The 56073-nt window shown below is 74.1% G+C and carries 54 protein-coding genes and 1 tRNA gene (2 of these 55 only partly in view); 34 read left to right on the top strand and 21 right to left on the bottom strand.

The window, feature by feature from the left end; all coding sequences use genetic code 11:
• Window positions 1-616, bottom strand: the 5' portion of a protein-coding gene (locus FXF50_RS06885; RefSeq protein WP_148426386.1) for a DMT family transporter. The gene continues 386 nt to the left of window position 1, outside the view; 616 of the gene's 1002 nt are visible here — the first part of the coding sequence; its start codon is at window positions 614-616; the stop codon falls past the left edge of the window.
• A complete protein-coding gene (gene glpX, locus FXF50_RS06880; RefSeq protein WP_148426385.1) occupies window positions 613-1644 on the bottom strand; it encodes a class II fructose-bisphosphatase in 1032 nt (343 codons plus the stop codon). Before glpX ends, FXF50_RS06885 begins: the two co-directional genes overlap by 4 nt.
• A gap of 159 nt (window positions 1645-1803) precedes the next feature.
• Between glpX and FXF50_RS06875 the strand changes: the two genes are divergently transcribed.
• The 3 genes from FXF50_RS06875 to FXF50_RS06865 all read left to right on the top strand — a co-directional run bounded on the left by FXF50_RS06875 (window position 1804) and on the right by FXF50_RS06865 (window position 4499).
• The gene (locus FXF50_RS06875; RefSeq protein WP_148426384.1) at window positions 1804-2499 is read left to right on the top strand and encodes a DUF4245 domain-containing protein; all 696 of its coding nucleotides are present in this window, start codon (window positions 1804-1806) and stop codon (window positions 2497-2499) included.
• A 112-nt stretch (window positions 2500-2611) separates the two neighbouring features.
• A complete protein-coding gene (locus FXF50_RS06870) occupies window positions 2612-3430 on the top strand; it encodes a hypothetical protein (RefSeq protein ID WP_187399559.1) in 819 nt (272 codons plus the stop codon).
• Between the two features lie 229 nt (window positions 3431-3659).
• Window positions 3660-4499, top strand: a complete 840-nt coding sequence (locus FXF50_RS06865; RefSeq protein ID WP_148426383.1) for a hypothetical protein — start codon at window positions 3660-3662, stop codon at window positions 4497-4499.
• 35 nt (window positions 4500-4534) lie between these two features.
• On the opposite strand, the gene FXF50_RS06860 is transcribed toward FXF50_RS06865, so the two are convergent.
• Both FXF50_RS06860 and xseA read right to left on the bottom strand, forming a co-directional pair.
• Entirely contained in the window at window positions 4535-4747 is a 213-nt protein-coding gene (locus FXF50_RS06860; RefSeq protein WP_091321990.1) for an exodeoxyribonuclease VII small subunit, read from the bottom strand.
• Between the two features lie 14 nt (window positions 4748-4761).
• Window positions 4762-5928 (bottom strand): exodeoxyribonuclease VII large subunit, encoded by a 1167-nt coding sequence (gene xseA, locus FXF50_RS06855; RefSeq protein ID WP_222866034.1) that lies wholly within the window; start codon window positions 5926-5928, stop codon window positions 4762-4764.
• Window positions 5929-6107: 179 nt separating this feature from the next.
• Here xseA and FXF50_RS06850 point away from each other — a divergent pair, with 179 nt between their 5' ends.
• Both FXF50_RS06850 and FXF50_RS06845 read left to right on the top strand, forming a co-directional pair.
• Window positions 6108-7091, top strand: a complete 984-nt coding sequence (locus tag FXF50_RS06850; RefSeq protein ID WP_148426381.1) for a 4-hydroxy-3-methylbut-2-enyl diphosphate reductase — start codon at window positions 6108-6110, stop codon at window positions 7089-7091.
• A 41-nt stretch (window positions 7092-7132) separates the two neighbouring features.
• Window positions 7133-7549 carry a hypothetical protein gene (locus tag FXF50_RS06845; protein WP_148426380.1) on the top strand — a complete coding sequence of 139 codons (417 nt, stop codon included), beginning with the start codon at window positions 7133-7135 and terminating at the stop codon, window positions 7547-7549.
• 79 nt (window positions 7550-7628) lie between these two features.
• Here FXF50_RS06845 and FXF50_RS06840 read toward each other — a convergent pair whose 3' ends face one another.
• Both FXF50_RS06840 and FXF50_RS06835 read right to left on the bottom strand, forming a co-directional pair.
• A complete protein-coding gene (locus FXF50_RS06840) occupies window positions 7629-10934 on the bottom strand; it encodes a S8 family serine peptidase (protein ID WP_148426379.1) in 3306 nt (1101 codons plus the stop codon).
• 82 nt (window positions 10935-11016) lie between these two features.
• Window positions 11017-12207, bottom strand: a complete 1191-nt coding sequence (locus tag FXF50_RS06835) for a DNA recombination protein RmuC (RefSeq protein WP_148426378.1) — start codon at window positions 12205-12207, stop codon at window positions 11017-11019.
• A gap of 55 nt (window positions 12208-12262) precedes the next feature.
• Between FXF50_RS06835 and FXF50_RS06830 the strand changes: the two genes are divergently transcribed.
• Window positions 12263-13102 carry a DUF2076 domain-containing protein gene (locus tag FXF50_RS06830; protein WP_148426377.1) on the top strand — a complete coding sequence of 280 codons (840 nt, stop codon included), beginning with the start codon at window positions 12263-12265 and terminating at the stop codon, window positions 13100-13102.
• Window positions 13103-13165: 63 nt separating this feature from the next.
• Here the strand turns inward: FXF50_RS06830 and ppc are convergent, their stop codons facing one another.
• A complete protein-coding gene (gene ppc, locus FXF50_RS06825; RefSeq protein WP_148426376.1) occupies window positions 13166-15952 on the bottom strand; it encodes a phosphoenolpyruvate carboxylase in 2787 nt (928 codons plus the stop codon).
• A gap of 123 nt (window positions 15953-16075) precedes the next feature.
• The gene (locus tag FXF50_RS06820; RefSeq protein ID WP_148426375.1) at window positions 16076-17128 is read right to left on the bottom strand and encodes a hypothetical protein; all 1053 of its coding nucleotides are present in this window, start codon (window positions 17126-17128) and stop codon (window positions 16076-16078) included.
• 85 nt (window positions 17129-17213) lie between these two features.
• Between FXF50_RS06820 and FXF50_RS06815 the strand changes: the two genes are divergently transcribed.
• Window positions 17214-18254 carry a S66 peptidase family protein gene (locus FXF50_RS06815; protein WP_148426374.1) on the top strand — a complete coding sequence of 347 codons (1041 nt, stop codon included), beginning with the start codon at window positions 17214-17216 and terminating at the stop codon, window positions 18252-18254.
• A 6-nt stretch (window positions 18255-18260) separates the two neighbouring features.
• Here the strand turns inward: FXF50_RS06815 and FXF50_RS06810 are convergent, their stop codons facing one another.
• Window positions 18261-19169 (bottom strand): cyclase family protein, encoded by a 909-nt coding sequence (locus tag FXF50_RS06810; protein ID WP_148426642.1) that lies wholly within the window; start codon window positions 19167-19169, stop codon window positions 18261-18263.
• Window positions 19170-19339: 170 nt separating this feature from the next.
• Between FXF50_RS06810 and mfd the strand changes: the two genes are divergently transcribed.
• The 4 genes from mfd to FXF50_RS06790 all read left to right on the top strand — a co-directional run bounded on the left by mfd (window position 19340) and on the right by FXF50_RS06790 (window position 26501).
• Entirely contained in the window at window positions 19340-22984 is a 3645-nt protein-coding gene (gene mfd / locus FXF50_RS06805; protein WP_148426373.1) for a transcription-repair coupling factor, read from the top strand.
• 47 nt (window positions 22985-23031) lie between these two features.
• Entirely contained in the window at window positions 23032-23784 is a 753-nt protein-coding gene (locus tag FXF50_RS06800) for a hypothetical protein (protein WP_148426372.1), read from the top strand.
• Between the two features lie 2 nt (window positions 23785-23786).
• Window positions 23787-24782 (top strand): nucleoside triphosphate pyrophosphohydrolase, encoded by a 996-nt coding sequence (locus FXF50_RS06795; protein ID WP_148426371.1) that lies wholly within the window; start codon window positions 23787-23789, stop codon window positions 24780-24782.
• A 99-nt stretch (window positions 24783-24881) separates the two neighbouring features.
• Window positions 24882-26501: a DUF885 domain-containing protein gene (locus FXF50_RS06790; protein WP_148426370.1), complete on the top strand. Its 1620-nt coding sequence runs from the start codon at window positions 24882-24884 to the stop codon at window positions 26499-26501.
• A gap of 3 nt (window positions 26502-26504) precedes the next feature.
• Here the strand turns inward: FXF50_RS06790 and FXF50_RS06785 are convergent, their stop codons facing one another.
• A complete protein-coding gene (locus tag FXF50_RS06785; protein ID WP_148426369.1) occupies window positions 26505-27410 on the bottom strand; it encodes an NAD(+) diphosphatase in 906 nt (301 codons plus the stop codon).
• Window positions 27407-28099 (bottom strand): hypothetical protein, encoded by a 693-nt coding sequence (locus FXF50_RS06780; RefSeq protein ID WP_148426368.1) that lies wholly within the window; start codon window positions 28097-28099, stop codon window positions 27407-27409. The genes FXF50_RS06785 and FXF50_RS06780 overlap by 4 nt, the downstream gene beginning before the upstream one ends.
• A gap of 269 nt (window positions 28100-28368) precedes the next feature.
• Between FXF50_RS06780 and eno the strand changes: the two genes are divergently transcribed.
• The 7 genes from eno to FXF50_RS06745 all read left to right on the top strand — a co-directional run bounded on the left by eno (window position 28369) and on the right by FXF50_RS06745 (window position 33120).
• Window positions 28369-29652, top strand: coding sequence for a phosphopyruvate hydratase (gene eno, locus FXF50_RS06775; protein WP_148426367.1), 1284 nt, complete (start codon window positions 28369-28371; stop codon window positions 29650-29652).
• A gap of 28 nt (window positions 29653-29680) precedes the next feature.
• Window positions 29681-30316, top strand: coding sequence for a septum formation initiator family protein (locus FXF50_RS06770; RefSeq protein WP_148426366.1), 636 nt, complete (start codon window positions 29681-29683; stop codon window positions 30314-30316).
• Window positions 30317-30338: 22 nt separating this feature from the next.
• Window positions 30339-30896, top strand: a complete 558-nt coding sequence (locus FXF50_RS06765) for a DUF501 domain-containing protein (protein ID WP_148426365.1) — start codon at window positions 30339-30341, stop codon at window positions 30894-30896.
• Between the two features lies 1 nt (window position 30897).
• Complete coding sequence (locus FXF50_RS06760) at window positions 30898-31410, top strand: amino-acid N-acetyltransferase (protein WP_148426364.1); 513 nt, start codon at window positions 30898-30900, stop codon at window positions 31408-31410.
• A gap of 158 nt (window positions 31411-31568) precedes the next feature.
• Window positions 31569-32510, top strand: coding sequence for a Ppx/GppA phosphatase family protein (locus FXF50_RS06755; protein WP_148426641.1), 942 nt, complete (start codon window positions 31569-31571; stop codon window positions 32508-32510).
• Window positions 32511-32545: 35 nt separating this feature from the next.
• On the top strand, window positions 32546-32749 hold the full coding sequence (locus FXF50_RS06750) for an Arc family DNA-binding protein (protein ID WP_148426363.1): 204 nt from the start codon (window positions 32546-32548) through the stop codon (window positions 32747-32749).
• Complete coding sequence (locus FXF50_RS06745) at window positions 32746-33120, top strand: type II toxin-antitoxin system death-on-curing family toxin (protein ID WP_148426362.1); 375 nt, start codon at window positions 32746-32748, stop codon at window positions 33118-33120. Before FXF50_RS06750 ends, FXF50_RS06745 begins: the two co-directional genes overlap by 4 nt.
• Window positions 33121-33239: 119 nt before the next feature.
• Here FXF50_RS06745 and FXF50_RS06740 read toward each other — a convergent pair whose 3' ends face one another.
• On the bottom strand, window positions 33240-33929 hold the full coding sequence (locus FXF50_RS06740; RefSeq protein ID WP_255509925.1) for a hypothetical protein: 690 nt from the start codon (window positions 33927-33929) through the stop codon (window positions 33240-33242).
• Window positions 33930-34004: 75 nt separating this feature from the next.
• The gene (locus tag FXF50_RS06735) at window positions 34005-34634 is read right to left on the bottom strand and encodes a LysE family translocator (protein WP_148426361.1); all 630 of its coding nucleotides are present in this window, start codon (window positions 34632-34634) and stop codon (window positions 34005-34007) included.
• Between the two features lie 65 nt (window positions 34635-34699).
• Between FXF50_RS06735 and FXF50_RS06730 the strand changes: the two genes are divergently transcribed.
• From FXF50_RS06730 to FXF50_RS06685, 10 genes are all read left to right on the top strand, one after another.
• Window positions 34700-35032, top strand: a complete 333-nt coding sequence (locus FXF50_RS06730) for a PadR family transcriptional regulator (RefSeq protein ID WP_091313871.1) — start codon at window positions 34700-34702, stop codon at window positions 35030-35032.
• Window positions 35029-36048 (top strand): hypothetical protein, encoded by a 1020-nt coding sequence (locus FXF50_RS06725; RefSeq protein WP_148426360.1) that lies wholly within the window; start codon window positions 35029-35031, stop codon window positions 36046-36048. Before FXF50_RS06730 ends, FXF50_RS06725 begins: the two co-directional genes overlap by 4 nt.
• 261 nt (window positions 36049-36309) lie before the next feature.
• Window positions 36310-37023, top strand: a complete 714-nt coding sequence (locus FXF50_RS06720; protein ID WP_148426359.1) for a dienelactone hydrolase family protein — start codon at window positions 36310-36312, stop codon at window positions 37021-37023.
• A 19-nt stretch (window positions 37024-37042) separates the two neighbouring features.
• Complete coding sequence (locus FXF50_RS06715; RefSeq protein WP_148426640.1) at window positions 37043-37756, top strand: uracil-DNA glycosylase; 714 nt, start codon at window positions 37043-37045, stop codon at window positions 37754-37756.
• 20 nt (window positions 37757-37776) lie between these two features.
• Entirely contained in the window at window positions 37777-38514 is a 738-nt protein-coding gene (locus FXF50_RS06710) for a DUF4129 domain-containing protein (RefSeq protein WP_148426358.1), read from the top strand.
• Complete coding sequence (locus FXF50_RS06705; RefSeq protein ID WP_148426357.1) at window positions 38511-39092, top strand: hypothetical protein; 582 nt, start codon at window positions 38511-38513, stop codon at window positions 39090-39092. The genes FXF50_RS06710 and FXF50_RS06705 overlap by 4 nt, the downstream gene beginning before the upstream one ends.
• Complete coding sequence (locus tag FXF50_RS06700; protein WP_148426356.1) at window positions 39092-40099, top strand: MoxR family ATPase; 1008 nt, start codon at window positions 39092-39094, stop codon at window positions 40097-40099. The genes FXF50_RS06705 and FXF50_RS06700 overlap by 1 nt, the downstream gene beginning before the upstream one ends.
• Window positions 40099-41463: a DUF58 domain-containing protein gene (locus FXF50_RS06695; protein WP_148426355.1), complete on the top strand. Its 1365-nt coding sequence runs from the start codon at window positions 40099-40101 to the stop codon at window positions 41461-41463. Before FXF50_RS06700 ends, FXF50_RS06695 begins: the two co-directional genes overlap by 1 nt.
• On the top strand, window positions 41460-42032 hold the full coding sequence (locus FXF50_RS06690) for a hypothetical protein (protein WP_148426354.1): 573 nt from the start codon (window positions 41460-41462) through the stop codon (window positions 42030-42032). The genes FXF50_RS06695 and FXF50_RS06690 overlap by 4 nt, the downstream gene beginning before the upstream one ends.
• 102 nt (window positions 42033-42134) lie before the next feature.
• Window positions 42135-43466, top strand: coding sequence for an NAD(P)/FAD-dependent oxidoreductase (locus tag FXF50_RS06685; RefSeq protein ID WP_148426353.1), 1332 nt, complete (start codon window positions 42135-42137; stop codon window positions 43464-43466).
• A 54-nt stretch (window positions 43467-43520) separates the two neighbouring features.
• Here the strand turns inward: FXF50_RS06685 and FXF50_RS06680 are convergent, their stop codons facing one another.
• Window positions 43521-45350, bottom strand: a complete 1830-nt coding sequence (locus FXF50_RS06680; protein ID WP_305069329.1) for a hypothetical protein — start codon at window positions 45348-45350, stop codon at window positions 43521-43523.
• Window positions 45351-45452: 102 nt separating this feature from the next.
• Between FXF50_RS06680 and FXF50_RS06675 the strand changes: the two genes are divergently transcribed.
• The 4 genes from FXF50_RS06675 (at window position 45453) to FXF50_RS06660 (ending at window position 47761) form a co-directional block, all read left to right on the top strand.
• Window positions 45453-45536: transfer RNA gene (locus FXF50_RS06675), tRNA-Leu, on the top strand.
• A 105-nt stretch (window positions 45537-45641) separates the two neighbouring features.
• The gene (locus tag FXF50_RS06670) at window positions 45642-46484 is read left to right on the top strand and encodes a Bax inhibitor-1/YccA family protein (protein WP_148426351.1); all 843 of its coding nucleotides are present in this window, start codon (window positions 45642-45644) and stop codon (window positions 46482-46484) included.
• A 127-nt stretch (window positions 46485-46611) separates the two neighbouring features.
• Window positions 46612-47370 carry a Bax inhibitor-1/YccA family protein gene (locus tag FXF50_RS06665; RefSeq protein WP_148426350.1) on the top strand — a complete coding sequence of 253 codons (759 nt, stop codon included), beginning with the start codon at window positions 46612-46614 and terminating at the stop codon, window positions 47368-47370.
• Window positions 47371-47440: 70 nt separating this feature from the next.
• Complete coding sequence (locus tag FXF50_RS06660; protein ID WP_148426349.1) at window positions 47441-47761, top strand: hypothetical protein; 321 nt, start codon at window positions 47441-47443, stop codon at window positions 47759-47761.
• A gap of 7 nt (window positions 47762-47768) precedes the next feature.
• Here FXF50_RS06660 and FXF50_RS06655 read toward each other — a convergent pair whose 3' ends face one another.
• The 4 genes from FXF50_RS06655 to FXF50_RS06640 form a co-directional block, all read right to left on the bottom strand.
• Entirely contained in the window at window positions 47769-49238 is a 1470-nt protein-coding gene (locus tag FXF50_RS06655) for a CYTH and CHAD domain-containing protein (protein WP_148426348.1), read from the bottom strand.
• 40 nt (window positions 49239-49278) lie between these two features.
• A complete protein-coding gene (locus tag FXF50_RS06650; RefSeq protein ID WP_148426347.1) occupies window positions 49279-50541 on the bottom strand; it encodes an acetyl-CoA C-acetyltransferase in 1263 nt (420 codons plus the stop codon).
• Window positions 50542-50615: 74 nt separating this feature from the next.
• The gene (locus tag FXF50_RS06645) at window positions 50616-51416 is read right to left on the bottom strand and encodes an SGNH/GDSL hydrolase family protein (RefSeq protein ID WP_148426346.1); all 801 of its coding nucleotides are present in this window, start codon (window positions 51414-51416) and stop codon (window positions 50616-50618) included.
• A gap of 112 nt (window positions 51417-51528) precedes the next feature.
• Window positions 51529-52575, bottom strand: coding sequence for an SGNH/GDSL hydrolase family protein (locus FXF50_RS06640; protein ID WP_148426345.1), 1047 nt, complete (start codon window positions 52573-52575; stop codon window positions 51529-51531).
• Window positions 52576-52716: 141 nt separating this feature from the next.
• Between FXF50_RS06640 and FXF50_RS06635 the strand changes: the two genes are divergently transcribed.
• Both FXF50_RS06635 and FXF50_RS06630 read left to right on the top strand, forming a co-directional pair.
• Entirely contained in the window at window positions 52717-53073 is a 357-nt protein-coding gene (locus FXF50_RS06635; RefSeq protein ID WP_148426344.1) for a YkvA family protein, read from the top strand.
• Between the two features lie 76 nt (window positions 53074-53149).
• A complete protein-coding gene (locus tag FXF50_RS06630; RefSeq protein ID WP_148426343.1) occupies window positions 53150-54520 on the top strand; it encodes a cystathionine beta-synthase in 1371 nt (456 codons plus the stop codon).
• 48 nt (window positions 54521-54568) lie between these two features.
• On the opposite strand, the gene FXF50_RS06625 is transcribed toward FXF50_RS06630, so the two are convergent.
• The gene (locus tag FXF50_RS06625) at window positions 54569-55519 is read right to left on the bottom strand and encodes a S1C family serine protease (protein ID WP_148426342.1); all 951 of its coding nucleotides are present in this window, start codon (window positions 55517-55519) and stop codon (window positions 54569-54571) included.
• 44 nt (window positions 55520-55563) lie between these two features.
• A complete protein-coding gene (locus FXF50_RS06620; RefSeq protein WP_148426341.1) occupies window positions 55564-56073 on the bottom strand; it encodes a GNAT family N-acetyltransferase in 510 nt (169 codons plus the stop codon).
• A protein-coding gene (locus FXF50_RS06615) for a ribonuclease Z (protein WP_148426340.1) crosses the window boundary here: on the bottom strand, window positions 56070-56073 show its 3' portion. Its footprint extends 926 nt past the window's final position; only the last 4 of its 930 coding nucleotides appear in the window; its start codon lies off the right edge, out of view — the gene reads right to left on this strand; its stop codon occupies window positions 56070-56072. The genes FXF50_RS06620 and FXF50_RS06615 overlap by 4 nt, the downstream gene beginning before the upstream one ends.

The following is a 56073-nucleotide window of genomic DNA, read 5'->3' as shown; positions in this document are numbered from 1 at the left end:
CGCTGCCGGCCGCCCCCCGGACCCGGCCGTTGACCGCCTGCTGCCAGGCGATGCCCACGCCGGCGGCCAGCGGCAGCAGGGCCAGCGCCAGGGCGCCCGGATCGCCGAGCCGGTCGCCCACCGCCAGCAGCACGGCCAGCACGGTGAGCACCGCGCCGACCAGCCGGTTCGGGGTGACCGGCTGCCGGCCGGTCGGGCCGATGCCGGCCCGGTCGACAAGCAGGCTGCTGCCGCTCTGCCCGGCCACCACGGCGACCGTGAACACCGCCACGCCGAGGGTGCCGATGGTCAGCCCCTGGGTGGCGACCAGGAACGCGCCGCAGACGCCGCCGAGGCACTGCCACGGGCGCAGCGAGCCGTCCCGGAGCGCGGCCCGCAGGGCCACCAGCCCCCGCCGGCCACCGGGGGTGGCGGGCACCAGCACGAGCAGCACCAGCAGGCCCACCCCGAACGAGACCACCGCGGCGGCGATCCCGTCGGCCAGCCGTACGCCGAGTTCGCCGTTGATCCGGGACTGGACGGCCACCGCGACCCCGGAGGCGGTGGCCAGCCCCGTGCCGGCGATCCGCCGCGTGGTCGACAGCGTCGGGGGCGCCGCCGTCCCGGTCGCGGTCACTCCTGCTCGGCCAGGGGGCGCCCGTCGAAGTCGACCGCCGAGTAGAGCGCCAGCTTCTCCAGCCGGTGGTAGGAGTCGATCACCCGGATCGTGCCGCTCTTGGACCGCATCACGATCGACTGGGTGTACGCCCCGCCCGCCCGGTAGCGCACGCCGCGCAGCAGGTCACCGGAGGTGACGCCGGTGGCCACGAAGAAGCAGTTGTCGCCGGTGACCAGGTCGTCGGTGAAGAGCACCCGGTCCAGGTCGTGCCCGGCGGCCAGCGCCTTCTCCCGCTCTTCGGCGTCCTTGGGCCAGAGCTTGGCCTGCATCATGCCGCCCATGCACTTCAGCGCGCAGGCCGCGGTGATGCCCTCCGGGGTGCCGCCGATGCCCATCAGCACGTCGACGTCGGACTCGCCCCGGGCCGCCGCGATGGCGCCGGCGATGTCGCCGTCGGAGATGAACCGGATGCCCGCCCCGGTGCGCCGGATCTGCTTCACCAGGTCGTCGTGGCGCGGCCGGTCCAGCACGCAGACCGTCACCTCGGCGGGGTCGGTGCCCTTGACCTTGGCGATCCGGCGGATGTTCTCGGCCACCCCGGCGTTGATGTCGACCACGTCGGCGTACATCGGGCCGACGGCGAGCTTCTCCATGTAGAAGACGGCGCTCGGGTCGAACATGGCGCCCCGCTCCGCCACCGCGAGCACGGCGAGCGCGTTCGGCATGCCCTTGCTCATCAGCGTGGTGCCGTCGATCGGGTCGACCGCCACGTCCACCAGGGGGCCCGTCCCGTCGCCGACCTCCTCGCCGTTGAAGAGCATCGGGGCGTTGTCCTTCTCGCCCTCGCCGATCACCACGACACCGCGCATCGGGATCGAGTTGATGAGCTTGCGCATGGCGTCGACGGCGGCCCCGTCGCCGCCCTCCTTGTCGCCCCGGCCGACCCAGCGACCGGCGGCCATGGCCGCGGCCTCGGTGACCCGGACGAGATCGAGGGCGAGGTTACGGTCGAGGTCCTGCGGGGTCCGCGTCCTGGTGGTTGTCATCACGGCTTCCTCCTCGCGACGGTGCGGGGTGGACCGGCGGGATGCGGCCGTCGCCGCCGCCGGTTTTGTCGCTGATCCTCACACGATCCCAGGTTCGACGCCGGAGCGGGGCGGAGGAGGCCAGGATCACGTCACCCGGACGGCTGCGAGAATGGCCCGGTGGAACCCGCACAGCCTGCCGACCGCGCACCGACCGACGCCACCCCGCCGGACGGCCAGCCGCCGGGGCGACCGACCGCCGGGGCGACCCCGCCGGCCGGGGAACCGGCCCTGGTCGAGCCGACCGGACCCGTTCCGGCGGCGGACGCCGGTGAGCATCCCGCCCCGCCCGCGCGGAAGGAGAAGGCCCGGTCCGAGCGGTCGCCGAAGGACATGGCGCTCTCGCTGCTGGTGCTGCTGGTGCCGATCGCCCTGCTCATCGCCTTCTACCGGGGTTTCCTCGGCGGGGACGCCCCCGTCACCGTCGACCCCGCGCCGGCCGTCGAGCAGGCCCGCGCGGCCAACGCCTTCCCGGTCGCGCAGCCGCGGGACCTGGGCTCCGACTGGCGTACGGTCAGCGCCCGCTACCAGACCGAGCCCGGCGGCGGCACGCTGCGCATCGGCTACCTGACCCCGGAGGGCCGGGGCGCGCAGCTGGTGGAGAGCAACGTGCCGGCGGAGAAGCTGCTACCGGCCGAGCTGAGCGGCGGCCAGCCGCAGGGCCCGGCCGACCTGCCCGGCGGCGCGAGCTGGCAGCGGTACACGGCCCGGGGCAACGAGCAGGCCCTCGTCCTGCTGGAGCCGAACCGCACGGTGATCGTCGTGGGTGACGCCGGGGAGGCGGAGCTGCGCGAGCTGGCGACCGCCCTGCGCTGATGTGCTCCCGCCGCCGCTGCCCCCCGGGGCCGGCGGCGGTCCGCTACGCTGCCCGGGCCCGACAAACCGGTACGCGTGACGCGTCCCGGACAGCAACCGGAAAGAGATAGCCGTGAACATTCGACGGTGGAGCGTCGGCGTCCTCGCCGCTGCCCTGTTCGTCCCCGGTCTGGCCGCCTGCAAGACCGAGGCCGACTCGCCGACCGCCGACAGCAAGTCCACCGCCCCGGCGGTGCCCGCGGACCCGAAGGAGGCGCTGGCCGCCTCCACCAAGGAGATCCAGAAGGGCAACTTCAGCTTCGCCATCAAGGGTGGCGAGTTCAACGGGGACGGCAAGGTGCACATGCCGTCCAAGAGCGCCGAGATGAAGATGTCGAGCGGGGCGTCCGCCGCCGAGGACTTCTCCATGACCATGCACCTGGTGTTCATCGACACCGACAGCTGGCTCAAGCTCGACCTGGACGGCGCGATGGCCGACGCCATCCCGGGCTTCAAGGCGACCAAGGGCAAGTACCAGCACCTGGACCGCACCCGGATCAAGGACGCCAAGGAGCTGAACTTCGACTTCAGCGACGTGGACCCGGCCGGCAGCGACAAGATGATCAAGGCGATCACCGACGTCAAGAAGACGGGCGAGGGCACCTACGAGGGCACCATCGACGCCAGCAAGGCCGCCGACTCGGACCTGCTCGACGCCGAGACCGTCAAGGCCCTCGGCGCCAAGGCCACCGCCGTGCCGTTCACCGCCAAGCTCGACGCGCAGGGCCGGCTCACCGAGTTCGCCGTGCAGGTGCCGGCCGCCGGCGCCGCCGAGGCGCAGACCGTGACCGTCACGTACGCCGACTACGGCACCGCCACCCCGGTGCAGGCCCCGCCGGCCGCCCAGGTCGTCGAGGCCCCCGCCAGCATCTACGAGATGTTCAAGGGCTGATCCTCCAGCGGTCGGGGGCGGCTCGCGCCGTCCCCGGCCGCCGACTCCGGTGCCGTCGTGCACCGGACAGGGATTGCGGAACACCGCTTCAGGGAACAGAAGGGGGCACGAGCCCGCCGGGGCCGACCACACCGGCCGGATCGGGCTCGTGCGCCGGAGCCGGCGTCCGGGCTGCGGCGCCCGACTCCGGCACCTCCGTGGGCCGGACGACCCACCTGGAGAGGTTGACGTGAAGATTCGACGCTTCAGCGCCACCGCGTTCGCCGCGGCGCTGCTCATTCCCGCCCTGGCCGCCTGCAACGACACCGGCACCGCCGGAGCGGGGGCCTCCGCGACCCCGGCCGCCTCGGGCAGCATCGCCCCGAGCGGCACGCCCGCCGGCGACGCCAAGCAGGCCCTGCTGGACTCCACCAACGCGATCCGCGACGGGAACTTCCGGTTCACCATGTCCGGCGCGGGCTCCACCGCCGAGGGGCAGGTGCACGAGCCCAGCCAGAGCGCCGAGATGCGGATGACGATCGGCGACCCGTCGTCGGACCTGATGATGAAGCTGGACCTGATCCACGCCAAGCCGGACAGCTGGGTCAAGCTGGAACTGGGCGGCAAGGCCGCCGCCAGCGTGCCGGGGCTGAAGAACCTCAACCTCGGCAAGTACCAGCACCTCGACCAGACCCGGATCAAGGGCAACCGGGCGCTCGGCTTCGACTTCGACAAGGTCGACCCGGCCGGCAGCGCGGTGCTGACCCAGGGCGTCACCGAGGTCCGGAAGACCGGCGACGGCGCGTACGCGGGCACCGTCGACGTGTCGAAGGCGGCTGAGGCGGGCTCGCTCGACCCGGCCGTGATCACCGCGCTCGGCGCGCAGGCCCGGTCGGTGCCGTTCACCGCCAAGGTCGACACGCAGGGCCGGCTCAGCGAGCTGGTGCTGCAGATCCCGGCCGCCGGCCAGAGCGCCGCGCAGGACCTGAAGATCACCTACTCGGACTACGGCAACGCCGCCGCCGCGCAGAAGCCCCCGGCCGACCAGGTCGTCGAGGCTCCGCCGGAGTTCTACAACCTGTTCAACTGAGCGTGCCGGCGGGACGGCTCCGGCCGTCCCGCCGCTCAGTCCTCGGCGCGCTGCCGGGCGGCGTCGATGCGGGCCCGGGCGCCGTCCAGCCAGCGCTGGCAGATCCCGGCGAGCTGCTCGCCGCGCTCCCAGAGCGCCAGCGACTCCTCCAGCGAGGTGCCGCCCGCCTCCAGCCGCTCGACCACCGAGGCCAGCTCGCCCCGGGCCTGCTCGTAGCTGAGCTGCTCGTCCTTCGTCGTGTCAGTCATCGGGTCCCATTCCATCAGCCGTCCACGGTGGCGGTCAGCTCGCCCTCGGCGAGGCGTACGCGCAGCGGGTCGCCCTTGGCCACCTCGGACGCGGCGCGGACCACGTGCCCGTCGGCGCGCTGGACGATGGCGTAGCCCCGGTCGAGGGTGGCCGCGGGGGAGAGGGCGCGCAGCCGCGCCAGGGTGTGCCGCAGGTCGTCGGTGGCGGCGCCCAGCCGGTGGTCCAGGCAGCGGCCGGTCCGGTCGCGCAGCGCGGCGACGTCGGTGGCCCGCTGGTCGACCATCACCTGCGGGCGGGCCAGCACCGGGCGGGAGCGCAGCAGGTCCAGCCGGTGCTGCTCCCGGTCGACCAGGTTGCGCACGGCCCGCTCCAGCCGGGACCGCGCCTGGCCGATGAGGCGCACCTCCTCGGTGAGGTCGGGCACGATCCGCTTCGCCGCGTCGGTCGGCGTGGAGGCGCGCACGTCGGCGACGTAGTCGAGCAGCGGCGCGTCGGTCTCGTGGCCGATCGCGCTGACCACCGGCGTGCGGCAGGCGAAGACCGCCCGGCAGAGCGCCTCGTCGGAGAAGGGCAGCAGGTCCTCGATGCTGCCGCCGCCCCGGGCGATGACGATCACGTCGACCGTCGGGTCGGCGTCGAGCGCCTTGAGCGCGCCCACGATGTCGGGCACCGCGCTAGGGCCCTGCACGGCCACGTTGACCGTCCGGAACTCCACGGCCGGCCACCGGCGGCGGGCGTTGGTCAGCACGTCGCGTTCGGCGGCCGAGGCGCGGCCCGTGATCAGCCCGACGCGGCCGGGCAGGAACGGCGGCCGGCGCTTGCGGGCCCGGTCGAAGAGCCCCTCGGCGGCCAGCAGCTTCTTGAGCTTCTCCAGCCGGGCCAGCAGCTCGCCGAGCCCGACCTGCCGGATCTCGTCGGCGCGCAGGCTGAGCGTGCCCCGGGCGGCGTAGAACTCGGGCTTGGCGTGCAGCACCACCCGGGCGCCCTCGCGCAGCTCCGGCGCGCCGGAGTCGAGCACGTCGCGGTTGGTGGTGACGGTCAGGCTGAGATCCGCCGACGGGTCACGCAGCGTCAGGAAGACGGTGCTCGCCCCGGGCCGCCGGCTGATCTGGGCGACCTGACCATCGACCCACACCCACCCCAACCGGGCGATCCAGGCACCGACCTTCTGGCTCACCACCCGGACCGGCCACGGCTCCTCGGACGTGCTCCGCTCCCCGTCGCTCACCCGCCCACCCTAAGCCCCACCCCCGACGAGCCCCGCGTCGATCATGAGGTTGACGGTGATGTCGATCTCCGTGGACGCCGCCCACCTCATGATCGACGGGCCGGCCGGAAGCCGGCACGTACGATGGTCGGGTGACTGAGGCTGAGACTTCCCGGACCGGCAAGCGCGTGCTCCTGGCCAAGCCCCGCGGCTACTGCGCGGGCGTGGACCGGGCGGTGCAGACCGTCGAGGAGGCGCTGAAGCTCTACGGCGCGCCGATCTACGTCCGCAAGCAGATCGTGCACAACAAGCACGTGGTGCGGACGCTGGAGGCCAAGGGTGCGATCTTCGTGGAGGAGAACGAGGAGGTGCCGGAGGGCGCCACCGTCATCTTCTCCGCCCACGGCGTGGCCCCCGAGGTCTACGAGCAGGCCAAGGCCCGCTCGCTCAAGGCGATCGACGCGACCTGCCCGCTCGTCACCAAGGTGCACCAGGAGGCCCGGCGGTTCGCCGCCGAGGACTACGACATCCTGCTCATCGGCCACGAGGGGCACGAGGAGGTCATCGGCACCGCCGGTGAGGCGCCCGCGCACATCCAGCTCGTGGACGGCCCGGACGGCGCCGACAAGGTCACCGTGCGCGACCCCGAGAAGGTCGTCTGGCTCTCCCAGACCACCCTCTCGGTCGACGAGACCCTGGAGACCGTGGCCCGGCTCAAGCAGCGGCTGCCGCTGCTCCAGTCCCCGCCCAGCGACGACATCTGCTACGCCACCTCCAACCGCCAGCACGTGGTGAAGGAGATCGCCCCGGGCTGCGACGTGGTGATCGTGGTGGGCTCGCGGAACTCCTCCAACTCGGTCCGCCTCGTCGAGGTGGCGCTGGACGCCGGCGCCCGCGCCGGATACCTGGTCGACTTCGCCCACGAGATCGACGACGCCTGGCTGGCGGAGGCCCGCACCGTGGGGCTGACCTCGGGCGCCAGCGTGCCGGACGAGCTGGTCCAGCAGGTGCTCGCGCACCTGGCCGAGCGCGGCTTCGCCGACGTCGAGGAGATCACCACCGCCAACGAGCGGCTGACCTTCTCGCTGCCGCAGGAGCTCAAGCGGGACCTGAAGGCCGCGGCAACCCGCGGCTGACCGGCCGGAACGAAACGACGGCCCGCCACGTCCAAGCGCTCATGAAGACTCCTCGGACAGCGCTCGTCGCCCTGCTCGCCGGCGCGGCGCTGACCGCCTGCGCCGGCCCGGGCACCGAGCCCGCCGGCCCCACCCCGACGGGAGCCACCCCGGTGACCAGCCAGCCCGACCCCGGTCCCAGCACCGGTCCGAGCATCGGCCCCAGCCGCCCGGATCCCACCTGGAAGGGCGGCCCGTCGAAGCCGCCCGGCCCCGGCGCCACCACGCTCACCGGTACGATCCGCGCCGGCGTCGAGCCGAAGTGCCTGCTGATCGACGACCACCTGCTGATCGGCGGCCCGCGTGACGTGCTCACGCCCGGCGCCCGGGTGGAGGTCACCGGCCACTCGGAGCCCGGCATGATGACCACCTGCCAGCAGGGCACCCCGTTCGTCGTCGAATCCGCCCGCCGCGCCTGAGCGCACGCCCGGGGAGACCGGGCCGGAAACGAAGGAGCCCCGCCCCCGGATGGGGGACGGGGCTCCGGACGTCAGCGGGTCAGTTGACCGCGCCGATCTCCACCGAGCCGCGGCCGACGACCGCGCCCTCCGTGGTGGTGACGGCCAGGTCACCGTAGAGCTCCCGGCCGGCGGCCGGGGTGGACTGGGCGGTCACCGTGCCGGTCAGGGTGGCGGTGGCGCCGTTCGCCAGGGCCAGCGGGGTGCTGGGGGCCGAGAGCGAACCCAGCGCCGGGGCGGCGAACGAGTCGCGGTAGTCGTACGCGGTGGTCGGGTCGCTCATCGCGTAGCCGTCCACGACCACCCGGTAGGTGCCGGCGGCCGGGTTGGACAGGGTGACCGCCTCCTCCGAGTCACCGTCGGCCGACTGGCCCACCCGGGTCGCGCCGAGGAAGACCGACAGGTCCAGGTCGGCGCTCAGGTCAGACGGGTTGCCGATCCGCGCGGTGAACGAGGTGGCCCCCGCCGGCACGTCCACCGTGTACTCCTGGCGGGCGCCCTGGGCGATGCTCGGCCGCTCGGCGTGCACGCTGGCCAGCGGGCCGCCGACGCCGGTCACCTGGACCGGGCCGAAGACGTTGGTCAGGCCCCAGCTCACCTCGGTCGGGGTGCCGGCGGTCACCGACGGCAGCTCGACCACGGCCGGCTCGACCTTGACGCCCTGCACCCGCGCCTGCAGCTGGAACGGGTTGTCCAGCGTCGGCGACGTGCGCCGGGCCTCCACCTCGATCTCCCAGACGCCCGGCAGCGGGTTCTGGTAGTCCCGCTCCTGCGGCTTGCAGACGGCGGCGTCGGAGAAGTTGGTGTAGCAGCCGGTGCTCGCGGTGCTCTCGACCGGCACGCCGTACGGGTTGAAGGCGATGAACCGGGTCTGCGAGCCGGTGGCGATGCCGGAGAGGTTGACCTGGAGCGCGCCCGCGCCCGCCGGAACCGTCACGAAGTACGAGGTGAAGCCGTTCCGCTCGACCGAACCCTCGGTGGAGAAGGAGTAGGCCGGGGCGGAGACCGCGGCCGAGGCGACCACGACGGTGGCGACCTCGAAGTCGACCACCGAGGTGGCCGGGTCGTCGACGGTCATGATCGCGCCGTGCGCGCCGGCAGTCAGCGGCTTGGCCTTCACCTTGACGGTGACGGTCTTGTTCAGCGGCAGCCACACGACCGCGGGGGCCGAGAAGGTGCCGTCGTTGCCGCGGAAGGCGACGGTGTGCTGGAGGCCCTTGTTCGGGCCGCTGGTGCGGGTCAGCTTGACCTCGTAGTAGCGGCTCTCCTTGACCTTCTGCCCGCCCTGGCCGGCCGCGCAGCGGTTGTAGATGCCGGTGCCCACGTGCGGGGTCGGCTCGAAGCCGCCGGTGGCCGGGTTGTACCGGGTCAGGTTGGCCGACAGCTCGGTGCAGACCGGCGCCGTGGAGGTGTAGTCGCGGGTCTGCACGCCGGCGGCGAGCAGGTCCCACGCGCCGGGCACGTTGAACATGCCGTAGCCCTGCGCGTACGTCGGGACGCCGGCGATCGGCTTCGCCGAGGTGTAGATGGCTCGGCGCAGCGCGGCCGGGGTGACGCCCTTGTCGGTCGCCCTGGCCGCCGACAGCAGCAGCGCGGCGGCGCCGGTGGCCTGCGGTGAGGCCATCGAGGTGCCGTTCAGCATCTGGTAGCCCGGGGGCAGCGGGTAGCCGGCCTCGGGGACCGGGTTGCCGGGCTGCCAGGTCGGCGCCGTGGAGATGGCCGAGCCGGGGGCGGAGATGTTGGGCTTGAAGCCGCCGTCCTCACGCGGGCCGCGCGAGGAGAAGTTGAACAGCGCGTTGTCCTTGCGGACGACCGAGCCGTAGTTGGCCAGCCAGGTCTCCTTGCTGACGTTCGCGGCCACGCTGACCACGTTGCCGGCCACCGAGGGGTCGCCGATGGTGTTCAGGCCCGGGCCGGAGTTGCCGGCCGAGATGAACATCTGCACGCCGTACGTGGTGATCAGGCTGTTGTAGAGCTCGGAGCGGGCGTTGGCGCCGTCGTTCAGCGCCGGCAGGCCGCCGATCGACATGTTGATCACGTCGACCTTGCGGTTGACCACCAGGTCCACCATGCCGGTGGTGAGCGCCGCCGCGGTGCAGCCGCCGCCCCACGAGCAGGCGCGGGCGGAGACCAGCTTGGCGCCCGGGGCGGCGCCGTCGAAGGCGCTGTTGCCCAGCATGTCGTTGGCGGCGGTGATGCCGGCGACGTGGGTGCCGTGGGTGCTCTCGATGATGCCGATGTTGACGAAGTCGTAGTACGGGCCGGCCTGGCCGTCGGCCGGCGCGATGTCCACGTTCTTCCGGTACTCGACCACGAACGGGATCTGCTCGCGGACCGCGGTGGCCGGGTTGTCCGTGCCGAAGTGGCCGACCTGGAACTTCTCCTTGTACGGCCGCATCGGCTCGTCGTCGGTGAAGTCGTTGTTCTGGTTGGCGTCGACCCGGACGTCGCCGTTGGCCGGGTTGTAGAGGATGCCCCAGAAGTCGGTGTTGTTGTCGCCGTCGCGGTTGACGTCGCCCCGCGCGTCGCTGCCCTGGGTGATGCTCTCGCGGAAGACGTTGAACTTGTAGGAGCCGGCGGGCGCGGTCCAGGTGCCCAGCGTGGTGGTGAACGAGGGGCCGGCCACGTCGGTGGCCATGGCGCGCCAGGAGGCGTCCTCGATCGGGTCGGTCGCGGTGACCCAGTCGACGATCTTGCGCTCGCCCGTGGTGGTCTTCTGCAGCGCCGGTTGGTCCAGGTCGACCCCGGAGTCCATGATGCCGATGGTGACGCCGCGGCCGTCCCACTCCGGGTGCGCGGCCTTGAAGGCCTCCGCGCCGGTCTCGTTGGTCGGCATGTACGGGTTGACCGGGCCGGTGTCGGCGCCCGGGCCGGCCAGGGTCTCGCCCTGCGCGGCGGTCTTCGCCCCGGCCGGGGCGGCCTCGGGGGTCGGGTCGGGGAGCTTGATGGTCTCGTCGAGGTCGACGGCGGAGACGCCGGGGAGCGTCGCGGCCTTGAGGACCTTCGCGGTGGGGACCTTGGCCAGCAGGTAGCCGACCTGGTCGTAGCGCTGGCTCACGGAGGCGCCCAGGCCGGCCAGCCCGTCGGCGACCTTCTCGGCCGAGCCCTTCTTGGCGGCGATGATCAGGGTGACGGTCGGAGCGTGCTTCGCCTCCGCCTCGTCCAGGAGCTTGGCGTCGTGGGCGCCCAGCGTCTTCGCGGCGGTCGGCTGCGGGACGTCGGGGGTGGCGGCGGGGGCTGCGCTCGCGGTCGCGGCGCCACCCCCGACGGTCATGGCGCCGGCCGCCAGGACCGAGGCGAAGAGCGCGGCGGAGGTACGCCGGCTCCGGTTGCGGGGTTGACTCACGTTCTCTTCCTCCAGAGAACAGGGCCCTACAGAAACAGGGCACACGTGACCGTGATCTTTCGGTCTGGCCCTGCCGGTGTCACTACTCCGAAGTAGGTTGTGACCACTCCGTGACTGGATCGACCGATGTGGACATCCCCTCCACCAGCTCCGGGGCCTGCGGCTGGCGGGGCGCCAGCTCGACCTGTGCGGGAGCGGCCAGCTCCTGGTCGGAGACGCCCAGCTCGGCCAGCTTGCGGGCGCTGACCAGCACCCGCGCCTCCAGCGAGCCGACCGCCCGGTTGTAGGCCGTCACCGCCCCGCCCAGCGCGCCGCCGAGCTTGCCGACGTGATCGCCCAGGGTGGACAGCCGCCCGTAGAGCTCGCGGGCCAGCGAGTGCACAGTGAGGGCGTTGCGGGCCAGCGCCTCCTGCCGCCAGGAGTAGGCCACCGTGCGCAGCAGCGCCACCAGGGTGGCCGGCGTGGCCAGCACGACGTTGCGGGCGAAGGCGTGCTCCAGCAGCGACGGGTCGCGCTGCAGCGCCACGTCGAGGAACGGGTCGGCCGGCACGAACAGCACCACGAACTCGGGAGTCTGGTCGAACGCCGCCCAGTAGGTCTTGGCGGCGAGCCCGTCGACGTGCGCCCGCAGGTGCCGCGCGTGCGCGTCGAGGTGGGTGTCCCGCCCCCGCTCGTCGCGCGCCTCCATGGCGGTCAGGTAGGCGTCGAAGGGCGCCTTGGCGTCGACCACCACCGTGCGGCCGCCGTGCAGCCGGACCACCAGGTCGGGGCGGACGCCCTGGTGGTCGGTGGCCGCGGTGACCTGCTCGTTGAAGTCGCAGTGCTCCAGCATGCCGGCCGCCTCGACGATGCGGCGCAGCTGGTGCTCGCCCCACCGGCCGCGCACCTGCGGGGCGCGCAGCGCCGCGACGAGCTGCTTGGTCTCGGTGCGCAGCTCGCCGGAGACCGCGCTCATCGACCGCACCTGCTCGCGCAGCTCGGCGTAGGCGTCGACCCGGTCGCGCTCCAGCTCGGCGACCCGCTGCTCGTAGCGGCGGAGGGTGTCGTGCAGCGGGGCCACGGCCCGGGCCACCGCCTCCTGGGACTGCGCGGTCGCCTCGTAGCTGAGCGCCCGCATCGACTGCTCCAGCCGCCCCTCGCCCTCGCGGGTGGCGGCCAGCGTCGCCTCCAGCCGGGCGATCTCGGTCGCCGAGCGGGACCGGGCGGCCAGCCAGCCCACCGCGCCGCCCGCGGCGAGGCAGAGCACCACCACGGCCAGCGTCGAGAAGCTCATGCCGAAGAGCTTGCCAAACGGGTACGACGTGCGCCCGCTGGGTACGTTCGAGGCCATGGAGGTTGCCCTGTGGGTGGTCCTGATCCTGATGCTCGGAGGTGCGCTCGTGTTCTGGCGGTGGGGGAGCAGGTCCCGGCGGGCCACCGAGCTGGCCGACGCGCGCGCCGAGGCGCAGCGCTGGTACGAGCGGCTCGGTGGGCAGTTGATGAACCTGCACGGGGACGCCCCGGCCGTCCGCCAGGCGCTGGCCGACGCGGGTGAGCGGTACAACGCGGCCGGTTCCCAGCTGGAGCAGGCCCGCACCCCGCACCAGTTCGCGCTGGCCCGGGAGACCGCGCTGGAGGGGCTGGCGTACATCCGCGCGGCGCGTACCGCCATGGGCATCGACCCGGGCCCGGAGCTGCCGCCGCTGGCCGCCGCCCGCGGCGCGGGGATGCTCACCAAGGAGCGCGAGGTCAATGTGCAGGGGCAGACCTACCGGGCCGGACCCCAGCCGGGAAACCAGACGCCCTACTACTACCCCGGCGGAAACTGGCAGGGCCGGCCGGTGCCGGCCGGCTGGTACTCGACCCCCTGGTGGAAGACGGCGCTCGGCACCGGGGCCGGCGTGCTCGGCGGCATCCTGATCGCCGACGCGCTCTTCTCGCCCGCCTTCGCCGACCCGGGCTACGGCTACGAGGCCGGCTACCAGGAGGGCTTCAACGACGGCTTCGACGACGGCCAGGACCAGGGCGGCGACTTCGGCGACCAGGGCCAGGACGTCGGGGACCAGGGCCAGGACTTCGCCGGCCAGGGCGACTACGCCGCCGGGGACTTCGGCGGCGGAGACTTCGGCGGCGGAGACTTCGGTGGGGGCGACTTCGGTGGGGGCGACTTCGGCGGCGGCGACTGGTAGCCCGCCCGCGCGGACGACGAAGGCCCCGGTCGGCGCGACCGGGGCCTTCCTCGTCGACCGGGGTCAGCCGGTGTTGCGCATGCCGGCGGCGATCCCGTTGACCGTGGTGAGCAGCGCCCGCTCCAGCGCCGTGCCGTCGTTCGGGGCGCGGCGGCCGCCCGGCGCGGTGGCCACGGCCCGGCCCGCGGCGCCGGAGTCCCGGTACTGGCGTAGCAGGGCCACCTGGAGGTGGTGCAGCGGCTCCAGGTAGGTGTCCCGCACGGCCAGGGTGCGCTGGAGCACGGGCGAGTTGTCCAGCAGCGCCGGCGAGGCGGTGACCGCCAGCACCTCCTGCTTGGTCAGCTCGTACTCCTGCTCGATCTTCTCGAAGATCGGGTGCAGCTTCTTCGGGACCAGGGTCTCCACGTAGCGCCGGGCGATGCTCAGGTCGGTCTTGGTCAGCATCATCTCGACGTTGGACAGGAACGTGCGGAAGAAGTGCCAGTTCCGGTTCATCTCGGCGAGCACGTCCGCCAGCCCGGCCGCCCGCGCCGCGGCCAGCCCGGAGCCCACGCCGAACCAGCCGGGCACGATCTGCCGGGTCTGCGTCCAGCCGAACACCCACGGGATGGCCCGCAGGCCGGCCAGCCCGGCGCCGGTGTTCGGCCGCTTCGCCGGCCGGGAGCCGATGTTCAGCGCGCCGAGCAGCTCGGTCGGGGTGGAGGCCCAGAAGTAGGCCGGCAGGTCCGGGTCCTCGACCAGGGACCGGTAGCGCCGGAAGGCCGACTCGGAGACCACGTCCATGGTGGCGTCCCAGCGCTCCAGCATCTCGGCCGGCTGCCGGGGCGCGGTGTGCAGCAGCGTCGCCTGGAGCACCGCCGCCACGGTCAGCTCCAGGTTCTCCCGGGCCAGCGCGGGCAGCGTGTACTTGTCGGAGATGACCTCGCCCTGCTCGGTCACCTTGATCGCGCCGTCGAGGGTGCCGTACGGCTGGGCCAGGATGGCGTCGTGGGTGGGGCCGCCGCCCCGGCCGACCGTGCCGCCCCGGCCGTGGAAGAGCCGCAGGTGTACGCCGTGCCGGGCGGCCACGTCCCGCAGCGCCCGCTGGGCCCGGTGGATGGACCACTGGCTCGTGGTGATGCCCGCCTCCTTGTTCGAGTCGGAGTAGCCCAGCATCACCTCCTGCACGTCGCCGCGGGCCGCCACGAGCGCCCGGTAGGCCGGCAGGGACAGCAGCTCGTCGAGGATCTCGCCGCCGGCGTTCAGCTCGGTCGGGGTCTCCAGCAGCGGCACGATCCCGATCCGGGCCCGGCCGCTGTGCACGTCGACCAGGCCGGCCTCGCGGGCCAGCACCACCGCGGCGAGCACGTCGTCCACGCCGAGGGTCATCGAGATGATGTACGACTCGATCACCTCGGCGCCGAACCGGTCCTGCGCCTCGCGGATCGCCCCGAACACGTCGAACGTCTTCTGCGCCGACTCGGTGAGCGGGCTGTCCTGGGTGGAGAGCGGCCGGCGGCCGGCCAGCTCGTCGGCGAGCAGCTTGGTGCGCTCCAGCCGGGTCAGCGACGGGTAGTCGGACACCTCGCCGACCGCCGCGTAGAGCTGGGTGAGCACCTCGTGGTGCTTCTCGGCGTGCTCCCGGACGTCCATGGTGGCCAGGTGCAGCCCGAACGCGGAGACCGTACGGATGGTCGAGGCGAGCCGGCCCACGGCGGTGAGCTGCCCGGAGTTGCGGGCCAGCGAGGCGCGCAGCAGCTCCAGGTCGGCGATCAGCTCGGCGGAGCCGCGGTAGTCCCGCCCCGGCACGTGCGGGGTGCCGGCGCGCAGCCGCTCCCGGGTGTTGGCCAGCTTGGCCTTCACGCAGCGCGCCTTGAGCCGGTAGGGCTCCTCGGCGTTGACCCGGCGGAACCGGGGCGCCACCTCGGGCAGCGCGTCCAGGTCGCTGGCCAGGCTGGCGGAGAGGTCGAGGGAGACCGCGCGCAGCCGGCGGGAGACGCTGACCTCGTTGATCAGCTCGTCCATCGCCTTCTCGGTGGCCTCGATGCCGTGCTCGTGCTGGATGCGCAGCACCTCGCGGGTGACCGCCGGGGTGACGAACGGGTTGCCGTCCCGGTCGCCGCCGATCCAGGTGCCGAACGTCAGCGGGCGGGCGGTCGGCGAGGTCTCCACACCGAGGGTGCGCAGCGTGTCGGCGAGGTCGTCGAGGACCTGCGGGGCGGCCTCGGCGTGCAGGTCGCGCAGGTAGTAGATGGCGTTGCGCGCCTCGTCGGTCGGGTCCGGCCGGTCCAGCCGCAGCTCGTCGGTCTGCCACATGAGGTCGAGCAGCTCGGCCAGGCGCCGGTTGGCCGGGCCCTCGTCGCTGGCGCCGTAGAGGATGGCGTTGGCGGTCTCGGCGTCCAGCTCGTCGGCGACGGCGCGCAGCTTGGACAGGATGGACCGGCGGGCCGCCTCGGTGGGGTGGGCGGTGAAGACCGGGCGTACCGCGAGCCGGCGGGCCGCCGCCGCGATCTCCTCGGCCGGCACCCCGCGCTCGGCGATCATCTTGGCGGCCTGGTCCAGCCAGCCGCCGTGGGTGGCCCGCCGCCGGCGCAGGTCGCGGGCCCGGTGCACCTGCTCGGTGATGTTGGCCAGGTGGAAGTAGGTGGAGAAGGCACGGGCCAGCTTGGTGCCGGTGGTGACGTCGAGCCCACCGAGGCGCTGGGCGGCGGCCGGCGGGTCGGAGCGGACCTGGGCGCGGATCTCCTCGACGAGGTCGAGCAGCGGCCGCCCCTCCTGCCGGGCGAGGGTCTGCCCGAGCAGCGTGCCGAGGCGGCGGATGTCGGCCCGCAGAGCGGCGTCGGGGCCGTCGTGGTCGTGCTGGTCGGTCACGGTGCGCTCCTTACGCGAGTACGAAGGACAGCGCTGTCCGACTCCCTGGATGGTATCCGCGCCAGCCCCGGCGGCAGGAGGGGGACCGCGTGATGATCTGCACTCTGGGACGAGCCGGCGCGCTCAGCCATGGGCCGCCGGCGCCCCGGGTGCGTCGGGGTGGGCGCGCGCCCGGGCGGCCCGCCGGTGCGCCCGGAAGACCGTCGCGGTGACCAGACCGAGGATCCCGAGCAGGGTCCAGATGGTGAGCCCGGACAGCGCCCAGCCCGTCGAGCGGCGGTCGAAGTAGACCGCCGACTTGATCAGGTCGGTGGCCAGGCCGGGCACGTTCCAGCGGTGCATCCCGCGCAGCCAGGCCGGCAGGAACTCCGGGGCGTAGATGCCGCCCGAGCCGGGGTTGCCGAGCACCACCAGCAGCAGGATCACGATGCCGGTGCCGAGCAGCCCGAGCCAGGCCTGCACGGCGCTGGCCACCATGGCGGCGGCGAAGACCGCCAGCGCGCCGACCGCCGCGACCGCCGGGATGTCGTGGTGCCAGACGTCGAGCACCGGGCCGACGACGGCGGCCCCGACGATCCCGAGCACGGCCGAGTAGACCGCCAGGGCGGCGACCCGCAGCCCGGCCCGGGGCAGGCTGACCGGGGCGGTGCCGGTCCGCAGGCCCAGCGCCGTGGAGGCCAGGTAGCCGCCGAGCACGTAGCCGACCGCCAGGTAGAAGGGCACCAGGCCGCGCGGGTCGGTCGACTCGACCGGCACCTCGTCGGTGACCTGGATCGGCAGGTTCGCCTGCTGGGCGGCCTGCCCGAGCACCTGGGTCACCAGTTCGGCGGCGGCCGGGGCGGAGGCCGAGGCGACGGTCAGGCGCAGCCCGTTGTCCGGGCCGGAGGTGAGCACCCCGTACACCTTTCGGCTGGTCAGGCCGTCGTCGGCGGCGCCCGGGTCGTCGTACTCGATGGGTTCGATCTTGTTGGTGCGCTGGCGCACGGCGGCCATGACGGCCTGGGCGCGCTGGTCGCCGAGGACCACCCCGACCGGCACGTCGCGCGGGGTGGGCTGGTGCAGCGCGCCGACGTAGGCGGCGATGAACGCGGTGGCCAGGGCGAGCGTGCCGAGCAGCAGCGCCGCCGTGCGGGGTAGCCAGTCGCGTACCGGAAGGTTCCGCTGCGCCTCGTCCACGCGCTCAGCCTATTGCCCGCATATGCCCGACCCGGGCGGTTTCTTCCGGCGGAAATTCGCTGGCCCGGCCCGATAGCTTCGGATCATGGCGCTGCCCCACTACCCCCCGAAGCCGAAGCCGGGCGACCGCGTCGCGGTCGTCTCGCCCTCCGCCGGCCTGCCGGGCCTCTTCCCGCACGTGTACGAGTTGGGCCTGCGCCGGCTCCGCGAGGAGTTCGGGCTGGAGCCGGTGGAGTATCCGACCACCCGGCAGATGGGGGCCGACCCGCGCGACCGGGCGCGGGACCTGACCGCCGCCTTCGCCGACCCGAGCGTCAGCGCCGTGCTCGCCACGGTCGGCGGGGACGACCTGATCACGGTCACCCCGTTCCTGGACGACGCGGTGCTGCGGGCCAACCCGAAGCCGTACTACGGCTACTCGGACAACACCAACGTCCTCAACCACCTCTACCGGCTGGGGATCGTGGCCTACCACGGCGGCTCGGTGCTCGTGCACCTCGGCCGGTCCGGCGCACCCCACCCGCTCACCTTCGACTCACTGCGGGCCGCGCTGTTCACCTCCGGCTGGTACGACCTGACCCCGGCGCCCGAGTGGGGCGACGAGCCGCGCGACTGGCGGGACCCGGCGACCCTGGCCGACGAGCCGGTGATGTTCCCCGGCGAGGGCTGGCGCTGGCACGGGCCGGCCCGGGTCGTCCAGGGACGCACCTGGGGCGGCTGCCTGGAGATCATCCACTGGCTGATGGCGACCGACCGGGTGCCGTCGGCGGCCGAGCTGGCCGGGTCCGTGCTCGTCGTCGAGACCTCCAACGAGCTGCCCGGCGCGCAGGAGGTCTTCCGGACCGTGCGGAACCTGGGCGAGCGCGGGCTGCTCGCCGGCTTCCCGGCCATCGTGGTCGGCCGGCCCAAGGCGTGGGACTTCGAGAAGCCGCACAGCCTGGACGAGCGGCTGGCCTGGGGCGAGGCGCAGCGGGAGGCGATCCTCCGGGCCCTCGCGCCGTACGCCGACGACCCCGTGGTGGTCTTCGACGTCGACCTCGGCCACACCGACCCGCAGCTGATCATCCCGTACGGCGGGGAGATCCGCGTCGACGCCGTCGAGCACCGGATCGCCGTGCGCTACTGAGCGGCGTCAGGCGCCGACCGAGGCGAAGGCGCGGACCGGGAAGGTGCCCATGCCGGCGACCCGCGGCGGGGCGGCGGTGAACCGGAACCCCACCGGGGGCAGGGCGGCCAGGTTGGTCAGGTGCTCGACGATCGGCACCCCGGCGGCGAGCAGGGCGCTGTGCGCCGGGCGCTCGCCGGCGGCCGCCGGGGTCATGTCGTCGATGTTGATCGAGTCGATGCCGACCAGCGCCGTCCCCGCCTCGACCAGCCAGTCCGCGCCGTCGGCGGTCAGGTACGGCGCGTCGGGGCCGGCGTACCGGTCGGTGCCGAAGTGGGTGTCCCAGCCGGTGTGCAGCAGCACCGCCCGGCCCGCCACCTCGTACGGGGCCAGCATGAGGCGGTCCACCGCCCGGGTGCCGGCGGGCACCCGGACCACGAGCCCGGGCAGGTCGGCGAGGCGGTCCAGCGGGACGCCGGTCAGGTCGGAGCCGTCCGCCCAGCGGTGCGCCGGCGCGTCCACGTAGGTGCCGGTGTTGGCGATCATGTCGATCCGCGCCACGTGGAACTCGACGCCCGGCGCGTAGCGCTCGCGGGACGCCTCGCGGGTCAGCCAGTCGGTGACCCGGGGCGGCTGCCAGCCGGGCAGGGTGACCATGCCGTCGGTGATGACGTGGCTGAGCTCGACGAGCCGCCGCCCGCCGGCCGCCGGGACGGCCACCCCGCGGCCGCCCTTGTGCGGCTCCTCGATCACCGTCCGGTTGGTGATCCGCACCTCGCCGACCATGAGCAGCCCGAGGTGCCGGACGAGGAGCGCGGCCAGCTCGTCGTCGGTGATCTCCGGGCCCGGGATGTCGAGCCGGAAGCCGTCGGTCCGCAACCCGCCGCCGTTGGAAAAGATCACCTCGGCGTCGAAGACCGCCCGGTACTCACCCATCATGCGCCCCACCGCACCACGCCGGTCGCGACCCGGTCAAGATCGATCTCGGGGCGCGCGGCTGCGGCCCGGAATGTCCGGGCAGGGAGATAGTCTCGAACGGTGCCACCCCCCGTCCGCACCGGACGCGGGGTTGTCGCCGTGCGCCGACCTCCTGGAAGTGATCACAGATGCTCACCGGCCTCTTCTCCGCCGCCCTGGCCGACCCCGGGCTGGCCCGGGCGCGTGACCTGGCGCGCTCCGGTGCCGCTCAGGTCGACGGCCTCGACCTCACCGCCCCGGCCGCGCTGCGCCCGTTCGCCGTCGCCGCCGTCGCGGCCGACGAGCCGGCCGGCGGCGCGGGCCGTCCCGTGCTGGCCGTGACGGCCACCACCCGCGAGGCCGACGACCTGGCCGCCGCCCTGGGCAGCCTGCTGCCCCCGGAGCAGGTGGCGGTCTTCCCGTCCTGGGAGACGCTGCCGCACGAGCGGCTCTCGCCCCGCTCCGACACCGTCGGGCGGCGGCTGGCCGTGCTGCGCCGGCTCGCCCACCCCGGCTCGGCCGACGCGCACGGCCGCACCGGCCCGCTGCGGGTCGTCGTGGCGCCCGTCCGCTCCCTGCTCCAGCCGCAGCTCAAGGGGCTCGGCGACCTGGAGCCCGTGCAGCTCGCCGCCGGCGACGAGGCGGACCTGGAGGAGGTCGCCCGCCGGCTCACCGACATGGCGTACGCCCGGGTCGACCTGGTCACCAAGCGCGGCGAGTTCGCCGTGCGGGGCGGCATCCTCGACGTCTTCCCGCCCACCGACGAGCACCCGTCCCGGGTCGAGTTCTGGGGCGACGAGGTGGAGGAGATCCGCACCTTCGCCGTCGCCGACCAGCGCACCATCGAAGGCGTGCCGCAGCTCTGGGCGCCGCCCTGCCGTGAGCTGCTGCTCACCCCCGGCGTGCGCAAGCGGGCCGCCGCGCTCGCGCAGGAGCACCCCGAGCTGGCCGAGATCCTCGACAAGCTGGCCGAGGGCATCCCGGTCGAGGGGATGGAGTCCCTGGCGCCGGCGCTGATCGGCGCCGACTCGATGGAGCTGCTGGTCGACTGCATGCCGGCCGGCACCCACGTGCTGCTCTGCGACCCGGAGCGGATCCGCACCCGGGCGCACGACCTGGTGCGTACCTCCGACGAGTTCCTCCAGGCCAGCTGGGCCGCGGCCGCCGTCGGGGGCCAGGCACCGGTCGACCTCGGCGCCGCCGCCTTCAAGACCCTCGCCGACGTACGCACGGCGGCCCGCGCGCTGCGCCAGCCCTGGTGGACGCTCGCCCCGTTCGGCCTGGTCGAGGCGGAGGCCGCGCCCGCCCGGCAGCCCTGGGAGGACGAGCCCACCGAGGTCGACGTCACCCCGGACGACGCCATCGCCGTGACGCTGGCCGCCCAGCCCGCCCCGCTCTACCACGGCGAGACCGCCCGGGTGGTCGACGACCTCAAGCGCTGGGCCGGCGAGGGCTGGTCGATCGCGCTGGTCTTCGAGGGGCACGGCCCCGCCCAGCGGGCCGTCGAGGTGCTCCGCGACGCCGGCCTCGGCGCCCAGCTCATCGAGGAGGTGCCGGCCGCGCCCAGCCCCGGCGACGTGCTGGTCTCCTGCGGCTGCCTGACGGCCGGCTTCGTCGACGAGGCGTCCCGGTTCGTGCTGCTGACCGGCAACGACGTCACCGGCGGCCGGGGCACCTCCACCCGTGACATGCGCAAGATGCCGAGCCGGCGGCGCAACACCATCGACCCGCTGGAGCTGAAGGCCGGCGACCACGTGGTGCACGAGCAGCACGGCATCGGCCGGTACGTCGAGCTGGTCCAGCGCACGGTCAACGGCGCGAGCCGGGAATACCTGGTCATCGAATACGCGCCGAGCAAGCGTGGCCAGCCCGGCGACCGCCTCTTCGTCCCCACCGACCAGCTCGACCAGCTCTCCCGCTACGTCGGCGGCGAGCAGCCCACCCTGCACAAGATGGGCGGCTCGGACTGGCAGAAGTCGAAGGCCCGGGCCCGCAAGGCGGTCCGCGAGATCGCCGCGCAGCTCATCCAGCTCTACGCCGCCCGCAAGGCGTCGAAGGGGCACTCGTTCGGCCCGGACACCCCGTGGCAGCGGGAGCTGGAGGACGCGTTCCCCTGGCAGGAGACGCCCGACCAGCTCGCCGCCATCGAAGAGGTCAAGCGGGACATGGAGCAGACCGTTCCGATGGACCGGCTGATCTGCGGCGACGTCGGCTACGGCAAGACCGAGATCGCGGTCCGGGCGGCGTTCAAGGCGGTGCAGGACGGCAAGCAGGTGGCCGTGCTGGTGCCCACCACCCTGCTGGTGCAGCAGCACTACAACACCTTCGCCGAGCGGATGAGCCAGTTCCCGATCACCATCCGGCAGCTGTCCCGGTTCCAGACGCCGAAGGAGACCGAGCGGACGCTGGAGATGGTCGCCGACGGCACCGTCGACGTCGTCATCGGCACCCACCGGCTGCTCCAGTCGGCCACCCGGTTCAAGTCCCTCGGGCTGGTCATCATCGACGAGGAACAGCGCTTCGGCGTCGAGCACAAGGAGCACCTGAAGACGCTGCGCGCCTCGGTCGACGTGCTGGCCATGTCGGCCACCCCGATCCCGCGCACCCTGGAGATGGCGATCACCGGCATCCGGGAGATGTCCACCATCGCCACCCCGCCGGAGGAGCGGCACCCGGTGCTGACCTTCGTGGGTGCGTACGACGACCGGCAGGTGGCCGCCTCCATCCACCGCGAGCTGCTCCGCGACGGGCAGGTCTTCTACCTGCACAACCGGGTCGAGTCGATCGACAAGGCGGCCCGCCGGATCCGCGAGCTGGTGCCCGAGGCCCGGGTCGCCGTGGCGCACGGCCAGATGGGCGAGGAAGCCCTCGAAAAGGTGATGGTCGGCTTCTGGGAGAAGGAGTTCGACGTCCTGGTCTGCACCACGATCGTCGAGTCCGGCATCGACATCCCCAACGCCAACACCCTCATCGTCGAGCGGGCCGACCTGCTCGGCCTGGCCCAGCTGCACCAGATCCGCGGCCGGGTCGGCCGGGGTCGGGAGCGGGCGTACGCCTACTTCCTCTACCCGCCGGACAAGCCGCTCACCGAGAACGCGCACGAGCGGCTGGCCACCATCGCCCAGCACACCGAGCTGGGCGCCGGCATGTACGTGGCCATGAAGGACCTGGAGATCCGGGGCGCCGGCAACCTGCTCGGCGGCGAGCAGTCCGGGCACATCGAGGGCGTCGGCTTCGACCTCTACGTCCGGATGGTCGGCGAGGCGGTCTCCGCGTTCAAGGGTGAGCACACGGAGGAGGAGGCCGAGGTCAAGGTGGACCTCCCCATCGACGCGCACCTGCCGCACGACTACGTCGGCGTGGAGCGGCTGCGCCTGGAGATGTACCGCAAGCTGGCCGAGGCCCGCGACGAGGAGCGGCTGCGCGAGGTGGTCGCCGAGATGACGGACCGCTACGGCGAGCCGCCCGCGCCGGTGCAGAACCTGGTCGCGGTGGCCCGGTTCCGGCTGCTGGCCCGCCGGTACGGCCTCACCGACGTGTCGATGCAGGGCAAGCACATCCGGTTCGGCCCGCTGCCGCTGCCCGACTCGAAGCAGCTCCGGCTCAAGCGCTACCACCCCGACTCGGTCTACAAGCAGGCGCTCGACCAGGTCAGCGTGCCCCGGCCGAGCACCCGGCGGGTCGGCGGCGAGCCGCTGCGCGACCAGGCGCTGCTGGAGTGGTGCGCCCAGCTCCTCTCCGACGTCCTCGGCGAACCCGCGGTCGCGCAGGCCGCCGGGGCGGGGGCGCGGTGAGGTGGGCGGCGTCACAGCCGGCTTCCGGCCGTGAGAGAGTGGCCGTCATGCGTGCTCGCCGTCTTGTCGCCGTCGCCAGCGTGGCGGTCGGCCTCGTCGCCCTCACCGGTTGCCGTACCGAGCCCGGGGTCGCCGCCTACATCGGTGACCACCGGGTCACCGAGGACCAGGTCACCTCGATCCTCGACGAGATGCGGGACGGCCTCTCCGCCTCGCCCGCCACCGCGCAGCAGGCCCCCGCGCTGCTGCCGGGCCGGGACCAGGTGGTGGCCACCCTGGTGCTGCTGGACGTGTGCCGGGGCCTCTCCGCCGACAAGGGCTACCAGCCGCAGGGGCAGGTCAGCCCGGCGCAGGTCGCCCAGCAGACGGGCCTGCCGGCCGACGCCGCCTACCCGCAGCGGGTGGCCGAGTTCTACACCTGCCTGTCCGGCGTGCCCGCCGGTGAGCAGGCGGCTCCCAGCAAGGAGGACATGGCGGCCGTGATCGCGGCGGGCCGCTCGGCCGGCGCCATCCCGCCGGACGTCAGCGACGCGGACGCGGCGGGCCAGCTCGACGGTTCGCAGCTCCGGTCCGCGCTGGCCACCCGGAAGGTGCTCGCCGACGCGATCGGCGGCTACGACGTCTCGGTGAACCCGCGCTACCGCCCGCTGCTCTTCCCGCTGCTCAGCTTCAAGGGCGACGTCGCGGCGGTCTCCGTGCCGCTGGGCGAGTCCGGCTCCGCGGTCACCGAGATCTCCACGCCGGAGCCCGAGTCGACCGAGCCGGGCGCGGTCGAGCCGAGTGCGTCGGTGGCGCCCTGAGCATGACCGCGCGCATCGTCCTGCTGGTCACCTCGCCCCGGCTGCCGGCCGGCCTGCTGACCGCGGCCGCCTGGGACGTCGTACGCTCCGCGCCGGTGCTGGCGGGCGCGGAGAGCGAGCTGGCCACGGCGGTCCGGTCGACGGGCGCCGAGGTCAGCGTGGTGACCGCGGGCGCCACGCAGGCGTTGCTCGACGCGGCGGCCGCGCACGGCAGCGCGGTCTGGCTGGCCGGTCCGGCCGGCGACGAGGCGCTCGCCCGCGAGCTGGGGCTGCGGCTGGCCCGCCAACCCGGCCTCGCCGAGCTGGAGCTCATGTACGGGTCCTGGGACCCGCCGGGGGCCCGGCTGCTCGACGCGGTCGAGGTGATGGACCGGCTGGCCTCCCCGGGCGGTGACCCGTGGAAGCGGGCGCAGACCCACCGTAGCCTGGCGGGCTTCCTGCTGGAGGAGTGCTACGAGGCGTACGACGCGATCAGCGCCGACGACACCGACGCGCTCCGCGAGGAACTGGGCGACGTGCTGCTCCAGGTGCTGCTGCACGCCCGGCTGGCCGAGGACCTGCCGGAGGGCAAGCGCTGGACGGTCGACGACGTGGCCGGCGGCCTGGTCGACAAGATGGTCCGCCGCAACCCGCACGTCTTCTCCGGTGAGCAGGCCGGCTCGATCGAGGAGATCGAGGCGAACTGGGAGCGGATCAAGCGGGCCGAGAAGACCCGCGAGTCGGTGCTGGACGGCATCGCGTTGAGCCAGCCCGCGCTCGCCCTGGCCGCGAAGATCCTGGACCGCGCCGGCCGGATCGGTCTGGCCGTCCCGCCGCCGCTGGCGGAGTCGCAGGTCGACCCCGAGGCGCGGCTCGGCGCCGGCCTCCTGGCCACGGTCGCCGCCGCGAGACAGGCCGGCATCGACCCCGAGGCCGCCCTCCGCCGCGCCACCCTGGCGTACGCGGAGGCCGTCCGCGCCGCCGAACGCGCCACCCGCCCCGACGCCCCTGAGCGTTGATCATGAGGTTGGCGGTGCGGAGTGCCGGTTTCGACCCGGCCAACCTCATGATCAACGGAAGGTCGGCCGGGGCACGCGGGGGTCGGTAGGGTTTCCGGCATGGAGTCGTTCGTGCCGCTCGCTGAGCGGATTGTCGAGGCGTTGCTGGAGAGCCGGCCCGGGCTGGCCACGTCGGCCGGTGACCACCGGTACGACGACCGGCTGCCCGACCTGTCCGCCGATGCCCTCGCCGCCGACCAGGCGATGCTGAAGGACGCGGCCGACGCGCTCTCCGAGATCGACCCCGACTCGCTCGACGTCGAGGAACGCGTCGACCACGCGCTGCTCAGCAGCATGGTCGACCGTGGGCTGTTCGAGGCGACCGAGATCCGCGGCCACGAGTGGGACCCGCTGCGGCACAACCCGGGCCCGCTGCTGCACGCCCTCATGGCCCGCCCGTACGCGCCGGTCGAGGAGCGGTTGACCTCCCTGGCCGGGCGGCTGGCGGCCGTACCCGACGCGCTGGCGACCGCGCGCGCGACGCTGCGCGACATGCCGCGGATCCACGCCGAGACGGCGGTCGGGCAGTTCACCGGCACGGCGGCGCTGATCCGCGACGAGATGCCCGGGCTGCTCGCCGAGGCGCCCGCGCTGCACGACCGGGTCGAGCCGGCCGCCACCGCGGCGATCGCCGCGCTGGAGGAGTTCGTGGCGTGGCTGCGCATCGGCCTGGCCGCCGACGCCGGCCCGGGGCGCGACCCCCGGCTGGGCCGGCGGCGCTGGGAGGCGCGGCTGTGGCACACCCTCGACACCGAGCTGAGCGCCGCAGAGGTCCAGCGCCGCGCCTGGGACAACCTCGACCGGGTCACCGCGGAGATCCGCGCGGCGGCCGTCGAGCTGGTCGGCGGCCCGGCCGACGACGAGACGGTCCGCCGGGCGCTGGACCTGCTCGCCGCCGAGCACCCGGACGACGCCACCATCGTGGACCTCGCCTCGGTCACCCTCGACGAGGCGAGCGACTTCGTCCGGGCCCACGACCTGATCAGCCTGGTCGACGACCCGTGCGTGATCCAGGAGATGCCGGAGTTCGCCCGGGGCGTGGCGGTGGCCTACTGCGACTCGCCCGGCCCGCTGGAGACGGCCGACGTGCCGACCTTCTACTGCATCGCGCCCACCCCGGCGGACTGGCCGGCGCAGCGGGTCGAGTCGTTCTACCGCGAATACAACGACCACATGGTCCGCAACCTGACCGTGCACGAGGCGATGCCGGGCCACTTCCTCCAGCTCGCCCACGCTCGCCGCTACGCCGGCCCGACGCGGGTCCGCGCGCTCACCGAGTCCGGGGTGTTCATCGAGGGCTGGGCGGTCTACACCGAGGAGCTGATGGCCGGGCTCGGCTTCGGCGGGCTGCCGGTCCGGCTCCAGCAGCTCAAGATGCAGCTCCGGATGACCATCAACGCGCTGCTCGACCAGCTCGTGCACTGTGAGGACCTGCCCGAGTCCGAGGCCATGGCGTTGATGACCGGGCGCGGCTTCCAGGAGGAGGGCGAGGCGGCCGGCAAGTGGCGGCGGGCGCTGCTCACCTCGACCCAGCTCTCCACCTACTTCGTCGGCTACAGCGAGATGGCCGACATCGCCCGCGCCCGTCCCGACGGGGTGTCGGTGCGCGACTGGCACGACGCCATGCTGGCGCACGACTGCCCGCCGCCCCGCCACCTGCGGACCCTGCTGGGGATCTGAGCCTCAGCGTGACCCGCGGGCCGCGGCCGCGTCGACCAGCCAGCGCGACAGGGAGTACGCCGGGGGAAGTTCGGCCGGCAGCGCGTCCACCGGGAACCAGCGCGCCTCGGTCAGCTCCGCCGGGTCGACCACCGGCTCGGCCGCCGGGTCGGTGACGGTGGCGGTGAAGCCCGCGAGCAGGGTGCTCGGCCCGGACATGGCCCAGGGCTGGCTGTCCACATAGGTGGGCCGGCCGATGGCCAGCCCGACCTCCTCGGCGACCTCCCGGTGCGCGGCCGCCTCCAGCGACTCGCCCGCCTCGACGAACCCGGCGACCAGCGCCCACAGTTCGGTCGGCCCGTACGCGTGCCGGACCAGCAGCAGCTCGTCGGGGCCGCCGGTCGGGCCGGGGCGGGTGATCGCCACCAGCACCGCGACGGAGAGCGGCAGGAACCCGGTCAGCCCGCAGGCGGGGCAGCGCCGCGCGGTCTCGCCGGGCACGTCGGTCAGTTCGGCCCGGCACGCCCCGCACCAGCGGTGCGTACGCCGCCAGGTGACCACGGCGAGCGCCCGCCCGGCCAGGGCGGCGTGCGGCTCGGGCAGGTCGGCGGCCAGGCTCCGCCAGCCCCGCCAGCGGCCCGGCAGCGCGTCGGGGTCGGTGACCTCGGCCGCCCAGGCCGGCACCCCGTCCAGCGTGCCGACCGGCACCCAGCCGATCCCGGCGGGCAGTTCGCCGATCCGAACCAGCCGCCCGTCCGCGCCGGTGAGCAGCTTGCGCCCGGCCACCGCGAGGGCCAGGTCGTTCGGGTCCGGCGGCCGGCCGTGATCGCCGGCGGGAAGGAAGCGGGCCGGGCCGGCGCCCGTTGCGCCCGTCCGGTCCGGTTCGTCGGCGTCGCCGGGCGTGCGGGTTCCGGCGCCGCCGGGGCTCACGACCTGGTCCGGCGGCTGTCCACCACGGCCGCCCCGGCCGGCAGGTCGAAGGCGGCGGACTCGACCGTGTCGCTGTAGCGGCTCAGGGTGACCTCTTCCGGCTTGCCGTCGAGGGTGCCGGTGAAGCTGCCCAGCACCCCCTCGGTGGTCACGCAGGCGGTGAAGTGGTCGCCGGATCCGGTGACGTCGACGCAGGTGGCGTGGTGCCCGGCCAGCGTGGTGTCGGTCTGCTCGATGATCGCCCCGGGGTTGAGCGCCGCATCGGTGAGCAGCCGGATCACGGCCGGCGGGGTGACCAGCCCGTGCTCGCGCGCCTCGCCGTACACGATCACCGACGGCTTGCCGGCGGTCAGCACCGGCGGCGACACCGTGCAGGAGGTACGCCCGGCCACGCTGTGGCACCGGCTCACCGCCTCCTGGGTCACCGTGATCTTGCCGTCGGGCCAGGTGTACGTGGAGCGCAGCGGCTCCTCGGTCTGCGCGATCGAGGCGGTCCGCCCGCCGCTGAGCCGGTATTCGGCGGCCCAGGTCTGCTCCAGCGCCCGGTCCATCCGGGCGGCGAGGTCGTTGACCAGGTCGGCCCGCCCGAGGGCGACCCCGGTGTCGTCGAGGGCCTGGCAGCCGGTGACCGAGAGCGACACGATGGCCGAGGCGGCGAGCACGCGGAGAGTCGTCGAGGCGGCGGGCATGGTGCCCAGCCTTGTCGATCGACGCAAGCTCTCGCAAACCCGTTGTCGGTTGAGGCCCGCTAATCCGGGAATGTCCGTGTCGCCCGTCGCCGTGGGCGGGATTCGCGTGAGGGTCCGCGTGGGGGCCAGGTTCCCTCGCGGTCAGTCACCGGATGCCGCCCCGCGACAGGTACGTGAGGGCGGGGACCGATACGCTGCGTTCAACACCTGCCTCAGCCGCACCGTCGCGGCCCATACCGGACCGGAACACACAAACGAGGAGCGACTCAGTGGCAACCATCGAGGGAATCGTCGCCCGGGAGATCCTGGACTCGCGGGGCAACCCGACGGTCGAGGTCGAGGTCGGGCTCGACGACGGCACGATCGCCCGCGCCGCGGTGCCGTCCGGCGCCTCCACCGGCGCCTTCGAGGCGATCGAGCTGCGCGACGGTGACAAGGACCGCTACCTGGGCAAGGGTGTCGAGAAGGCCGTCGCCAACATCGAGGACAAGATCGTCGACCAGCTCATCGGCTACGAGGCCAGCGAGCAGCGGCTGATCGACCAGAAGATGATCGACATCGACGGCACGGACAACAAGGCCGAGCTGGGCGCCAACGCCATCCTGGGCGTCTCGCTGGCCGTGGCGAAGGCCGCCGCGGGCAGCGCCGAGCTGAGCCTCTTCCGCTACCTGGGCGGCCCGAACGCGCACCTGCTCCCGGTGCCGATGATGAACATCCTCAACGGCGGCGCGCACGCCGACTCGAACGTCGACATCCAGGAGTTCATGATCGCGCCGATCGGCGCGCCCACCTTCCGCGACGCGCTCCGCTCCGGTGCCGAGGTCTACCACGCGCTCAAGTCGGTGCTGAAGAAGAGGGACCTGTCGACCGGCCTCGGCGACGAGGGCGGCTTCGCCCCGAACCTGCCGACCAACGCCGCCGCGCTCGACCTGATCGCCGAGGCCGTGGAGAAGGCCGGCTACCGGCTGGGCACCGACATCGTCTTCGCGCTCGACGTGGCCGCCACCGAGTTCTTCGACAACGGCAGCTACACCTTCGAGGGCAGCGCGAAGAGCGCCGAGGAGATGAGCAACTACTACACCAAGCTCGCCGGCGACTACCCGATCGTCTCCATCGAGGACCCGCTCGCCGAGGACGACTGGAGCGGCTGGGCCACCCTCACGGCGGCGCTCGGCGACCGCATCCAGATCGTCGGCGACGACCTGTTCGTGACCAACCCGCAGCGCATCGCCCGGGGCATCACCGAGAAGGCCGCCAACGCGGTGCTCGTGAAGGTCAACCAGATCGGCTCGCTCACCGAGACCCTGGACGCCGTGGACCTGGCCCACCGGGCCGGCTTCAAGTGCATGATGAGCCACCGCTCCGGCGAGACCGAGGACACCACCATCGCCGACCTGGCGGTCGCCACCGGCTGTGGCCAGATCAAGACCGGCGCCCCGGCCCGCTCCGACCGGGTCGCGAAGTACAACCAGCTCCTGCGGATCGAGGAGGAGCTGGCCGACGCGGCGCGGTACGCCGGCGCCGGCGCGTTCCCGCGCTACCGTTCGGCCTGAGCGAGAGCTCCGGGGGAGGGGTGTGACGATGCAGCAGCGCCGCACACCGGGTGGCCAGCGGCCCGCCCGTCGGCCGGGTCAGGCCGGCCGGCCGGGCGGGGCCCGGGTCCGGTCGACGGCCCGCGACGCCGGCGTCCGCGCCGAGCCGCGCGCCGCCGGCCGGTCGCCCGCCGCCACCCGCGCCACCGAGGGGGTACGCTCCGCGAGCCGTCCCGCGGCGGCCCGGCGTACCGCGGCCGGTGGCACGGTCAAGCGGCTCACCGCACCCCAACCCCGGCGCTTCACGGGGCGCGCCACCGTGCTCTTCGCGGTGCTGATCGCGCTCGCCCTGGCGTACACCTATCCGGTCCGGGTCTACCTCGACCAGCAGACGGACATCGAGCGGATGGAGGCGTCCCAGGCCGCCCAGCGCCGGGAGATCGAGCGGCTCACGCTCGAGGCGGAGAAGTGGCACGACCCGGCGTACATCGAGACGCAGGCCCGGGAGCGGTTCTTCATGGGCCGGCCCGGCGAGACGCTGCTGGTGGTGCTCTCCGACCCGGACGGGGCCGCCAAGGACGCCGGCAAGGGCGCGAAGCCGGGGCCGCCGAAGCCGCCCGACCCCTGGTACGACACGCTGTGGTCGAGCGTGCAGGCGGCCAACGCCGAGCGCCCGGACAAGTGACCGACAGACGAGAGAGGCACCCTTGAGCGTCGTACCACCGCAGGATCCGGCGGCGGATTCCGTACCCCCGCCGGAGCGCCAGCCGGCCACCGAGGCCGACCTGGCCGCGGTGGCCGCGCAGCTCGGACGCCCGCCCCGCGGCACCCGGGCGGTGGCCCACCGGTGCCCGTGCGGCCTGCCCGACGTGGTGGAGACGACGCCCCGGCTGGCCGACGGCACCCCGTTCCCGACGCTGTTCTACCTGACCTGCCCGCGGGCCACCGCGGCGTGCAGCCGGCTGGAGTCCGCCGGGCTCATGAAGGAGATGGCCGAACGGCTCGCCGAGGACCCGGAGCTGGCCGCCCGCTACCGGGCCGCGCACGAGGACTACCTGGCCCGCCGGGAGGCGATCGGCCAGGTGCCGGAGATCGCCGGCATCTCCGCGGGCGGCATGCCGGGGCGGGTCAAGTGCCTGCACGTGCACCTCGGGCACGCGCTCGCCGCCGGGCCGGGGGTCAACCCGCTCGGCGACGAGACCCTCGCCCTGGTGGAGAAGTGGTGGGCCGCCGGGCCCTGCGTGGACGTGCCCGCGGGGGAGTGAGATGAGCGCCGTCGACGAGATCGTGGTCCGCCGCGCCCGCACCGCCGACGTGCGGGGCATCCGGCGGCTGGTGGACACCTACACCGACGACCGGCGGCTGCTCAGCAAGGCCACCGTCACCCTCTACGAGGACGTGCAGGAGTTCCGGGTGGCGGTCACGGCCGACGGCGCGGTGGTCGGCTGCGGCGCGCTGCACGTCATGTGGGAGGACCTGGCCGAGATCCGCACGGTGGCCGTCGACCCGTCCTGCCGGGGGCACAAGATCGGGCACCGGATCGTGGGCGAGCTGATCGACGCGGCCCGCGAGCTGGGCGTCGCCCGGATCTTCGTGCTCACCTTCGAGACCGGTTTCTTCGGCTCGTTCGGTTTCCGCGAGATCGACGGCGCCCCGGTGCCGCAGCCCGTCTACGAGCAGCTGCTCCGCTCCTATGACGAGGGCGTCGCGGAGTTCCTCGACCTGGAACGGGTCAAGCCGAACACCCTCGGCAACAGCCGCATGCTGCTGCGCCTCTGACCCGCCTCCACGTGCGGCGCGGATGTCCCGCGACGCCGGCGCGGTCCGCCACCGCCTCACCCCGCTCGGCGCCCACCTGCTCGGCCGCCCCACGGCCGACGAGTGATCCGCTCGACGGCCGCTCCCGCTGCCGTAGGGTGACAGCCGTGACGACGCGTGTGGCCGCCATCGACTGCGGGACCAACTCGATCCGACTGCTGGTCGCCGACCTGCCCGAGCCGTCCGCCGGGCCCCAGGCCCCGCTGGTCGACCTGAGCCGCCGGATGGAGATCGTCCGGTTGGGCCAGGGCGTGGACAGGACCGGGCGGCTCGCCCCGGAGGCGATCGAGCGCACCCGGGTCGCGCTCGCCGACTACGCGGCGGAGATCGAGAAGCTGGGCGCCGAGAAGGTCCGGATGTGCGCCACCTCCGCCTCCCGCGACGCGTCCAACGCCGCCGACTTCCGAAGGATGGTCGAGGAGACCCTCGGCGTGGCGCCCGAGGTGGTCACCGGCGACGAGGAGGCCCGGCTCTCCTTCACCGGCGCCGTCCGCGGCCTGCCCGCCGACGCCGAACCGCCGTACCTGGTGGTCGACATCGGCGGCGGCTCCACCGAGTTCGTGGTCGGCACCCGCGAGGGCGGCGTGCAGGGGGCCATCTCCATGGACATCGGCTGTGTCCGGATGACCGAGCGCCACCTGCACGGCGACCCGCCCGGCCTGGACGAGGTCGCCGCCGCGCAGGCCGACATCGCGGTCGCGGTGGACCGGGCGCTCACCGCCGTCCCGGGCCGGGAGGCCGCCACCCTGGTCGGGCTCGCCGGGTCGGTCACCACCGTGGTCGCCATCGCCCAGGGCCTCCAGGAGTACGACCCGGAGCGCATCCACCACGCCCGGGTGTCGTACGACCAGGTCGCCGAGGTCACCGCCGACCTGCTGGGCAAGACCCGCGAGCAGCGGCTGGCCATCCCGGTGATGCACCCCGGGCGGGCCGACGTGATCGGCGCGGGCGCGCTGGTGCTGCGAGTGATCATGGAGCGCGCCGGAATGCCCTCGGTGGTCGCCTCCGAACACGACATCCTCGACGGCATCGCCTGGAGCCTCTCGCCAGCAGTGAGCTAGCTGGATTTGCTGGCCAGGGGCGGTATGATTTCCATATGGTGACTACTGTCAATCTGCCGGACGGATTGCACGAACGGCTCAAGCAGCTTGCTGAGCAGGAGCACCGCTCGATGAACGCCACCATCGTCGTGGCGGTTGAGGAGTACGTCTCGGCGCACAGCCACCGTGCCCGTGTGCGCGATCTTGCTCGCGAGGTCGCCGAGCGCGACGCCGAGCTGTTGCGGCGGTTGGCGGAGTGACCAACTTCCTCGAGGTCGACGACCTCGTGGAGATCGCCTCGGTCGTGCTGGGTGAGACGCCGCAGGTCCGCGACTTTGGCCTGCTCTCGTCGGCGGTGGTCCGCCCCGCTGCGGTGGCGTTTGGTCAGGAGGCCTACACCGACCTGTGGAGTAAGGCCGCCGCGCTACTTCATTCCGTCTGCATGAACCACGCGCTGATCGATGGGAACGAGCGTCTTGCCTGGGCGGCGGCGCGCGTGTTCCTGGCCCTCAACGAGGTGCCAATTCAGGATGTCGACGATCAGGCCGAAGCTCTCGTGATGTCGGTGGCCAGCGGCACCCTGGCCGAGGTCTCCGACATCGCCCGCGAGTTTCGCAAGCTCTACGTCTGACTGGTCGGGCGTCCAGGGTCGGTGGATGGCGGTCAGGCGGATCAAACCGACATCCTCTCCGACGACTTCGAGGCCAGCAGCGGCTTCTACCGGGAGGTGATCGGTGAGCCGTCGGCGGCTCACCGCGAGCGCTGGCGCGGCCAGTCCGACGACCGGTCGGACCGGACCGCGGAGCCGCCGGACAGCAGCCCGGCCCAGTCCGAACGGCCGGCCCAGTCCGAACCGCCCGCCCCGGCGGAAGCGCCGGTCCGAACCGGCTCCGGCTCGGGGGTCCTCTGTGGCGTGCCCAGCCCGAGACCGTCCACGCCCAGCGGGCGGTCCCGTGGGGTCGCGGGCGGGATGATCTCGTCCGCCTGCAGCGACGCGGGGGTGTCGTCGGCGGGCTGCGGCCACCGTTGCCAACGGCGGATGCTCACGACCCCGACGAGGAGCAGCGAGCCGACCAGGAGCGTCGTTCCGGTCCGGAGCGGTGCCGCCAGGTCGACCGGGTGGCCGCTCAGGGTCAGTTCGTGGTCGAACAGTTTCGTCACCGTGGTCGGGCTGACCAGCAGGCCCAGGTAGCTGGCCGAGTAGGCCAGTCCGGTCAGCGCCGCGCCTAGGGGGGAGAAGCGGAGCGTGGCGATGAGCCCGAGCACGATCCCGGCGGCGGCCAGCACCAGCGCGGGTCGAACGAAATCGCCGCTGTCGAGCGCGCCGCCGTTCTGTGCGGCGGCGAACGCCCGTTCCGACCGGTCCTGACCGAGGGCGAAGAGTATCCAGGCCAGCGGGCCGACGATGGCCGCGGCGAGCACGGTTCCGAGGTGTCGCATCGGGGGACCGTACCGATGTTCCGCGTCGATGAGCAGGCCCCATAAGGGAAAATTAAGTTGATCCGCGCGCGACGGTCAGGTGCGTTCGGTGGCGAGGCGGGCGCCGAAGCCGAGCAGCGCCACCCCGGTCAGGCCGTCCAGCCAGCGCCGGACCCGCCGCCGGGACAGCAGGTCCCGGGCCCGGTCCAGCGCCGCGACCAGGACCAGCAGGTACGCGAGGCTGAGCACGGCGTGGCTGAGCGCGAAGGCGAGCAGCGTGCCGGTCGGTGCGGCGCCGCCGACGAACTGGGGGAGCACGGCCAGGTAGAACGCCAGCACCTTCGGGTTGGTGATGTTGGACAGGAAGCCCTGCCGGAACCCGGTCAGCGCCTGCCCCGGTGTGGCGGTGGCGGCGCCGGCCAGGGACGGGTAGTCGCCGCGCCAGGCCGACCGCCACGCCTGCACCCCGAGGTACGCCAGGTAGGCCACGCCGGCCCAGCGGATCGCCTCGAACAGCGGCTGGGAGCGGACGATGAGTGCGCCGAGCCCGGCGGCGGCGACGACCCCCTGCACCGCGTTGGAGGCGGTCACGCCGATCGCGCTCCACCTGCCCCGGCGCCTACCGGCGGCGAGCGTGTTGCGGGTGACCACGGCGAAGTCCGGCCCCGGGATGAGGATCAGCACGGTGGCGAAGACGAGGAAGGACGCGTAGCTGCTCCACGACATGCCCCGAGCCTACGCAGCTACCATGTTCTTGACGGTACTACGCAATCCACACTAGTGTGCGGAGCGTGGATACGACGCAGCTCCTCAAGGGCGTGCTCGACCTGGCCGTTCTCGCCGTGCTCAAGGAGGAGGACGGCTACGGTTACGACATCCTCCGCCGGCTGCGCGAGGCCGGCCTGGAGGAGGTCGGCGACGCCTCGGTCTACGGCACCCTGCGCCGGCTCTTCGCCGCCGGCCTGCTGACCACCTACGTGGTGCCGAGCGAGTCCGGTCCCCACCGCAAGTACTACTCACTCAACGCCGCCGGCCGGGACCAGCTCACCCGCTCCGGCAAGACCTGGCGCTCCTTCGCCACCACCATGGACGCACTGCTCGACGATCGGGGGATGGCGGCATGACCGTCACGGGGCAGGAGATCGCGGACTACGTCGAGCGGGTGCGGGCCGCCCTGGCCGACCTGCCGCCCGCCGTGCGCGACGAGTTGACCGAGGACCTGCCGGAGCACCTCGCCGAGGTGGCCGCCGAGACCGACGGCACCCTGGTCGACCGGCTGGGCGAGCCGGAGGCGTACGCGGCCGAACTGCGGGCCGCCGCCGGCGCCGAGGCGGGAGTCGGCCCGGGGCGCCGGGGCCGGCGACTGGCCGCCGCGCGGGCGCGTGCCGGCGTCCAGCTCCGCGCCCTCGACACCCAGCTCGGCCCGCTGCTCGGCCAGTCCTCGGTGAGCGAGTTCCTCCGCCCGCTGCGCCCGGCCTGGTGGCTGCTGCGCGGCTGGCTCGCGGCGCTGGTGATCTCGGTGGTGCTCCAGGAGCCGTCCGGCTTGCTTCCCCGGCTCAACGGCAGCGTGCTGGCCGGCCTGTTCCTGCTCGCCGGCACGGTCCTCGCCTCCGTCTGGCTGGGCCGGCGCGCACCCGGCCTCCGGGGCTGGCCGCGGCGGCTGCTGCGACTGGGCACCGCGGCGTTCCTGGTCTTCTCCTTCGCGATGCTGGTCAACGTCGACCAGCACGCCAGCTCCGACCAGTTCGGCAGCTACCAGGAGGTGTCGGTCGACCACCGGTACGACCGGATCGAGGACGTCTTCGTCTACGACCAGGAGGGGCGGCTGGTCCGCAACGCCCAGCTCTTCGACCAGAACGGCGTGCCGATCCGGCTCGGCTGGCCGAGCTGCCTGGATGCGAGCGGCAACATGCCCGCGCCGCGCAACGCCTACCCGTACTGCCCCGACCGGGCGCCCTTCGGGCCGCCGGCGCCGGCCGCGCCGACCCTGAACGCCCCGCCCGCGCCGGGCGCGAGCGTCGCCCCGGCCCCCGGCGGGAGCGTGGCCCCCGCGCCGAGCGAAAGCGCCGTCCCCGCGCCGACCGTGAGCCCGTCGACCGCGCCCGGCGCGAGCACGCCGACACCCGCGCCGACCCGCTGAAGCCGACCTCCGAGGGGCGCCCGCCGACCGGCGGGCGCCCCTCGGAGCGTCCACGGTGGAGGGCCGCGTGGGGCGCCGGAGCGCCCGGCGGTCCGGCGGTCCGGCCCGGCGGCGGTGACGGACCGGTCCGGGAGACGAACAGGAGGTGAATGCCACTGTTCTTTCGTCTTCCCCGGGCCGGTGAGCGCGTGGCACGCTACCCGCACGTAACACCCACTGTGCGACCAGCCAACGATGACTGACCGCTAGGAGGACGGGACCATGGGCGAGATGGTGAGCTTCACCGGCAACGGGGGGACGAGCGAGGGGTATCTCGCGATACCCTCCGGCGGTGCGGCCAGCCCGGCGGTCATCGTCATCCAGGACTGGTGGGGCCTGGTGCCCCACGTCCGGGCGGTCGTGGACCGCTTCGCGGAGGCCGGCTTCGTCGCCCTGGCGCCCGACTTCCGGCACGGCGGCCCGGCGAGCAAGCCGAGTGAGCCCCGGCAGATGCTGAACAGCACCCAGATGGACGAGGCGGCGAGCGACATCGCGGCCGCCGCCGAATACCTCGCCAACCGGCCCGAGGTCGCCGGCAAGGTCGGCTGCGCCGGGTTCTGCGCCGGCGCCAGCCTGGCGCTCTGGTCCGGCACGTTCTCCGAGCGGATCGTCGCCACCGCCGGCTTCTACCCGCGGCTGCCCTGGGAGGGCATGCGCACCGGCGTGGCGGACAACGCCGGCCGCACCGACTGGGCCGGCTACGCCGGCAAAGCCGCGCTCGTCCACTGCTCCGAGGCGGACGGCCTCTCCGCCGCCGACGGGGTGCAGAGCGTACGCCGGGCCATCGAGGCGGCCGGCGGCACCTGCCAGACCTACGACTACCCGGGCACCGCGCACGCGTTCTTCAACGAGGACCGGCCGGAGCACTTCGACCAGCGGGCCGCCGCCACCGCCTGGGCCCGCACCCTGGAACTCTTCCGGGCCAAGCTTGGCTGAGCCGCGTACCCCCGCCGAGGTGGTCGCCCGCGCCGCGCGGGCGACCGACCTGGCCGACCTCGACGGCGCGGTGAGCAACTGCTTCGCCTGCCCGCGGCTGGTCGCCTGGCGGGAGGAGGTCGCCCGGGTCAAGCGGGCGGCCTTCCGCGACCAGGACTACTGGGGGCGGCCGGTGCCCGGCTTCGGCCCGCCCGACGCGCGGATCGGCATCCTCGGGCTGGCGCCGGCCGCGCACGGCGGCAACCGCACCGGCCGGATCTTCACCGGGGACCGCTCCGGCGACGTGCTCTTCGCCGCGCTGCACCGGGCCGGGCTGGCCAACCAGGCGACCAGCGTGTCCGCCGACGACGGCCTCGCCCTGCGCGACACCCGCATCTTCGCCGCCGTGCGCTGCGCGCCGCCGGACAACAAGCCCACCCCGGCCGAGCGGGACACCTGCGCGCCGTGGCTGCACCGCGAGGTCGCGCTGATCCGGCCCACCCTGCGCGTCGTGGTCGCCCTGGGAGCGTTCGCCTGGGCCGCGTGGTGGCCGGTGCTGCGCCACGTGTACGCGCAGCGCCCGCCCACGCCGCGCCCGGCCTTCGGTCATGGGGCACACTGGTCCGGCACGTCCGCACCGGCGCTGCTCGGCTGTTACCACGTCAGCCAGCAGAACACCTTCACCGGGCGGCTGACACCGGCGATGTTGGACGACGTGTTCGCCCGGGCGAAGGACCTGGCCGGGGTGGACTGAGGATTGCGTGGGGCGGTGGGATGGACCTCGGCGTGCTGCGCAGGTGGTGGCCGGTCGCTGCGGTGACCCTGCTGCTCGCCGTCGCCGCGCTCGCCGCCGGGCACTCCACCATCGGGGCGAGCCGGATCCCGCCCGCCGCCGACAACATCCCGTACGTGCCGGACTACCCCTCGGCCGAGCCCGCGCCCTCGATCACCGTCGAGCCCCGGGACCTGGGCGAACCCACCTCGGGTGGCATCCCGGGCTGGCTCGCCACCACGGCCGTCGTGCTGCTCGGTGCGGCCGTGCTGGCCGTCGTCGGGTACGTGCTCTGGACCGTGCTGAGCGGGGCGCTGCGCCGGACCACCCGCGCGGTGCCCACCCAGCGGGCGCGGCGCACCGCCGAGGGCACCGCCCGCGAGGTGGTGGCCGCGCTGGACGCCGGCCTGGAGGACCTGGACGACAGGTCCACCGACCCGCGCACCGCCGTGATCGCCTGCTGGGTCCGGCTGGAGGAGGCCGCCGACGAGGCCGGCGTGCCCCGGCGCGCCGGGGACACCCCCACCGACCTGGTCAGCCGGCTGCTGCGCGGCGACCCGGCGGCCGGCGTCCCGGCCATCGCCAGCGCCGACGTGCTGGACGGCTTCGCACACGTCTACCGCGAGGCCCGGTACGCCACCCACACCGTCGACGAGCGGATGCGTGACCAGGCCCGGGCCGCCCTGCGCCGGCTGCGCGGCGAACTGACCACGGTGGCCGCCGGCGAGGTGACGGCATGAGCACCAGCATCGACGACCTGCTCTCGTTCGCCGAGGAGCCCACCGAGGAGCCACGCCGGCCGGGCGGCGGGCGGGCACGCTGGGTGCTGCGGACCCTCGCGGTCACCGCCGCGATCGTGGTGGTGGTCGTCGTCGGGCTGCGCGCGGTCGGCCTCCAGGTCTCGCTCTGGATCATCGTGGCGGGCGTGCTCGCCGTGCTCGCCGTCCGCCGGGTCACCGCCGCGCTGTCGCCCCCGCCGCCGCCCCGGGCCGGCGGCCGTGCCCCGGCCGGCGAGGAGCCCGGCACCTGGAACTGGGCCGCCCGGGACGCGCTCCGTGCCGCGATCAACGGGTGGGAACGCCCGCTGGACTGGTGCTCCGACAACCGGGAACGGTTCACCGAGCGGGTGCTGCCCCGCCTCGGCGAGCTGGCCGACGAGCGGTTGCGCCAGAAGCACGGTGTCACCCGTGAGTCGGATCCGGCCCGTGCCCGCGCCCTGCTGGGCGAGCGGCTGTGGACGTTCCTCGGCACCCCCGCCCGCCGCCCCCCGTCGCCGCGGGACCTCGCGGCGATCGTCGCCGAACTGGAGAAGCTGTGATGAACGACGTGGACCGGAGCATGCCCCCCGCCGAGGTCGGCCGGCTGGCCCGCGCGGTGCTGGACGCGGTCGGCACCGTCGTGGTCGGCAAGCGGGAGGCGCTGGAGCTGGTCCTGGCCGGCATCCTGGCCGGCGGCCACGTGCTGCTGGAGGACCTGCCCGGCCTGGGCAAGACGCTCACCGCGCGCTCGTTCGCGCAGGCCCTGGGGCTGGACTTCCGGCGCCTCCAGTTCACCCCGGACCTGCTCCCCGCCGACGTCACCGGCTCCTTCCTCTACGACCAGCGCAGCGGCGACTTCTCGTTCCGGGCCGGCCCGGTCTTCACCAACCTGCTGCTCGCCGACGAGATCAACCGGACCCCGCCGAAGACCCAGTCGGCGCTGCTGGAGGCGATGCAGGAGAAGCAGGTCTCGGTCGAGGGCGTCACCTACCGGCTGGACGAGCCGTTCCACGTGCTCGCCACCGCCAACCCGATCGAGTACGAGGGCACCTACCCGCTGCCCGAGGCCCAGCTCGACCGGTTCCTGCTCCGGGTCTCGTTCGGCTACCCGAACCACGACGAGGAGTGGGAGGTGCTGCAGCGGCGTATCGCCCGCCGGCGCGAGGAGGCCGAGATCAAGCCGGTGGTGGACGCCGCCACGCTGCGCGCCATGCAGGCCGCGCTGGAGGACGTGGTCGTCGAGGACTCGATCGGCCGGTACGTCGTGGCGCTCACCGCGGCCACCCGCGACCACCCGTCCGCGCTGGTCGGGGCGTCGCCGCGCGGCTCGCTGGCGCTGCTGCTGCTGTCCCGGGTACGCGCGGTGCTCGCCAACCGCGACTACGTGGTGCCGGAGGACGTCAAGGCGGTGGCGGTGCCCGCGTTGGCGCACCGGATCACCCTGCGCCCGGAGATGTGGCTGCGCCGGGTCGATCCGTCCTTCGTGGTCGGTGAGGTGCTGGAGTCCACGCCCGCCCCGGCCAGCGGCGCGCTGCCCAGCTACGCGGCCGGACCCGTCGGGCGCTGATGACCGACCGTCAGGAACCGGCGAGCGGCTGGGCGCCCACCTGGGCGCTCGGCCGGGCCGTGCTGCTCACCGGCCTGCTGCTGGTCGCGGCGGTGCTGCTCGGCCGGATCGACCTGGTCGTCCTGGCCACGCCGTTCGCGCTGGGCACCGCGTACGCGCTGCACCGCCGGCCCACCGCGCTGCCCGAGCTGGAGATCGGCGTGGGGGACGCCCACCTGGTCGAGGGCGCGCCGATGGCCACCACGGTGGCCGTGGCCAACCCGGACACCGTCTCCTACGACGTGGCGGTGGTGCGGACCCGGATGTCGCGCTGGCTGCGGGTGGAGAAGGTCGGCTTCGGCGGGTCCGGGGTGGACGTGAGTCGCTCCGGCGGCGCCGACCGGCCGTTCGTGACCTCGGTGCCGTCCGGCTCCGCCGTCGACCTGGAGCTGACCGGGACGGCGCTGCGCTGGGGGCGGCACCCGATCGGCCCGGCCGGCGCCCGGGTGGCCGCCGCGGACGGGCTGCTGGTGTCGCGGGCCGTGGTCACCGACGCGGTCCGGACGCGGGTCTACCCGATGACCGAGCCGTTCGAGGCGGTGGAGGCGATGCCTCGGGCCGCCGGTCTGGTCGGCGCGCACCACTCGCGCCGGCCGGGGGAGGGCGGCGAGCTGGCCGGGGTCCGCGTCTTCGCGCCCGGGGACCGGCTGCGCCGGATCGACTGGCGGGTCTCGCTGCGGGCCCGCCAGCTGCACGTGGCGGCCACCCTCTCCGACCGGGACGCCGAGGTGGTGGTGCTGCTCGACGTGCTGGCCGAGGCGGGCCGCTCCGGCGGCGTACGCGGCCCGGCGTCCGTGTTGGACACCACCGTCCGGGCGGCCGCCGCGATCGCCGAGCACTACCTGCACCGGGGTGACCGGGTGGCGCTGCTGGAATACGGTCCGGCCGCCCGCCGGCTGCGCCCGGCCACCGGCCGGCGGCAGTACCTGACCGTGCTGGAGTGGCTGCTCGACGTCCGGGCCGAGTCGTCCCCGCACGAGCCGTACGACCAGGTCTTCGGCCCGCAGCTGCTCTCCTCGGACGCGCTCGTGGTGGTGCTCACCCCGCTGCTGGACGAGCGGTCGGCGCAGATGCTGGCCCGGATGGCCCGGGGCGGGCGGTTCGTGGTCGCGGTGGACACCCTGCCGGCCGAGCTGCCGGTGCCGAAGGACCGCGGCTGGGCCGAGGTGGCGTACCGGCTGTGGCGGCTGGACCGCGACACGATGATCGGTCAGCTCCGCGAGCACGGCGTGCCGGTGGTGCGCTGGGCCGGCGCCGGCAGCCTCGACCAGGTGCTGCGCGACGTGGCGCGCCTGGCGACCGCCCCGAAGGCGGGCATGCGATGAACGATCTCGTCGAGGGGCTGACTGAACGGGCGCGGGCGCTCCGGTACGCGGTGGGGCGGGTCAGCCCCACGCCGCTGCTGGTGCGGGCCGGCATCTTCTTCGCGGTGCTGGTCGGCTTCCTGGTCGCGTACCCGGCACAGGCCTTCACCCCGCGGTCGCTGCTGGCCCTCACGGTGGTGGCGGTGCTACCGGCGGTCGGTCCGCGCCGGGTCTGGCCGACCTTCGCGGCGCTGGTGACCGTCGGCGGCTGGCTGCTCGCCACGCTCGGCTTCGACCGGCCGCCGGCGCTGTGGCGGCTGCTCGCCGTGGCCACCCTGCTCTACCTGGCGCACACCCTCTGCGCGCTGGCCGCGCTGCTGCCCTACGACGCGGTGGTCGACCCCGACCTGGTGCTGCGGTGGCTGGCCCGGGCCGGCGGGGTGGTGCTGGCCGGCGCCGTGCTCGGCGTCGTGCTGGCGTCGCTCGGTGGGGCCGGTGGGGACGCCGGGTCGCAGGTGGCGACGGTGGTCGGGCTGCTGGTCGCGGTGGGCGTCAGCGGCCTCCTGGCCTGGCTCCTGCGTCGCAGATAACGGGACGCCGCGCAAAGTTGCGCAGGTCACAGGGGTTGTGCTCCGTCACAGATGGGGGTCTCGATCGGGATTAGCCGAGGCCCCCGGGGAAAGATAGATGACGTGAATCCGAAGCGGATCCTTGTCGTGGGTGCCGGGCACGTGGGCCTGTACGCCGCTCTGCGCCTGTCCAAGAAGCTGAGCTCCCGTGAGGCCGAGGTCATCGTCGTCGACCCGCAGCCGCACATGACCTACCAGCCGTTCCTCCCGGAGGCTTCGGCGGGCAACATCTCCCCGCGGCACGCTGTGGTGCCGCTGCGGCGGGAGTTGCGCAAGTGCAAGGTCGTGGCCGGCACGGTCACCCGGATCGACCACGACCGCCGGACCGCCGTCGTGCAGCCGATCAGCGGCCCGACCCGCGAGATCCAGTACGACCACGTCGTGGTCGCCCCCGGGTCGGTCTCCCGCACCCTGCCGATCCCGGGCCTGCACGAACACGGCATCGGGTTCAAGACCATCGGTGAGGCCATCTTCCTGCGCAACCACGTGCTGGACCGGCTCGACGTGGCGGCTGCCACCACCGACCCCGAGGTTCGCAGCCGCGCGCTGACCTTCGTCTTCGTCGGCGGCGGTTACGCCGGCATCGAGGCGCTCGCCGAGATGGAGGACATGGCCCGGGACGCGCTGCGCTACTACCCGGAGCTGAAGCCGGACGACATGCGCTGGGTGCTGGTCGAAGCCACCCAGCGGGTGCTGCCCGAGGTCGACCGGGACATGGGCGCCTACACGGTGCAGGAGCTGCTCAAGCGGAACATGGACATCCGGCTGGACACCCGGCTGGAGTCCTGCGTCGACGGGGTGGCGAAGCTCTCCGACGGGTCCGTCTTCCCGTCCGACACGATCGTCTGGACGGCCGGCGTGAAGCCGTCGCCGATGCTGGACGCGACGGACTTCCCGCGCGACGAGCGGCGCCGGGTCACCTGCCTGCCCACCCTCCAGATCGTGGACGGTGACCGGGTGGTCGAGGGCGCGTGGAGCGCCGGCGACTGCGCCGCGGTGCCGGACCTGACCAAGGAGCCGGGCAACTTCTGCTCGCCGAGCGCGCAGCACGCGGTGCGGCAGGCCGCCCGGATGGCCGACAACATCGCGAACGTGATCCGCGGGCGCGAGCCGGTCAACTACAAGCACAAGCACGCGGGCAGCGTGGCCAGCCTCGGCCTGCACAAGGGCGTGGCGCAGGTCTACGGCGTGAAGATGACCGGCTGGCCGGCCTGGTTCATGCACCGCACGTACCACATGTCGCGGATCCCGTCGTTCAACCGCAAGGTCCGGGTCGTGGTCGACTGGACGCTGGCGTTCGTCCTCAAGCGCGAGGTGGTCGCCCTGGGCCAGTTGCACGACCCGCGCGAGGAGTTCGCCGAGGCGTCCGCGCCGCCGGTCGGCGCCCGCGTCTGAGACAACCGGAAAGGGCCCTTCCCGTACGGGAGGGGCCCTTCGCCGTTTCCGGCCTCAGAACCGCCAGGTCCACGCGTCGGCGCTCCGGGTGCCCGGCCCGAAGAGCTGTTCCAGGGTGCGGCGCAGGGTCTCCGCGTGCGGCGCGTCGTCGGTCAGCGCCACGCAGGAGGCGCCCCAGAACTCGATGTCCCGGGCGGCCTGCCGGCGCTGCCGGTCACCGACCGCGGGCGCCACCCCTCGCCTGGCCACCTCGGCCAGCAGCGCGGATGTGGGGCGCTGGTACGTGCCCATGGTGGCCGAGCCGTTGCGGCCGTACGGGCCGATGAAGAAGCCCTCCGGCATGCCGAAGGCGGCGTCGGCCGCGGTGCCCCAGCGCATCGGCCACGGGTCCTTCGGGGTGGCCGTTGGTACCGGGACCAGCACCCCGCCGGGGCGTACGCACTGCCGCCAGTGCCCGCCGGTGACGAACTCGGGCAGCGGCGGCCGGTCGGTGGTGGGGAGCGGCGCGGGGAAGACGCTGAGCAGGGCCGCGCCGACCGCGAGGGGGACCAGCCGGCGGGCCCGTCCCCGCTCGCCCAGCGCCCGGTGCACGGCCAGGGTGAGCACCGTCCCGACCAGCGGCAGCACCGCCAGGCCGAACCGCGTGGGCAGCGCGCCGTCGACCACCGGCAATCCGGCGAGCAGGGCGTACGGGCCGGGCACCCCGGTGCGCTCCCCGCCGACCACCACCTCGGGGCCGAGCGACAGCGCCGCCATGACCAGCGCCCCCGCGAGGCAGGCGACCACCAGGGCGCGCCGCCCGAGCCAGAACGCGCAGCCGACGGCGACCAGCAGCAGCGGCCAGCCCAGGAAGGTGTTGAACTCGGCCGGGCCGGTGGTCAGCCGGGCCGCGTCGCCGCCGCCCAGCACCGAGAGTGACGAGAGCCGGGTCCAGCCGGTGAGGTCGGCGGAGAAGTAGTGCGGGCTGAACATCCCGTCGGAGACGCCCTGCGGCCCCGCGAACTGGTGCCACAGCGGGTAGGCCAGCACGAACAGGGCCAGCCCGGCGGCGCACATCAGCCCGCCGGCGAAGCCCGGCAGCGCCCGGCGCAGCAGCGCAGGGTCGGCCAGCCCGTACGCGACGGCCATGACCAGCAGGGTGAGCGCGGTGAGGAACAGCACCTCCTCGCCGATGAACACCTGAAGGAGGACGGTGACGGCCAGGCCGAGCGACGAGGTGGCCAGCCGGCGGCGGTCCGGGCCGTGCGGGCGGCCGGCCGGGTCGGCGGCGCGGAGCAGCCGGACCACCAGCCAGACGATCACCGGGACCAGCCACTGTGCGGTCATGTGCAGGTGGGCGTTGCTCTGCGAGACCATGCCGGGGCCGAAGCCGCAGAGCGCCGCGCCGAGCCCGGCGGCGAGTCGCCGGGCCCGCAGCGTCCGGGTGAACAGCAGGTACCAGGCCAGCGCCGTGCCGGCCAGGTTGGCCGCGGCCAGCAGGGCGAAGGTGACCGGCGCCCCGAGGACGAGGGTGACCGGGGCGAGCAGCACGCCGAGCGCGATGACCGTGGTGTTGGCCATGAGGTTCACCCCGTCCGGCGCGTTGAGCCGGTCGGTGATCAGGCCGAAGTCGCCGAACAGGGCGCGCGAGTCGACGGCCAGGAACCACTCGTAGAGGGTCTGGTCGGCCGGGTTGAGGGCGAGCACCCGCTGCCCGGGCGCCGGCCACAGCCCGTGGGTGAGCCAGCCGGCGAGCACGGCGAAGAGCAGCCCGGCCAGCAGGTCCGCGCGGTGCCGGCGGCCGGCGGCCAGCAGCCGGGCCGCCCGGCCCGGGCGGGACGCCGGGTCGAGGCGGAGTGCCTGGTCGGGGTCGGGCCCGGGGGCCGTGCGGGCGGCGCTGGTCACGGCCTCGACCATATCGGCCGGCCCCCTCGGGGTACGCCCGGCCGCGGCGCAGCCGCTACGGTGAGACCTGCACCGCGCGTGTCGGCGCGCCGGTGTTCACCCGCCCGGGTGGTGGAACGGCAGACACGGCCGCCTTAAAAGCGGCTGCCGCAAGGCGTGCGGGTTCGACCCCCGCCCCGGGCACCAGACTCTCAGCTTTCCCACAGCTTTGCGCGGCGCGCGGCGTTGCCACCCCGTTTACCCTGGAGAGGCACGTTCACGTGCATCGACCCCCTGAGGGAGGCCTGAGAAGTGAAGTCCTCGAACCCGGTGCTCGCCCGGCTCGGCCAGGCGGCTGAGCGGGAGCGGGCGGCCGGGTACGCCCAGCCCGGGCCGTACGGTCAGCCCGGATATCCCCAGCAGTACTCGCCGTACCCGCAGCAGCAGCCGTACCCGACCGGTCACGGCTACCCGGCGGCCCCGCCCACCGTGACCCCGATGACCCTCGACGACGTGGTCGTCAAGACGGTGCTGATGCTCGGCATCCTGGGCGCCTCGGCCGCCGCGGCGTGGGTGCTCGTGCCGGACGCCCTGACCGGGGTCGCCTGGATCGGCGCCGCGGTGGTCGGCCTGGTCCTCGGCCTGATCATCTCGTTCTCCCGGATGGCCAACCCGGCGCTCGTCGTGGCGTACTCGATCGTCGAGGGCGTCTTCGTCGGCATGGTCAGCAAGACGTTCGACACCTTCTACGACGGCATCGTGCTCCAGGCGGTGGTCGCCACCTTCGGCGTCTTCTTCCTGATGGCGATGATCTACAAGGCGCGGATCATCCGGGCCACCCCGAAGTTCGCCCGGATCATGGTGGCGATCATCGCGGGCCTCTTCGGCGTGATGCTGATCAACCTGGTGCTCGCGCTCTTCGGCGTCAACACCCACCTCCGCGACGGCAGCCCGCTGGCCATCGGGTTCAGCCTGGTCTGCATCGTGGTCGCCGCGCTGAGCTTCGTGCTCAACTTCGCGGAGATCGAGGAGGGCGTCCGGATGGGGCTCCCGCAGCGCTACTCCTGGACGGCCGCGTTCGGCATCGTGGTCGGCCTGGTCTGGCTCTACCTGGAGATCCTCCGCCTGCTCAGCTACTTCCAGGGCGACGACTGACCGTCCTCGTCCCACCTGCGACGCCCGCCTGCCGCGCCCGCGGCGGCGGGCGTCGTCGTTTCCCCGTCGCCGCCGGGCCGCCCGGGGCAGAGTGGGAGCCGGGGTACGTCGGCGCGAGGAGGTCGCGGTGCGCAGTGCCAACCCGGTGCTGGACCGGCTGGACGACGTGGGCCGGACCGAGCGTCAGGTGCTCGGCACGGGAGCCGCCGAGACGATGACGGTGGCCGACGTGGTCAGCCGGACGGTCGGGCTGCTGCTGCTCACCGGCGTCACCGCGGCGGTGGCCTGGGTGCTGGTGCCGCAGGCGGTGTGGATCTCCGCGGCGCTGGCCGGCAGCGCCCTGGCCAGCCTGGTGCTGGTGCTGGTCATCTCGCTGAAGCAGATCACCAACCCGGCGCTCATCGCCGGCTACGCGGTGCTCCAGGGCCTGCTGCTCGGCGTCGCCAGCCGCGCCTTCGAACTGGTCTACCCGGGCATCGTGGCGCAGGCGGTGATCGGCACCTTCGGGGTCTTCCTCGGCATGGCGCTGCTCTACCGGGCCCGGCTGGTCCGGGCCACCCCGCGGCTGGCCCGGCTGGTGCTCGGCACGCTCATCGGCATCGTGGCCATCGGCCTGGTCAACCTGGTCACCTACCTGCTCACCGGGCGGCAGGGCGCCGAGGTCTACAGCCTCACCGCGCGGGTCGGCTGGCTGCCGTACCTCTTCTCGGTGGTGGCCATCATCGCCGGGGCGCTCAGCTTCGTCCTCGACTTCGACCTGGTCGAGCGGTCGGCCCGCAACGGCCTGCCCCGCCGGTACGCCTGGTTCTGCGCCTTCGGGCTGCTGGTCGGACTGATCTTCCTGTACTGGCAGATCCTCCGCCTGCTCAGCTACGTCCGCCGCTGACCTTCGACAACTCCAGCTCGGCGCGTCTGCCGCCGCGCCGCGACCTGGAGCCGTCGTAGAATCCACCGCGATGAGCGCAGCGGAACTGGACCGGGCCGTGACACTGCTGGTCCGACAGGTCGGGCACTGGGAGCAGCCGCGCTGGTCGGCGGCAGCCGAGGGCGGCAACGTGTCCCGGGCCGACCTGGTGCACAAGCTGGTCCAGGAGATCGCCAACCTGGCGGCCGACGCGGAGGGGGAGCCGCGCCGAGACGTGCCCCGGCTCCCCAGCGACCTGGCCCTGCCCGACCAGCTCCGGGTGGTCACCGCCGACCTGCTGGCGGTCGGTGCGCCGGAGCCGGTGCTGGCCGGGGCGGCCGCCGCGGTCGCCCGCACCCGGTCCGCGCTCTAGGGCCCGGTCAGCCCTTCAGCCAGCGCCGCAGCTTCCGGCGGCGGGCCCGGTCCCGCGCCTTGTCCAACGCCGGCCCGGCCCGGTCGGCCACGGCGGCCTGCCGGGCGTGCAGCAGGCCGTAGGTGAAGGTGTTCTCGCCGTCGGCGTACGCCCGCAGCGCCTGCTCGCGCAGCACCTCGCGGGTCACCACCGAATCCTGGTGCGCGCCGAGCGCGTCCTGGAGGTCCTTGAGCCGGTCCACCAGCTTCGCGTCCGGCCGGCGCACCTCGACGGCGTACCGGGCCCGCTTGCCAGCCTTGCGTGCCTCGTGCAGCGCGGTGTCGTCGCTCCCGCCGTCGGCGAGCGCCCGGTCCAGCCGTTCGTCGAAGCGGGTCACCGCGCGCCGCACCCGCCGGGTCACCCACCGGGGCCGTACGGCCCGCGCGGTCGGCCCCTCCACCAGCGCGTCCAGCCGGCGCAGCAGATCGGTGTAGCGGTCGGAGCCGAGCGCGGCGCGCAGCCCGTCGAGGGCGGTGGCCAGGTCGGCGGCGAACCGCTCGGCGAACCGGGCCTGGACCGGGCCGAGCACCAGCTCGTCGGGTTCCGCGCGGACCGCGTCGGTCAGCCGGGCGGCCATCACCTGGACGTCCCGGACCGGCCCGAGCTGCCCGCCCAGCCAGCGCAGCTCCGCCCGTACGCCCTCGCTCTCCGCCCGGTCCCACAGCCCCCGGAAGGTCCGCAGCGTGGAGCGGAGCCGGCGGACGGCCACCCGCATGTCGTGCACGGCGTCCTCGTCGCCGCCGAGCGCGCCGGCGTGGTGGCCGACCAGCGTGTCGCGCTGGGCGGTGAGGTAGTCGACCACGGGTGCGGCCGCCGGGTCGGCGGGCGCCGGGCGGATGGCGGCGAGCCGGCCGCCCAGGGCGCGGTGCGACTTCGAGACCGGGACGGTTCGGGCGCCGGCGGCGCGCAGCCGGTCGTCGACGGCGTCGAGCAGCGCCTCGTCGCCCTCGACCAGCTCGACCTCGATCTCGTGCCAGGTCTGCCGCTCGCCGCCGACCAGGTCCTCGGCCCGTACGTCGTCCTCGGCCACCTCGGCGAGGGTGCGGCCGGCCGCGTCCAGCAGGCGGCGTTCCCGGCGGCGGGTGACGACCCGTGCGGCCGGGGCGACCGACCGGCCCCGGGACGCGCCCCGGAAGAGCGCGACCAGTTCGGCCGGCGGGTCGGCGTCCTCCGGCCCGGCCGGGAACTGGTGCTCGGTGCGCGCGCCGCCGACCGCGCCCACCTTGAGGTGCCAGCCGGCGTCGTGCCCGCCGGTACGCCGCCGCAGCGCGTAGCCGCTGCGGGCCAGCCGGAGGTCGGCGGTGTCCCAGTAGACCGCGTCCAGGTCGAGGGCGGTGGCGTCGGACGTCGTCGCGACGCCACCGCACCCCGTCAGGTCGGGCAGCCGGAATCCCTCGTCGCCGGAGTACTTGCGTTCGCGTTCCACGACGGTCGCCATGGCGCCTCCCGTACCCGGCCCCGGCGTCGGGGAATCGGCCTCAGTTCAGGCGTTCGAGCACCATGGCCATGCCCTGGCCGCCGCCGACGCACATCGTCTCCAGACCGATGGTCTTGTCGTGCCACTCCAGGGCGTTGAGCAGGGTGCCGGTGATCCGGGCGCCGGTCATGCCGAACGGGTGGCCGACGGCGATCGCGCCGCCCATCACGTTCAGCTTCTCCTCCGGGATGCCGAGCTGCCGGTACGACGGGATCACCTGGGCGGCGAACGCCTCGTTGATCTCGACCAGGTCGACGTCGTCGATGGTCATGCCGGCCCGCTTCAGCGCCTGCTTCGACGCCTCGACCGGGCCCAGGCCCATGATCTCGGGCGAGAGCGCGGTGACGCCGGTGGAGACGATCCGGGCCAGCGGGGTGAGCCCCAGCTCCCGCGCCCGCTCGGCGCTCATGACCACGACGGCGGCGGCGCCGTCGTTGAGCGGGCAGCAGTTGCCGGCGGTGATCCGGCCGTCCGGGCGGAAGACCGGCTTCAGGCCGGCGACCGCCTCGAGGGTGACCCCCGGACGCGGGCCGTCGTCGGTGCTCACCACGGTGCCGTCCGGCGTGGTGACCGGGGTGATCTCGCGGGCCCAGAAGCCGTCCGCGATCGCCTTCTCGGCGAGGTTCTGGCTGCGTACGCCGAACGCGTCCATGTCCTCGCGGGTGACGTCGTACACCTGGGCGAGGTTCTCGGCGGTCTGACCCATGGTCAGGTAGATGTCGGGGAGTTGGCCGGCCTCGCGCGGGTCGGTCCACACCTCGGCGCCGCCCTGGGCGCGGGCCTCCGAGCGCTCGCGCGCCTCGGCGAAGCGCGGGTTCTCCCACCCGCCGCCGACCAGCGCCTGCGCCTCCGGCGGCAGGGTGTCCGAGTTGCCCCGTGCGTACCGGGAGACGGTCTCGACGCCGGCGGAGATGAAGACGTCGCCCTCGCCCGCCCGGATCGCGTGCATCGCCATCCGGGTGGTCTGGAGCGAGGAGGCGCAGTAGCGGGTCAGCGTGGCGCCGGGCAGGCCGTCCAGGCCCAGCAGGGTGGCGACCACCCGGGCCATGTTGAAGCCCTGCTCGCCACCGGGCAGGCCGCAGCCCAGGTAGAGGTCGTCGATGGTGGTGGGATCGAGCGCCGGGACCTTGTCGAGGGCGGCCTGGACGATGGTGGCGGCGAGGTCGTCCGGGCGGACCTCCCGCAGGGAACCCTTGAACGCGCGGCCGATGGGGGACCGGGCGGTGGCGACGATGACGGCGTCGCGGGGCGACTCAATCGGCATGGAAGCAACGTTAACCCGCCGGTAACTTGTGGCGGAAGCCGCTCAGCGGGCGGGAAATGTCACCCGCCGGCCGCTCAGTGGTGGTGCCGGTGGGCGACCGTGGCGGCCGCCTCGACCGCCGGCAGCAGGGCGTGCGCCCAGACCCGGTAGCCGTCGGCGGAGGGGTGGAAGCCGTCGTGGCAGAGGGTGCCGGCATCCGCCCGGAACACCGGGCCGGTCTCGGTGCCCAGGTCGACGACGCCGCCACCCGCGTCGAGCACGGCGGCCGTCTGGGCGCGCGCCATCCGCCGCCCCGACCAGCCGAGCACCTGCCGCAGCGGGGACGCCACCGCGCGGACCGCGCCGAGATCCGGGCAGGTGCCCACGACCACCTCGACGTGCGCCTCGCGCAGCCGGCGCACCGCCGAGCCGAGGTAGGCCGCCGCGTCGGCCGGACGGGCCAGCCCCGTGGCGTCGTTCGCGCCGATGAGGATCACCGCCACGTCGGGCCGCTCGCCGAGCAGCGCCCGGGCCACCTGGGTGGCCAGGTCGGTGGAGCGGGACCCGGAGACCCCCACGCTGGACAGGTGGACGCGCCGGCCGGTCGGGCCCTCGGCCAGCAGCTGGGCGAGCTGGCCGCCGATGGTCTCCTCGAAGCGTTCGACGCCGACGCCGAGCGCCGAGGAGTCGCCGAGCAGCACCAGCCGCAGCGGCGGGGCGTCCGCCCGGCCGACCGTGGCGCGCAGCGCCAGGCCCAGCTCGGGCTGGGCGTACTCCCGGCTGCGGGCGGCGATGGCCTGGCCGGCGAGGACCGCCGCCCCGCCCAGCGTGCCGGCGAGCAGGGAGAGCGCGGCGGCCCGACCGAGCCGGACCGCGAGCTCGTTACGCTCGGTCATGACGACACCTCCCCAGCTCCCACGGCCCGAGGGCCGGTCTGCTCGTGGCGAAACGGCGTCGACATGAGCATGGCACACGTTGTGCCTGCTGATGATGCCCCCGCTGCCCCGCTCATGCCAGTCCCTCCAGCTGGGCGGGGTCGGCGGCCGCGCCGGGCTGCGGCACCGCGCCGACGCCGAAGAACGCCCGTCGCCGCAGCTGCGCCCAGCGCCCGCCGGGCCCGCGCTCGCGCCCCCGCACCTGGGTGCCGCTGACCTCGGTGCCGGCGTGCCGGGCCGCCTCGTGGGCCGCCTCCGGCAGCGACCGCACGCCCTCGGCCCCGGCGAGCGAGGGCCGGCGTTCCTGGCCCGCGCCCAACGCGGAGAGCACGGTGGGCAGCAGCGCCGCCGCGGCGACCGCGTACCCCTCGGCGGACGGGTGGAACCGGTCCCAGGCGAACATCCGGGCCGGCTCGGCGGCGAACCGGGGGCCGAGCAGGTCGCCGAGGGAGACCGTCCAGCCGCCCGCCTCGACCACGGCCACGGTCTGGGCGGCGGCGAGCTGACGGCTCCAGCGCCGGGCCAGCCAGCGCAGCGGCGGCTGGATGGGCCGGATGGCGCCCAGGTCGGGGCAGGTGCCCACGACCACCTCGCAGCCGGCGGCCCGCAGCGTGCGGACCGCGGCGACCAGGTAGCGCACGGCCACCGACAGCGGGGTGCGGTTGGTGACGTCGTTGCCGCCGACCAGGATGACCGCGATGTCCGGTTCGACCTCCAGGGCCGACTCGACCTGCGGCTTCAGCCCGGCGGACAGGGCGCCCACCACGGCGAACCGGTGCAGCCGGACCGGCCGGTGCAGCCGGCGGGACAGCCCGGTGGCCAGCAGCGCGCCCGGGGTCTCCCGGCGGCGGTGCACCCCGTAGCCGGCGGCGGAGGAGTCACCGAGGATCACCATGGTGACCGGCGGGCCGGGCAGCTTCGCCCCGTAGACGCCGTCGCAGCGCGGTGGGGGCGCCTCGGCCATCGGGATGGTGCGCCGGGCCTGGCGGGCCTGCCCGAGCAGCACCCCGCCCGTGGCGACGGTGGCCGCCACCGTGGCGCCCGTGCCGATCGCCGTCAGGCGGGCGATCCGCCGAGCGCGCTGCCAGCCGACCGGCGCGACGGAACCAGCGTCCCCCATGCACCGACATTATCGCGCCGCCACGACACCCGCTCTCCCCGTGATCGCCACGGCTGGAACGGGACCGTTCCGGGTACCGGTACGGGCAGGGGCGGGCTTGCGCCGGGACCGCACCCTGATCGAGCGGAGAGGGGCGAGGAAATGGGGAAGACATTGAAGCGGAGCGCGGCGTTCACCGCGCTGGCCCGGGCGCTGGCGGCCGGGGCGCGGGGTGGCCCGTCACTGGGCGTCCGGCTGGCGGCGCTGCCGCGGATGATCCGGGCCACCGCCCGTGGCGAGTACGACGGCGGGCTGCGGCTGGCCCTGATGGCCGGGGCCACGGCGTACATCGTCTCGCCGATCGACCTGCTGCCGGAGATCCCGCTGGCGATCTTCGGCCTGGCCGACGACGCGGTCATGGTCACCTGGCTGGCCGGCAGCGTGCTCGCCGAGACCGACCGCTTCCTGGAGTGGGAGGCACGTCGCAGGTCCGTCATCCCGGGGCATGTGGCGCCCTGAGGGCACGTACCCTGGGCGACGAACTGACGACTTACCGGCCGCCCCACGACGGCGGCGCGACGAAGGGCACAACGAGGTGCAGTACTACGACAACGTGGTCGAGCTGATCGGCAACACCCCGCTGGTCCGCCTGCGCAACGTCACCGAGGGCATCCAGGCGACCGTGCTGGCGAAGGTGGAGTACGTCAACCCGGGCGGTTCGGTGAAGGACCGGATCGCGCTGCGGATGGTCGAGGACGCCGAGAAGGCGGGCCTGCTCCAGCCGGGCGGCACGATCGTCGAGCCGACCAGCGGCAACACCGGCGTCGGGCTGGCCCTCGTCGCCCAGCTCAAGGGCTACAAGTGCGTCTTCGTCTGCCCCGACAAGGTCAGCCAGGACAAGCAGGACGTGCTGCGGGCGTACGGCGCCGAGGTGGTGGTCTGCCCGACCGCCGTGGCGCCGGAGGACCCGCGCTCCTACTACAACGTCTCGGACCGGCTGGCCCGGGAGATCCCCGGCGCCTGGAAGCCCGACCAGTACAGCAACCCGGCCAACCCGCGCTCGCACTACGAGACCACCGGCCCGGAGATCTGGCGGCAGACCGAGGGGCGGCTCACCCACTTCGTGGCGGGCGTCGGCACCGGCGGCACCATCTCCGGCATCGGCCGCTATCTGAAGGAGGCGTCCGAGGGTCGGGTCCGGGTGGTCGGCGCGGACCCGGAGGGCTCGGTCTACTCGGGCGGCACCGGCCGGCCCTACCTGGTCGAGGGCGTCGGCGAGGACTTCTGGCCGGCGACCTACGACCGCACCGTGGCCGACGAGATCGTCGAGGTCTCGGACAAGCAGTCCTTCGAGATGACCCGGCGGCTGGCCCGCGAGGAGGGGCTGCTGGTCGGCGGCTCCTGCGGCATGGCCGTGGTCGCCGCCCTGGAGGTGGCCCGCAAGGCCGGCCCGGACGACGTGATCGTGGTGCTCCTGCCGGACAGCGGCAAGGGCTACATGTCCAAGATCTTCAACGACCAGTGGATGGCCCGGTACGGCTTCCTGGACAACTCGGGCGCCGAGCCGACCGTGGCCGACGCGCTCGGCGGCAAGCCGGGCGGCCTGCCCGAGCTGGTGCACGTGCACCCGACCGAGACGGTCCGCGACGCCATCGACTACATGCGGGAATACGGCGTCTCCCAGCTCCCGGTGCTCAAGGCCGAGCCGCCGGTCGTGACCGGCGAGGTGGCCGGCTCGATCGCCGAGAAGGACCTGCTCGACGCGCTCTTCACCGGCCAGGCCCACCTGCACGACACGATCGAGCGGCACATGGCCGACCCGCTGCCCATGATCGGCGGCGGCCAGCCGGTCAGCGAGGCGGTCGCGCTGCTGGAGAAGGCCGACGCCGCGCTGGTGCTGGTCGACGGCAAGCCCAAGGGCGTGCTGACCCGGCAGGACCTGCTCGCCCACCTCGGCGCGCGCTGACCGACGACGAGGGCCGCACCCCACGCGTTGGGTGCGGCCCTCGTCGTGTCAGCGGCCCAGCTCGGTCGGGACGGCGATGACGTCGACGAAGGCGCCACGACGCAGCACCGTGACGGGCAGGCGGGCGCCGATCGCCGGGCCCAGCATCAGCCGTTGCAGGCCCTGACCGTCCTGCACGGGCCGGCCACCCGCCGCCACGATCACGTCGCCGAGGTAGAGCCCCGCCAGCCCGGCCGGGCTGCCCGGCACCACCTCGACCACCCGCAGCCCGCGCCGCTGCCCGGTCCGGGCGGAGATCTCCGGTGGCAGCGGCACCGGCACCCCGGCCACGCCCAGCCAGGCCCGGCGCACCCTGCCGTCCGTGGTGAGGTCGGCGATGATCTGCCGGGTCGTGGCGTTGATCGGCACCGCCAGCCCCAGGCCGTACCCGGCGACCGCCGTGTTGACCCCGACCACCCGCCCGTCCGAGTCGGCCAGCGCTCCGCCGGAGTTGCCCGGGTTCAGCGCCGCGTCGGTCTGGATGACGTCCTCGATGAGCCGGGTGACCCGCCCGTCCCGGGCCGGCAGCGACCGGCCCAGCCCGGAGACCACCCCGGCGGTGACCGAACCGGCCAGCCCCATGGGGTTGCCGACGGCGACCACGAGCTGGCCGATCCGCAGCCGGTCCGCGTCGCCCAGTTCCACGGGCTCGACGGCCGCCCGCTCCGCCCGCAGCACGGCCAGGTCGGAGAGTGGGTCGGCGCCGACCACCCGGAACCCGGTCTCGGTGCCGTCGCCGAACGCGGCCGACCCGTCCCGGGCGCCCTGCACCACGTGGGCGCTGGTGAGCAGCAGCCCGTCCGGGCCGATCACCACGGCGGAGCCGGCGCCGGCGCCGCGCGGGGTCCGCACCGACAGGGCGGCCACGCTGGGCAGCACCCGGGCGGCCACGCCCGTCACCACCCGGGAGTACGCGTCGAGCGCGGCGTCCTCCGCCCGCTCGGTGTGCTCGGTGTCCATGCCGGTGCCAACGCGCCGGCATCGACGCCCATGCCCCGATCCGCTCAGAGCGAACGGGCGTAGCGGAGCTGGGGGACGGCGGTGGCGCCGATGACGTCGTCGCGCTGCTCGCCCGTGGCGGTCCAGCCACCGCGCTCGTAGAACCGGCGGGCCGTCGCGTTCTCCCGAAGCACCCAGAGCGCCGCCCGGGACCAGCCGCGGTCCCGCATGGCGTCGAGGGCGTCCACCATGAGCGCCCGCCCGGTGCCCCGGCCCCGCTCGTCCGGCTCCAGGTGGATGGCGTTGAGCAGGCCGGTGGCCGGGTCAGCCTCGTCGTCCGGCCCCAGATAGCTGAAGCCGACCAGCCGGCCGTCCCGCTCGGCCACCGTCATCCGGTGGTCCGCGCCCTCCCAGGCCACCCGCTCCGTCCAGTACCGGCCCATCGCCTCCGGGGTCGGATCCGCCAGCGCGTCCGCCGGCAGGAACGACGAGTACGCCGCGACCCGGGACCGCTGGTGCAGGGCGCCGACCGCCATGAGGTCGGCCCCGGTGGCGGGGCGTAGGGAGATCGTCAC

This window comes from Micromonospora sp. AP08 (genome assembly GCF_008085935.1).
Lineage (GTDB): Bacteria > Actinomycetota > Actinomycetes > Mycobacteriales > Micromonosporaceae > Micromonospora > Micromonospora chersina.
The sequence above is the reverse complement of the archived record's forward strand: the minus strand, read 5'-3'. Positions and strand labels throughout refer to the sequence as shown.

Excerpts from the sequence above, each read along its gene's own strand:
- FXF50_RS06700 (WP_148426356.1), top strand. The coding sequence starts at position 39,092 with ATGAACGACGTGGACCGGAGCATGCCCCCCGCCGAGGTCGGCCGGCTG.
- FXF50_RS06710 (WP_148426358.1), top strand. The coding sequence starts at position 37,777 with ATGGACCTCGGCGTGCTGCGCAGGTGGTGGCCGGTCGCTGCGGTGACC.
- FXF50_RS06750 (WP_148426363.1), top strand. The coding sequence starts at position 32,546 with ATGGTGACTACTGTCAATCTGCCGGACGGATTGCACGAACGGCTCAAG.
- FXF50_RS06815 (WP_148426374.1), top strand. The coding sequence starts at position 17,214 with ATGGCGCTGCCCCACTACCCCCCGAAGCCGAAGCCGGGCGACCGCGTC.
- FXF50_RS06770 (WP_148426366.1), top strand. The coding sequence starts at position 29,681 with ATGCAGCAGCGCCGCACACCGGGTGGCCAGCGGCCCGCCCGTCGGCCG.
- glpX (WP_148426385.1), bottom strand. The coding sequence starts at position 1,644 with ATGACAACCACCAGGACGCGGACCCCGCAGGACCTCGACCGTAACCTC.
- FXF50_RS06720 (WP_148426359.1), top strand. The coding sequence starts at position 36,310 with ATGGGCGAGATGGTGAGCTTCACCGGCAACGGGGGGACGAGCGAGGGG.
- FXF50_RS06810 (WP_148426642.1), bottom strand. The coding sequence starts at position 19,169 with ATGGGTGAGTACCGGGCGGTCTTCGACGCCGAGGTGATCTTTTCCAAC.
- FXF50_RS06830 (WP_148426377.1), top strand. The coding sequence starts at position 12,263 with ATGGAGGTTGCCCTGTGGGTGGTCCTGATCCTGATGCTCGGAGGTGCG.
- FXF50_RS06760 (WP_148426364.1), top strand. The coding sequence starts at position 30,898 with ATGAGCGCCGTCGACGAGATCGTGGTCCGCCGCGCCCGCACCGCCGAC.
- FXF50_RS06795 (WP_148426371.1), top strand. The coding sequence starts at position 23,787 with ATGACCGCGCGCATCGTCCTGCTGGTCACCTCGCCCCGGCTGCCGGCC.
- FXF50_RS06725 (WP_148426360.1), top strand. The coding sequence starts at position 35,029 with ATGACCGTCACGGGGCAGGAGATCGCGGACTACGTCGAGCGGGTGCGG.
- FXF50_RS06635 (WP_148426344.1), top strand. The coding sequence starts at position 52,717 with ATGGGGAAGACATTGAAGCGGAGCGCGGCGTTCACCGCGCTGGCCCGG.
- FXF50_RS06645 (WP_148426346.1), bottom strand. The coding sequence starts at position 51,416 with ATGACCGAGCGTAACGAGCTCGCGGTCCGGCTCGGTCGGGCCGCCGCG.
- FXF50_RS06835 (WP_148426378.1), bottom strand. The coding sequence starts at position 12,207 with ATGAGCTTCTCGACGCTGGCCGTGGTGGTGCTCTGCCTCGCCGCGGGC.
- FXF50_RS06625 (WP_148426342.1), bottom strand. The coding sequence starts at position 55,519 with ATGGACACCGAGCACACCGAGCGGGCGGAGGACGCCGCGCTCGACGCG.
- mfd (WP_148426373.1), top strand. The coding sequence starts at position 19,340 with ATGCTCACCGGCCTCTTCTCCGCCGCCCTGGCCGACCCCGGGCTGGCC.
- FXF50_RS06780 (WP_148426368.1), bottom strand. The coding sequence starts at position 28,099 with ATGCCCGCCGCCTCGACGACTCTCCGCGTGCTCGCCGCCTCGGCCATC.
- FXF50_RS06650 (WP_148426347.1), bottom strand. The coding sequence starts at position 50,541 with ATGCCGATTGAGTCGCCCCGCGACGCCGTCATCGTCGCCACCGCCCGG.
- FXF50_RS06640 (WP_148426345.1), bottom strand. The coding sequence starts at position 52,575 with ATGGGGGACGCTGGTTCCGTCGCGCCGGTCGGCTGGCAGCGCGCTCGG.
- FXF50_RS06800 (WP_148426372.1), top strand. The coding sequence starts at position 23,032 with ATGCGTGCTCGCCGTCTTGTCGCCGTCGCCAGCGTGGCGGTCGGCCTC.
- FXF50_RS06660 (WP_148426349.1), top strand. The coding sequence starts at position 47,441 with ATGAGCGCAGCGGAACTGGACCGGGCCGTGACACTGCTGGTCCGACAG.
- FXF50_RS06655 (WP_148426348.1), bottom strand. The coding sequence starts at position 49,238 with ATGGCGACCGTCGTGGAACGCGAACGCAAGTACTCCGGCGACGAGGGA.
- FXF50_RS06695 (WP_148426355.1), top strand. The coding sequence starts at position 40,099 with ATGACCGACCGTCAGGAACCGGCGAGCGGCTGGGCGCCCACCTGGGCG.
- FXF50_RS06860 (WP_091321990.1), bottom strand. The coding sequence starts at position 4,747 with ATGACTGACACGACGAAGGACGAGCAGCTCAGCTACGAGCAGGCCCGG.
- FXF50_RS06690 (WP_148426354.1), top strand. The coding sequence starts at position 41,460 with ATGAACGATCTCGTCGAGGGGCTGACTGAACGGGCGCGGGCGCTCCGG.
- FXF50_RS06845 (WP_148426380.1), top strand. The coding sequence starts at position 7,133 with ATGAAGACTCCTCGGACAGCGCTCGTCGCCCTGCTCGCCGGCGCGGCG.
- FXF50_RS06705 (WP_148426357.1), top strand. The coding sequence starts at position 38,511 with ATGAGCACCAGCATCGACGACCTGCTCTCGTTCGCCGAGGAGCCCACC.
- FXF50_RS06735 (WP_148426361.1), bottom strand. The coding sequence starts at position 34,634 with ATGTCGTGGAGCAGCTACGCGTCCTTCCTCGTCTTCGCCACCGTGCTG.
- FXF50_RS06790 (WP_148426370.1), top strand. The coding sequence starts at position 24,882 with ATGGAGTCGTTCGTGCCGCTCGCTGAGCGGATTGTCGAGGCGTTGCTG.
- FXF50_RS06740 (WP_255509925.1), bottom strand. The coding sequence starts at position 33,929 with ATGCGACACCTCGGAACCGTGCTCGCCGCGGCCATCGTCGGCCCGCTG.